This is a genomic window from Shewanella electrodiphila, assembly GCF_023283985.1.
Classification (GTDB): Bacteria; Pseudomonadota; Gammaproteobacteria; order Enterobacterales; family Shewanellaceae; genus Shewanella; species Shewanella electrodiphila.
Map to the genome: position 1 here is coordinate 403,701 of NZ_JAKIKU010000004.1, position 57,671 is coordinate 461,371.

General features: G+C 40.9%; 54 protein-coding genes and 4 tRNA genes (2 of these 58 cut by a window edge). 16 read left to right on the top strand and 42 right to left on the bottom strand.

What is annotated here, in order from left to right; all coding sequences use genetic code 11:
- The 3 genes from L2737_RS09875 to L2737_RS09885 all read right to left on the bottom strand — a co-directional run.
- A protein-coding gene (locus tag L2737_RS09875) for a metalloregulator ArsR/SmtB family transcription factor (protein WP_248955621.1) crosses the window boundary here: on the bottom strand, window positions 1-145 show its 5' end (the start). The gene continues 194 nt to the left of window position 1, outside the view; 145 of the gene's 339 nt are visible here — the first part of the coding sequence; its start codon is at window positions 143-145; its stop codon lies off the left edge, out of view.
- A 304-nt stretch (window positions 146-449) separates the two neighbouring features.
- Window positions 450-2,039, bottom strand: coding sequence for a GMC family oxidoreductase (locus tag L2737_RS09880; protein WP_102529226.1), 1,590 nt, complete (start codon window positions 2,037-2,039; stop codon window positions 450-452).
- 44 nt (window positions 2,040-2,083) lie between these two features.
- The gene (locus tag L2737_RS09885; protein WP_102529225.1) at window positions 2,084-2,584 is read right to left on the bottom strand and encodes a TAT leader-containing periplasmic protein; all 501 of its coding nucleotides are present in this window, start codon (window positions 2,582-2,584) and stop codon (window positions 2,084-2,086) included.
- Window positions 2,585-2,750: 166 nt separating this feature from the next.
- On the opposite strand from L2737_RS09885, the gene L2737_RS09890 reads away from it, so the two are divergent.
- The 3 genes from L2737_RS09890 (at window position 2,751) to L2737_RS09900 (ending at window position 5,002) form a co-directional block, all read left to right on the top strand.
- Complete coding sequence (locus tag L2737_RS09890) at window positions 2,751-3,713, top strand: hydrolase (RefSeq protein ID WP_248955622.1); 963 nt, start codon at window positions 2,751-2,753, stop codon at window positions 3,711-3,713.
- 3 nt (window positions 3,714-3,716) lie between these two features.
- Window positions 3,717-3,965, top strand: a complete 249-nt coding sequence (locus L2737_RS09895) for a YheU family protein (protein ID WP_102529223.1) — start codon at window positions 3,717-3,719, stop codon at window positions 3,963-3,965.
- A gap of 161 nt (window positions 3,966-4,126) precedes the next feature.
- The gene (locus L2737_RS09900) at window positions 4,127-5,002 is read left to right on the top strand and encodes a phosphoribulokinase (RefSeq protein WP_102529222.1); all 876 of its coding nucleotides are present in this window, start codon (window positions 4,127-4,129) and stop codon (window positions 5,000-5,002) included.
- A 205-nt stretch (window positions 5,003-5,207) separates the two neighbouring features.
- Here the strand turns inward: L2737_RS09900 and L2737_RS09905 are convergent, their stop codons facing one another.
- Both L2737_RS09905 and L2737_RS09910 read right to left on the bottom strand, forming a co-directional pair.
- Entirely contained in the window at window positions 5,208-5,627 is a 420-nt protein-coding gene (locus L2737_RS09905) for a hypothetical protein (protein ID WP_248955623.1), read from the bottom strand.
- 193 nt (window positions 5,628-5,820) lie between these two features.
- The gene (locus L2737_RS09910; RefSeq protein ID WP_198589600.1) at window positions 5,821-6,612 is read right to left on the bottom strand and encodes a tetratricopeptide repeat protein; all 792 of its coding nucleotides are present in this window, start codon (window positions 6,610-6,612) and stop codon (window positions 5,821-5,823) included.
- 375 nt (window positions 6,613-6,987) lie between these two features.
- Here L2737_RS09910 and crp point away from each other — a divergent pair, with 375 nt between their 5' ends.
- From crp to L2737_RS09930, 4 genes are all read left to right on the top strand, one after another.
- Window positions 6,988-7,623 (top strand): cAMP-activated global transcriptional regulator CRP, encoded by a 636-nt coding sequence (crp, locus tag L2737_RS09915; RefSeq protein ID WP_102529220.1) that lies wholly within the window; start codon window positions 6,988-6,990, stop codon window positions 7,621-7,623.
- Window positions 7,624-7,775: 152 nt separating this feature from the next.
- Entirely contained in the window at window positions 7,776-8,060 is a 285-nt protein-coding gene (locus tag L2737_RS09920) for a PepSY domain-containing protein (RefSeq protein ID WP_248955624.1), read from the top strand.
- Entirely contained in the window at window positions 8,035-8,709 is a 675-nt protein-coding gene (locus L2737_RS09925) for a response regulator (RefSeq protein ID WP_102529218.1), read from the top strand. Before L2737_RS09920 ends, L2737_RS09925 begins: the two co-directional genes overlap by 26 nt.
- Complete coding sequence (locus L2737_RS09930) at window positions 8,706-10,091, top strand: ATP-binding protein (protein ID WP_248955625.1); 1,386 nt, start codon at window positions 8,706-8,708, stop codon at window positions 10,089-10,091. The genes L2737_RS09925 and L2737_RS09930 overlap by 4 nt, the downstream gene beginning before the upstream one ends.
- Window positions 10,092-10,246: 155 nt before the next feature.
- On the opposite strand, the gene L2737_RS09935 is transcribed toward L2737_RS09930, so the two are convergent.
- The 7 genes from L2737_RS09935 to L2737_RS09965 all read right to left on the bottom strand — a co-directional run bounded on the left by L2737_RS09935 (window position 10,247) and on the right by L2737_RS09965 (window position 20,053).
- A complete protein-coding gene (locus L2737_RS09935) occupies window positions 10,247-11,047 on the bottom strand; it encodes a DUF1338 domain-containing protein (RefSeq protein ID WP_102529216.1) in 801 nt (266 codons plus the stop codon).
- Between the two features lie 330 nt (window positions 11,048-11,377).
- Window positions 11,378-12,838 (bottom strand): succinylglutamate-semialdehyde dehydrogenase, encoded by a 1,461-nt coding sequence (astD, locus tag L2737_RS09940; protein WP_229371160.1) that lies wholly within the window; start codon window positions 12,836-12,838, stop codon window positions 11,378-11,380.
- Between the two features lie 10 nt (window positions 12,839-12,848).
- A complete protein-coding gene (gene astA / locus L2737_RS09945) occupies window positions 12,849-13,868 on the bottom strand; it encodes an arginine N-succinyltransferase (protein ID WP_102529214.1) in 1,020 nt (339 codons plus the stop codon).
- A 118-nt stretch (window positions 13,869-13,986) separates the two neighbouring features.
- Entirely contained in the window at window positions 13,987-15,204 is a 1,218-nt protein-coding gene (locus L2737_RS09950) for an aspartate aminotransferase family protein (RefSeq protein WP_102529213.1), read from the bottom strand.
- Between the two features lie 336 nt (window positions 15,205-15,540).
- The gene (locus L2737_RS09955; protein WP_102529212.1) at window positions 15,541-16,683 is read right to left on the bottom strand and encodes an HDOD domain-containing protein; all 1,143 of its coding nucleotides are present in this window, start codon (window positions 16,681-16,683) and stop codon (window positions 15,541-15,543) included.
- Window positions 16,684-16,854: 171 nt separating this feature from the next.
- On the bottom strand, window positions 16,855-19,338 hold the full coding sequence (locus L2737_RS09960; RefSeq protein ID WP_248955626.1) for a S9 family peptidase: 2,484 nt from the start codon (window positions 19,336-19,338) through the stop codon (window positions 16,855-16,857).
- A gap of 142 nt (window positions 19,339-19,480) precedes the next feature.
- Complete coding sequence (locus tag L2737_RS09965) at window positions 19,481-20,053, bottom strand: anthranilate synthase component II (protein WP_248955627.1); 573 nt, start codon at window positions 20,051-20,053, stop codon at window positions 19,481-19,483.
- A gap of 274 nt (window positions 20,054-20,327) precedes the next feature.
- On the opposite strand from L2737_RS09965, the gene L2737_RS09970 reads away from it, so the two are divergent.
- Window positions 20,328-21,596 (top strand): metallophosphoesterase family protein, encoded by a 1,269-nt coding sequence (locus L2737_RS09970; protein ID WP_248955628.1) that lies wholly within the window; start codon window positions 20,328-20,330, stop codon window positions 21,594-21,596.
- Window positions 21,597-21,701: 105 nt separating this feature from the next.
- On the opposite strand, the gene L2737_RS09975 is transcribed toward L2737_RS09970, so the two are convergent.
- From L2737_RS09975 to orn, 19 genes are all read right to left on the bottom strand, one after another.
- A complete protein-coding gene (locus tag L2737_RS09975) occupies window positions 21,702-22,175 on the bottom strand; it encodes a ClpXP protease specificity-enhancing factor (RefSeq protein WP_102529208.1) in 474 nt (157 codons plus the stop codon).
- Complete coding sequence (sspA, locus tag L2737_RS09980) at window positions 22,175-22,804, bottom strand: stringent starvation protein SspA (RefSeq protein ID WP_102529207.1); 630 nt, start codon at window positions 22,802-22,804, stop codon at window positions 22,175-22,177. The genes L2737_RS09975 and sspA overlap by 1 nt, the downstream gene beginning before the upstream one ends.
- A 96-nt stretch (window positions 22,805-22,900) precedes the next feature.
- A complete protein-coding gene (locus L2737_RS09985) occupies window positions 22,901-23,599 on the bottom strand; it encodes a cytochrome c1 (RefSeq protein ID WP_102529206.1) in 699 nt (232 codons plus the stop codon).
- Window positions 23,599-24,813, bottom strand: a complete 1,215-nt coding sequence (locus L2737_RS09990; protein WP_055024957.1) for a cytochrome b — start codon at window positions 24,811-24,813, stop codon at window positions 23,599-23,601. Before L2737_RS09990 ends, L2737_RS09985 begins: the two co-directional genes overlap by 1 nt.
- Window positions 24,813-25,403 carry a ubiquinol-cytochrome c reductase iron-sulfur subunit gene (gene petA / locus L2737_RS09995; protein ID WP_055024958.1) on the bottom strand — a complete coding sequence of 197 codons (591 nt, stop codon included), beginning with the start codon at window positions 25,401-25,403 and terminating at the stop codon, window positions 24,813-24,815. The genes L2737_RS09990 and petA overlap by 1 nt, the downstream gene beginning before the upstream one ends.
- A gap of 399 nt (window positions 25,404-25,802) precedes the next feature.
- Window positions 25,803-26,693, bottom strand: coding sequence for a protease modulator HflC (gene hflC / locus L2737_RS10000; protein ID WP_102529204.1), 891 nt, complete (start codon window positions 26,691-26,693; stop codon window positions 25,803-25,805).
- A 3-nt stretch (window positions 26,694-26,696) separates the two neighbouring features.
- The gene (gene hflK / locus L2737_RS10005) at window positions 26,697-27,854 is read right to left on the bottom strand and encodes an FtsH protease activity modulator HflK (RefSeq protein ID WP_102529203.1); all 1,158 of its coding nucleotides are present in this window, start codon (window positions 27,852-27,854) and stop codon (window positions 26,697-26,699) included.
- A 33-nt stretch (window positions 27,855-27,887) separates the two neighbouring features.
- Window positions 27,888-29,207: a ribosome rescue GTPase HflX gene (gene hflX, locus L2737_RS10010; protein WP_248955629.1), complete on the bottom strand. Its 1,320-nt coding sequence runs from the start codon at window positions 29,205-29,207 to the stop codon at window positions 27,888-27,890.
- 19 nt (window positions 29,208-29,226) lie between these two features.
- Window positions 29,227-29,487: an RNA chaperone Hfq gene (gene hfq / locus L2737_RS10015; RefSeq protein WP_102529201.1), complete on the bottom strand. Its 261-nt coding sequence runs from the start codon at window positions 29,485-29,487 to the stop codon at window positions 29,227-29,229.
- Between the two features lie 88 nt (window positions 29,488-29,575).
- Entirely contained in the window at window positions 29,576-30,502 is a 927-nt protein-coding gene (gene miaA, locus L2737_RS10020; RefSeq protein ID WP_102529200.1) for a tRNA (adenosine(37)-N6)-dimethylallyltransferase MiaA, read from the bottom strand.
- Between the two features lies 1 nt (window position 30,503).
- Entirely contained in the window at window positions 30,504-32,441 is a 1,938-nt protein-coding gene (gene mutL, locus L2737_RS10025) for a DNA mismatch repair endonuclease MutL (RefSeq protein ID WP_248955630.1), read from the bottom strand.
- A gap of 3 nt (window positions 32,442-32,444) precedes the next feature.
- Entirely contained in the window at window positions 32,445-33,752 is a 1,308-nt protein-coding gene (locus L2737_RS10030) for an N-acetylmuramoyl-L-alanine amidase (RefSeq protein ID WP_102529198.1), read from the bottom strand.
- A gap of 24 nt (window positions 33,753-33,776) precedes the next feature.
- On the bottom strand, window positions 33,777-34,235 hold the full coding sequence (gene tsaE, locus L2737_RS10035) for a tRNA (adenosine(37)-N6)-threonylcarbamoyltransferase complex ATPase subunit type 1 TsaE (RefSeq protein WP_248955631.1): 459 nt from the start codon (window positions 34,233-34,235) through the stop codon (window positions 33,777-33,779).
- 173 nt (window positions 34,236-34,408) lie between these two features.
- The gene (locus L2737_RS10040; RefSeq protein WP_229371226.1) at window positions 34,409-34,864 is read right to left on the bottom strand and encodes a ferritin family protein; all 456 of its coding nucleotides are present in this window, start codon (window positions 34,862-34,864) and stop codon (window positions 34,409-34,411) included.
- 687 nt (window positions 34,865-35,551) lie between these two features.
- A tRNA-Gly gene (locus L2737_RS10045) sits at window positions 35,552-35,627 on the bottom strand.
- Window positions 35,628-35,650: 23 nt separating this feature from the next.
- A tRNA-Gly gene (locus L2737_RS10050) sits at window positions 35,651-35,726 on the bottom strand.
- A 92-nt stretch (window positions 35,727-35,818) separates the two neighbouring features.
- Window positions 35,819-35,894 (bottom strand) — tRNA-Gly (locus tag L2737_RS10055).
- Window positions 35,895-35,990: 96 nt separating this feature from the next.
- Window positions 35,991-36,066, bottom strand: a tRNA-Gly gene (locus L2737_RS10060).
- Window positions 36,067-36,318: 252 nt separating this feature from the next.
- Window positions 36,319-36,864, bottom strand: coding sequence for an oligoribonuclease (orn, locus tag L2737_RS10065; RefSeq protein ID WP_102527974.1), 546 nt, complete (start codon window positions 36,862-36,864; stop codon window positions 36,319-36,321).
- A gap of 113 nt (window positions 36,865-36,977) precedes the next feature.
- Between orn and rsgA the strand changes: the two genes are divergently transcribed.
- From rsgA to L2737_RS10090, 5 genes are all read left to right on the top strand, one after another.
- A complete protein-coding gene (gene rsgA / locus L2737_RS10070) occupies window positions 36,978-38,033 on the top strand; it encodes a small ribosomal subunit biogenesis GTPase RsgA (protein ID WP_248955632.1) in 1,056 nt (351 codons plus the stop codon).
- A 66-nt stretch (window positions 38,034-38,099) separates the two neighbouring features.
- Complete coding sequence (gene asd, locus L2737_RS10075) at window positions 38,100-38,960, top strand: archaetidylserine decarboxylase (protein ID WP_248955633.1); 861 nt, start codon at window positions 38,100-38,102, stop codon at window positions 38,958-38,960.
- Between the two features lie 10 nt (window positions 38,961-38,970).
- The gene (locus L2737_RS10080) at window positions 38,971-39,870 is read left to right on the top strand and encodes a DMT family transporter (protein ID WP_229371134.1); all 900 of its coding nucleotides are present in this window, start codon (window positions 38,971-38,973) and stop codon (window positions 39,868-39,870) included.
- 51 nt (window positions 39,871-39,921) lie between these two features.
- Window positions 39,922-43,125 carry a mechanosensitive ion channel domain-containing protein gene (locus L2737_RS10085; protein WP_248955634.1) on the top strand — a complete coding sequence of 1,068 codons (3,204 nt, stop codon included), beginning with the start codon at window positions 39,922-39,924 and terminating at the stop codon, window positions 43,123-43,125.
- A 4-nt stretch (window positions 43,126-43,129) separates the two neighbouring features.
- Window positions 43,130-43,867 (top strand): glycerophosphodiester phosphodiesterase, encoded by a 738-nt coding sequence (locus L2737_RS10090; protein ID WP_248955635.1) that lies wholly within the window; start codon window positions 43,130-43,132, stop codon window positions 43,865-43,867.
- Between the two features lie 42 nt (window positions 43,868-43,909).
- On the opposite strand, the gene L2737_RS10095 is transcribed toward L2737_RS10090, so the two are convergent.
- The gene (locus L2737_RS10095; RefSeq protein ID WP_248955636.1) at window positions 43,910-44,242 is read right to left on the bottom strand and encodes a DUF3392 domain-containing protein; all 333 of its coding nucleotides are present in this window, start codon (window positions 44,240-44,242) and stop codon (window positions 43,910-43,912) included.
- 38 nt (window positions 44,243-44,280) lie between these two features.
- Between L2737_RS10095 and L2737_RS10100 the strand changes: the two genes are divergently transcribed.
- Together L2737_RS10100 and L2737_RS10105 are read left to right on the top strand one after the other, a co-directional pair.
- Entirely contained in the window at window positions 44,281-45,207 is a 927-nt protein-coding gene (locus tag L2737_RS10100; RefSeq protein WP_248955637.1) for a D-2-hydroxyacid dehydrogenase, read from the top strand.
- A 217-nt stretch (window positions 45,208-45,424) separates the two neighbouring features.
- The gene (locus tag L2737_RS10105; RefSeq protein WP_248955638.1) at window positions 45,425-45,619 is read left to right on the top strand and encodes a bacterioferritin-associated ferredoxin; all 195 of its coding nucleotides are present in this window, start codon (window positions 45,425-45,427) and stop codon (window positions 45,617-45,619) included.
- Window positions 45,620-45,739: 120 nt separating this feature from the next.
- On the opposite strand, the gene parC is transcribed toward L2737_RS10105, so the two are convergent.
- From parC to nudF, 7 genes are all read right to left on the bottom strand, one after another.
- Window positions 45,740-48,034 carry a DNA topoisomerase IV subunit A gene (gene parC, locus L2737_RS10110; protein WP_248955639.1) on the bottom strand — a complete coding sequence of 765 codons (2,295 nt, stop codon included), beginning with the start codon at window positions 48,032-48,034 and terminating at the stop codon, window positions 45,740-45,742.
- The gene (locus L2737_RS10115; protein WP_241906409.1) at window positions 48,034-49,074 is read right to left on the bottom strand and encodes a PQQ-dependent sugar dehydrogenase; all 1,041 of its coding nucleotides are present in this window, start codon (window positions 49,072-49,074) and stop codon (window positions 48,034-48,036) included. Before L2737_RS10115 ends, parC begins: the two co-directional genes overlap by 1 nt.
- Before the next feature lie 182 nt (window positions 49,075-49,256).
- On the bottom strand, window positions 49,257-51,143 hold the full coding sequence (gene parE / locus L2737_RS10120) for a DNA topoisomerase IV subunit B (RefSeq protein WP_102527983.1): 1,887 nt from the start codon (window positions 51,141-51,143) through the stop codon (window positions 49,257-49,259).
- Between the two features lie 56 nt (window positions 51,144-51,199).
- Window positions 51,200-51,775: a YqiA/YcfP family alpha/beta fold hydrolase gene (locus tag L2737_RS10125; protein WP_102527984.1), complete on the bottom strand. Its 576-nt coding sequence runs from the start codon at window positions 51,773-51,775 to the stop codon at window positions 51,200-51,202.
- A gap of 74 nt (window positions 51,776-51,849) precedes the next feature.
- Window positions 51,850-52,689 (bottom strand): 3',5'-cyclic-AMP phosphodiesterase, encoded by an 840-nt coding sequence (gene cpdA, locus L2737_RS10130; RefSeq protein WP_248955640.1) that lies wholly within the window; start codon window positions 52,687-52,689, stop codon window positions 51,850-51,852.
- A gap of 31 nt (window positions 52,690-52,720) precedes the next feature.
- Window positions 52,721-53,161, bottom strand: a complete 441-nt coding sequence (locus L2737_RS10135; protein ID WP_102527986.1) for a DUF1249 domain-containing protein — start codon at window positions 53,159-53,161, stop codon at window positions 52,721-52,723.
- 59 nt (window positions 53,162-53,220) lie between these two features.
- Entirely contained in the window at window positions 53,221-53,844 is a 624-nt protein-coding gene (nudF, locus tag L2737_RS10140) for an ADP-ribose diphosphatase (protein ID WP_248955641.1), read from the bottom strand.
- A 282-nt stretch (window positions 53,845-54,126) separates the two neighbouring features.
- Between nudF and tolC the strand changes: the two genes are divergently transcribed.
- Window positions 54,127-55,437 carry an outer membrane channel protein TolC gene (gene tolC, locus L2737_RS10145; RefSeq protein ID WP_102527988.1) on the top strand — a complete coding sequence of 437 codons (1,311 nt, stop codon included), beginning with the start codon at window positions 54,127-54,129 and terminating at the stop codon, window positions 55,435-55,437.
- 116 nt (window positions 55,438-55,553) lie between these two features.
- On the opposite strand, the gene L2737_RS10150 is transcribed toward tolC, so the two are convergent.
- The 3 genes in view from L2737_RS10150 to L2737_RS10160 are tightly spaced (at most 12 nt apart) and all read right to left on the bottom strand, a layout consistent with a single transcriptional unit that may run on beyond the window.
- The gene (locus tag L2737_RS10150; protein ID WP_102527989.1) at window positions 55,554-56,291 is read right to left on the bottom strand and encodes a TIGR04219 family outer membrane beta-barrel protein; all 738 of its coding nucleotides are present in this window, start codon (window positions 56,289-56,291) and stop codon (window positions 55,554-55,556) included.
- A gap of 2 nt (window positions 56,292-56,293) precedes the next feature.
- Window positions 56,294-57,265, bottom strand: a complete 972-nt coding sequence (locus tag L2737_RS10155; protein ID WP_102527990.1) for a DUF2333 family protein — start codon at window positions 57,263-57,265, stop codon at window positions 56,294-56,296.
- A 12-nt stretch (window positions 57,266-57,277) separates the two neighbouring features.
- A protein-coding gene (locus L2737_RS10160) for a copper chaperone PCu(A)C (RefSeq protein WP_248955642.1) crosses the window boundary here: on the bottom strand, window positions 57,278-57,671 show its 3' portion. 92 nt of this gene lie beyond the right edge of the window; 394 of the gene's 486 nt are visible here — the last part of the coding sequence; its start codon lies off the right edge, out of view — the gene reads right to left on this strand; its stop codon occupies window positions 57,278-57,280.

Below are 57,671 nucleotides of genomic sequence, written 5' to 3' on the forward strand. Positions count from 1 at the left end.
CTAAATGGCGTGATATTTTTGGCTGACTATCATCTAGCGCAGCCATTAGCTCACAGACGCACAACTCCTGATTAAGTGAAATTAAAAGTAAACTCTTCAATCGAGTTTCATCAGCTAAGCATTTAAAAAATATGCTGGGTTGCATAGTTAACCTCTATCATCTTGGTTTGTATTCAAGGTAAATAACCAAGAAAAGTATCAAAGTTCAAAATCGTTATAGATAATGCAGCAAGGATATGCGTAAAAACAGATATATGCAAATTCATATATATGCAAAATGAAATGTTTAATAAAAATGTCTTATTACTGAACATATTTTGACAAGGGGTAGCAACAAAAAACCGACTGGTTACAGTCGGTTTTATTGATTAAGCCTTCATATCATCAGTCTTTTAATCTGACTTTAGCGATTTATACTAAAAAGGTATTTATCCCAAATTAAGTGTCATTTATGTTTTGGCCGTTAAACGTTCAGCGAGTAACGTAGCATTTCGCGCCACTATGCCATAAATGGATAGTTGTGGATTAGCCCCTAAACTTGTTGGGAACATCGAGCCATCCATGACTGATAAGTTTTCAAAATAATGGGATTGCCCTTCACTGTTAATCATAGATAATGTTTTATCATCACCCATAGCACAGCCTCCCATAACATGTGCAGACGCAACAATCGTCTTGAGCAAACCGATATCCATAGTGGCTATGGTTTCCTTGGCTTGCGCCCAATTAAGCTGCATACCAATACCATCATTAATCGGTAATACTTTTTTAGCTCCTGCAGCAAACTGTAATTCAGCCATGGTCGCAAAGGCACGTCTTGCGGTATCCCAAAAAGGTTGTTCCAGTGGATAATCGAGCGCAAATCCTTTGTCAGTCAGCCTAACTTGACCACCGGGGCTTTGGTCAGAATAACCATCTCTTACAAGTGCTATCATCACTTGTAAGTTATTAAAGTGAGTCATAAGCTCTGCATGACTGCGACCATAACCAATCGTCTTAGATGCTATTAAAATCGGGTGAATTGGAGGCACTTCAAGTTTATAGCCCATTTCACCCGCTGCGCCATCTCGCCAAACAAATTCATCGGAATAGATAGATTGTGGTGCGCCGCTGTGACCATCAATTTGTTTATCAAAAAGACTGCCAGATAACAGCGTTGGATGTAAAAATGTTTTACCTAATAACTTATGTGGATCAGGGGTTTTAGCCCGCATTAAAATAGTCGGAGTGTGTATTGCCCCAGCGCTTAAAATATAATGCTTAGCGCTAAAAGTCAGCGTTGCTGCACTTGAACTGCCCGATTGCGCTTTAGCAGACAAGCCTTCAACTTTGTCCCCTTTATGCTTTAAATCAATAACTTTAGCATTTGAGATTAAGGTTGCGCCTTGCTCTAGCGCACTGGGAATTGTGGTCACTAGCATCGACTGCTTAGCATTTACTGGGCAACCCATTCCACAATAACCCGTGTTCCAGCAACCTTTCACATTGCGTTTGATAACAGTGTATTCCCAGCCGAGCTTTTCACAGCCTTCTTTCAAAGCCGCGTTATTCAAATTAGGCTGAAATTGCCATTCACTGATATTCAATCTGGCTTCCATTTTCTCAAACCAAGGTTGCAGGGATTCAGTGGATAAGCCTGTGACAGATTTTTCTTTTTCCCAAAAAGCTAACGCGTTATCAGGCGTTCGAATTGAAGTGGTCCAATTAACCGTCGTCGAGCCGCCAACGCTTCGACCTTGAAAAATTCCAATACCTTTATCAGAGGTTTTCATCGCCGCAGCTTGTTGGTATAAATCAGGATAGGCGGTGCGTTCCTCCATATTGAAGTCACTTGATGACTTTAAAGGGCCACCTTCTACCATAATCACACTAAGACCTGCTTGTGCCAGGATTTCAGCAGCTGTGCCGCCTCCAGCACCTGTGCCTACAATGACCACATCAGCTTCAAAGTGTTGATTTTCTGTCAATTGATTAGCATCAATATGCTGCCAACCAGCAGCTAAGCCAGTGGTAATCGGATCAATGATATTTGCAGCCATTTGTTACTCCAGAATTCATGTTAATTAGTGAAAATACAAACAGCTTAGGCATCCAAAAATGTAGGTTTAGCGTAGTGCAGACGTCCCCAATGTTCTGGGCAAGCGTAATAGCTAGAGATGATGAGTTCACGCAGCCCAATATAAGCAGTCTGCATCATCTCAAGAAAGTGATGGCGCCAATGCTCCAACATTTCATTCAGTTGTTCAGGCGATCTAAGCACCAATGGCGTAATGCTGCTGGTGAGAATAAGCAGGCCAAATCTTGATTCCAGCATGGTCAGTAACTGGGTTAATTCTTGCTTTTGATCTTCAGGCAATACACTGATTGTTTGGTTAATGGCAATAATGGTCCGATTTAAAAAAGCATCACGATAGTTGGCAACTTCTGGTAATGCGCCATCCATAAATATCGGAATAAGCACACTGAATAATAAGCGATGTGTGTCATCTGGGTTATCGTTTACTTCAGGCGTATACAAACTCACACCTAAAGCGAGCGCAGCTGTTCCTGTAAACGCCCCAGTTAAAAAGGTTCTTCTTTTCATTGTTATCCCTTTTCTATTGCCTACTTCTGTACGAAAGCACGGCCACAAATCAAACACTCCCAAGTGCCACATTTGTTGCCACAAAAGCATCTATGCTAAAGTGAACTCAATCAACATTTAAACATACGTTTGAATATTAACAAACCATTGCACATAAAATACCCATATGAAAAAGACTTTTTCACCACCATGGTGGGCTGTAAGTGCCCATATTCAAACGATTTTACCCGTATTTTTCAAAGTGGACAAACCAGAAGTTTTAAGACAACGCCAAGAACTATCAGATGGTGATTTCGTTGATTTAGACTGGGTGGGTGAAGCGGTAAATGGCCAACCTATTTTAGTCATTTTGCATGGTTTAGAAGGCAGCAGTGATTCTCACTATGTGCGTCGCATGCTTCAAGCAGCAAAAGAACAAGGTTTATGTGCCGTGGTACATCATCACCGTAGCTGCTCTGGCGAACCAAACCGCCTAGCACGCAGTTATCACAGTGGTGATACTCAAGATATTCACTTCACCCTCACTCAGTTAAACCAACAGTTTCCTGACTCAGCGTTATACGCTGTAGGCTATAGCTTAGGGGGTAATGTACTGGCGAAATATCAAGGCGAACAAGGTAGTGATAGTTTGCTAGACAAAACCATCATTGTTTCAGCGCCGTTATGTTTGGCCGCTTGTGCAAAAAAATTAGAAAGTGGCTTTTCTACGGTATATCAACAGCATTTAATTAAGCAGTTACAAGACAAAATGCAGGCAAAAGTTGCTGAAGCGCACTTGAGCACTGATATGCCAGTGACCGCGAAAGAAATTGCCGAATTAACAACATTCCATCTATTTGATGATAGAGTCACCGCCCCGCTACATGGCTTCAGCGATGTATATGATTACTATAATCGAGCGAGTGGTAAACCATTTTTAAAACAGGTACAAAAATCGACTTTAGTCATTCATGCTCAAGATGATCCCTTTATGACAGATGCAGTGATCCCATCCAATGAAGAATTGTCTGATCATGTCGAGTACGAACTACATCAAAACGGTGGTCATGTCGGCTTTATCTCTGGCGGTGTACCTTGGAAACCGACTTTTTATTTAGAGTCTCGCATCATCCAATTTATTAAAGGCTAATTCATGCTAATCCCTTACGAGGCGTTATTACAACTGCCGCAAGAAACACTTAATAACTTGATTAAAGAGTATTTATTAACTCAAGTTGAAGATGGATCTTTTGGTCAACTTGATGATCAACAAATTGCTGCAGCCATTGAAAAGTGTAAGCACTCTCTTAAGCTAGGCGAGCTCAAAGTAGAATTTAGCGAAGAAGATGAATCAATCGCTATAAGGCATAAAGATCAAATCATTTACCCAACTGCTGAGTAGGATTAACATTGCAGCATTGACCTCAATCGATTCAGCCCGTATAAATAGAGTCTGTTTTTCTTCAAGTTTAATCATGAAAGTGTTAACGATGAGCAGAACGATAAAACACTGAACTGTCTCAGTTATTTAGCTAATTTTCACGTTTGATCTAGGTAGGATAAATGTCAACAAAACATCCCATTATTGCTGTTACTGGCTCTTCAGGAGCTGGCACAACAACAACGACAACGGCATTTACTCATATCTTCCGTCAACTGGGCATCAATGCAGCTTTTATTGAAGGTGATAGTTTTCATAACTTTACCCGTGCAGAAATGGAAGTGTTAATCCGCAAGTCTCAAGCTGAAAATCGCAATCTTAGTTATTTTGGCCCTGAAGCAAATAACTTCGTCAAACTCGAAGAGTGCTTCCAAAGCTATTCAGATACAGGCCAAGGCCAAACCCGCAGTTATTTACACACTTTTGATGAAGCAGTGCCATTTAACCAAATGCCAGGCACATTCACTCAGTGGCACCCTCTTCCTGAAAATACCGATATGCTGTATTACGAAGGGTTGCATGGTGGTGTTGTTACCGAAGATGCCAATGTCGCTAAGCATGTAGACTTATTGATTGGCATGGTGCCGATTGTCAATTTAGAGTGGATCCAAAAGATCATTCGAGATACATCAGATAGGGGTCATAGCCGTGAAAAAGTCATGGGTTCAATCGTTCGCAGTATGGATGATTACATCAAACATATGACGCCACAATTCTCGCGCACTCATATTAACTTTCAACGGGTGCCGACTGTAGACACCTCTAACCCATTTAGCGCCAAAGATATTCCCAGCCTAGATGAAAGCTTTGTGGTGATTAGGTTCCGCGATATTAACAATGTCGACTTCCCTTATTATCTCAGCATGATTGATGGCTCATTTATGTCTCGAGTCAATACCTTAGTGGTACCGGGTGGTAAAATGTCATTAGCAATGGAGTTAATTCTAACCCCATTGATCAAAGAGTTAATGCATAAGAAAGCCGCAGAAAACGCTTAATACTGAGTCACATTCTTACTAAATGAACGATTATTACTTATGGTTGTTTAAGCTTGTTTTAAGCCATAGGTATTATCATCTCCACTATCGGGATTTCAGGCGAAAGAACGATAGTTGATGTGCTCATGGGTGTTAATTCCCCCATCTTTATCTGTTAGCGCACTTGGGCATATCAGCAAACCTACTTTTAGCACGCTCTTCTTCGTTAGTTTAATGACACTAGCAAGATTTTGATTTCAGCCCGCACGCTGTCCACTTGTTCAATAATTTGATTCGCTGCTGCTTCATTTTCAGGCATATTCTGCCATTGAGTCGTCCATACTTGTGTTAATTGCTGCGACTGCTCAATTACAGGCTTACCGGTTAAACTACTCAAATCTTCTATCAGTCCAACTTTTACCCAGCCAACTCTTGGGTTGCCAAGCTTTAAGTCTTGATCATAATAAGCGGCATAAACCAATTGCTGCAATTGTGCTAACTCAAGTAACATTTCAAAACTCGCGGTTCTCACATTACTATTGTGTTCAGTTATTTCCATTCGCCAAACATTGTATGAAAAACCCATCAACGAAAATAATAAGCTAAAAATGACTGTTAACTGATACCACTTCAATTGTTGATTCATCAAATCACCTCAAAGCTAAATAAAACACCAAAACAAAGCCACCATGCCTATGCTTGAATGATTAAAAACTCGATTTCAATCATTCAAGCATAGGCATTAATAGTTCTTACAGAGAGATGGAATAGAAAATCTTTGAAGTAAAAACAAAAAAACGGCCAACAGGCCGTTTAAGATAGAAAGGTTTGCGTGACACTTAATCCATTAAGGGAATGACTTCTCGGTAAGCCTGACGCTGACGGTACTGCTCGAGACGCATAATAAATTCATCACTCTGTGCCACTTCCGGATCTTGCTTTAAAGCTTCAATCGCTTTTTGCTGAGTATCAACAGCTAACTCAAATTCACCCATTTCAGCATAACCTGCAGCAAGATTATCTAAGTTAGTCGGATCATTGGCATTATTTTCCAGCAACTGTAATGCTAACTCAACAGCACGTGAACCATCTCTATATTGCTCTTCAGGACAAGTGGCTAAAATCCAAGCCACATTGCCTAATGCGATACTGTCACCGACTTGATTAAACTGATCGAGTGCTTTACCACAGTTACGTTCAACCCCATCACCACCAGCTGAATAGATAAAACCTAAACGAAAGTGAGCGCGAGGATCGCCTTGCTGCGCTAACGTCTGATACCACTGCTCAGCCACTCCAAGGTTTCTCGGTAATAATTTACCTTCAAATGATAAGTCTGCGATAGTTTGCTGAGCTTTAATATGATCTTGCATCGCCGCTTGTTCAACCCAGTACAGTCCTTGCTCTGTATCTTGGTCAACAAAGCGCCCTGCCAAGTTCATCAGGCCTAACAGGAATTGTGCATCGGCATTGCCTTCAGCAGCACGTAATTGAATGTGCACAAGTTTAGTGCCTGCTTGGGATTCTAATGAAGCAGGAATAGAAAAAGCATGAGCAGGTGTTACAGCACTGCCAAGCATAAATAACGAGCAAGCAAGCCCTAGATTTAATAGCTTTTGAGAATATTTCAAATCAACCCCTACAACTCAACTTCATTTGGTAATCGAATTAACAATAACTATCAATTAGTGGTTTTACAATAAAGGAAATGTGTTTAAGTCTGAAAATATCAGCATTAATAGCGAACTGAGAGTAAAAAAACAGTCAAAATATTGATTTAATAGTTACTTAAAGACTTGCTAAATAATTTAACGCACACTAAATTAGATTGACATAGTTATCTAATGTAGCAAAAATAAATCTTAAATTTAATAAGTTAATACTGACTTAGTCGCGTTTTTCATAATGTTAAACTCGATCTTCATCAAGGTTTTACAGCGACAAGTCACGTACAATTACTTTATTAGATAGTCCTTACTTTCATTTTATCAATCGAGGAAATAAACATGGCTCTGATTGGCAAGCCTAAACCTGATCCAACTTTGGAGTGGTTTCTTTCACACTGTCACATCCATAAATACCCAGCAAAAAGCACCTTGATACACGCAGGTGAAGAATCTGACACGCTTTACTACATCGTAAAGGGCTCGGTAGCTGTATTGATTAAAGATGAAGAAGGTAAAGAAATGATCCTTTCTTACCTTAATCAGGGTGATTTCATCGGTGAACTTGGTTTATTCGAAGAACAAGCAGAACGTACAGCTTGGGTTCGTGCAAAACAACCATGTGAAATCGCAGAGATTTCTTATAAGAAATTCAAGCAACTGATTCAGGTTAATCCTGAAATCCTAATGAAGCTTACTGCTCAAATGGCTTACCGCCTGCAAAGCACTAGCCAAAAAGTAGGTGATTTAGCATTCTTAGATGTTGCTGGACGTATTGCTCAAACTTTATTACATCTTGCTAAACAGCCAGATGCAATGACTCACCCAGATGGCATGCAAATAAAGATCACTCGTCAAGAGATTGGTCAGATTGTAGGTTGTTCGCGTGAAACTGTTGGCCGTATTTTGAAAATGCTTGAAGAACAAAGCCTTATTCAAGCTCACGGTAAAACTATAGTCGTATATGGTACTCGTTAAGTTAAGCTTCAGCTTGATTTAAGAGTAATTAATTAAAGTGATAATTAGTCAATCTGATTATCACTTTTTTTATGGGAGTCTTTCCAATGAGGCTGCTGCCAGCGCTTTTTCTCAGTCTATTTGCATACACTCTCAGCTCAACGACACATGCAATGACAAACGAGCTTCAACATGATGAAGTTCAGCGCTTGGTCACATCTGGTAGCATTCGTTCACTTGATTATTCCCTTACTTTACTTGCACAATACTGTGAAGGTGAATTAATTGATGCCAGCCTCTATCAAGAGGATGATAAATGGCGTTATGATTTACAATTAAAGTTAAAAAAAGGGCATGTTATCCATTTATCTATCGATGCAACAAATGGAATGCCAGAGTCTATTGACCAACTACCAAGTGAATGCCAAATAAATGAAACTGCTACTCGTCGAAGATAATACCCTTTTAGTTGCTGAACTTGAGAAACAACTTAAACAAGCTGGCTATGTTACAGATGTCACTGACAAAGCTGTTGAAGCAGACTATCTAATTAAAGAAACCCAATACGATTGTGTCATTCTAGACATAGGCCTCCCTGACGGTAATGGCTTAACGCTAGTACAGTCTTGGCGCGAAAAAGGCATCGATACTCCCGTTATCATGCTAACCGCCCGAAGTCAGTGGCATGAAAAAGTTGAAGGTTTTAATGCTGGCGCTGATGACTACCTTGGCAAACCTTTCCATGCCCAAGAGTTATTAGCACGTGTTCAAGCACTTATTCACCGTGCCCATGGCCGACTTAATACCTCATCAAAGCAATTAAGCTATGGCGGCATTACATTAGATGAAGCCGAGCAGAGAGTGCATATCGGTGAAAACCATTTTGAATTAACCGCGATGGAGTTTAGATTGCTTAAAATCTTCCTGATGTCGCCTAAAAAGTTACTCTCAAAAGCCCAATTGACAGACAAACTATACCAATTTGATGATGAGAAAGAGTCAAATGTTGTAGAAGTTTACGTCACTCATTTACGTAAAAAACTCGGTAAAACGGCCATTGAAACTCGACGCGGCCAAGGATACATCTTTCACGGCATCGTGGAATGATATCGATCCGCAGTAAGCTAAGCTTATGGCTCAGTGCACTCATTATTATTGCGACAGTCATTGGACTCATACTGTTTGAGTCCATGCTGCGACAAGCTTTTCACGACTCTATCATCAATCGACTCGAAGAAGATTTAGAGCACATCATTCTGGCAAGTCACATTAATGCTGGCGAAATCATTATCGACCAAAATGAGCTGTCGAGCTTTTACAAACCCGCATACTCTGGGCGCTACTTTCAGTTTAATTCAGAAAGCCAAGTCATTCGTTCTCGCTCCCTATGGGATGTACAACTCGACATTGAACTACTTGAGCAAAACCAAACTCGCGTCTGGCAAGCCAAAGGGCCAAAAAATAATGATATGCAGTTATTATCTATTGGCTTAGGTTCCACCAGCGGTCAGAAAGTGGCAACGTTAACTGTTGCCCAGGATTTAAGTATTGGCAGGCGGGTATTTAGTGAAGTATTTGGTACTAAGCTTGCAATCAATATCGCCATGCTGCTAGCAATGATTGGCGGTATTTTTATCATTATCAGGCAATCTTTTAAGCCTGTAAAATCCATTCAGGATTCACTCGCTAAACTTAGGCAAGGTGAAATAAACTCTCTCGAGATTAATCAGATCCCAGTAGAAATAAAGCCGTTAGCAGAAACCTATAACGAACTATTGGATTACACCGCCAATCAAATCGAGCGTAGCCGTAATAACCTGGGTAATTTAAGCCATGGTCTAAAAACCCCGCTTGCTGTGATGCAGCAGCAAGTTGAAGTGCTCGGTTTATCCAATCCTGAATCTGCCGAAGCTATGCAACAGCAACTCGATCAAATTCGCAATATGATTGAACGTAAACTTGCCGCAGCTCGTATCACCGGCGATATGCTCCCCGCTGCACAAATGGTCATTCCAAGAGATTTCGAGGCGCTCACCAATACTTTAGATAAAGTCCACCACCATAAACAAATTGATTGCAGCGTCAATATCATTGCCAATATCAACCGACTGCCTATTCACCGTGAAGATGGGATGGAACTGTTTGGTAATCTATTAGACAACGCCTATAAGTGGGCACAATCAAATATCATTGTCGATATCGACGTCATAGCCAGTAACAGTAAAACGAGTGAGGTTAATTCAGGTCAAACTCTGACACTCACGATAGAAGATGATGGACCTGGTGTGAATGATGATCAACTCAATCAGTTAACCAATCGCGGTAAGCGTTTAGATGAGGCTGTTGTAGGCCATGGGCTTGGCTTATCCATCGTCAAAGAGATTATTGAACAGTATGGATACAATTTGACGTTTGACCGTTCAGAGCGCTTAGGTGGGCTCAGAGTAACTATTGCATTTAACAATCCGAAAGTGATGACCAGCGTCTAATCGCTCAATCTTCTATACCAGACACTAAAAAGCCCTGAGTCATTTAAATAACATAAAATGACTCAGGGCTTGTTCAATAAAAAGCAATAACCACAATAATCAGCTTGTTGCAGTTTCAGTTTCAGTTTCAGTTTCAGTTTAAATAAACCAAAACTTTAGCCTGCAGCGTTAGTGCTTTCAAAAATTTTATCGGCAGAAGCCGCAACAAAGCCTGTATACAAATTGCCATCCGTCATTGGGTATCGGCGAGCAAACTCATAAAAACAGGTTGGGATTTCTAATTCACCATCCGCAAAAGTAACCATCATTCTGTCAGCCATCGTCGAAGATTGCTCTAACAAAACTTCCGCTGAACCTTTCACTTCACCGCCTGAAGTGTTCAATTTAAAGCCGGCACTTTTCAATGCTTCATTGACTGACTCAATACGTTCAAACTCTGGCAGCGCATTGATTGATACTGTGAAATGGTTTGCGCGATAGCCAATAGCGGCAACCCAAGCGGCATATTCACTTTCAGCTAATAGTGTTTTGTAGCTTGCAAGATCCACATTCCAATGACGACCAGAATAAAGGAAATTATCCGCTTTAGTTGCGCTCTCATCCACTTGGTCAATTAAACCATGAATTATGGTTTGCGCTTTAGGGCTAAACTCTTCAACTAATAGCTCAGAGATAAAGACTTTTGGTTGATTTGCATCAGGATGCTCAAAGTGTTTGGCGATTAATTTCTTTTGCTCAAAGTTGTAATCACCACAAGCCACATAACCAATGGACTCGAAATGTTCGGCAAGCACTGATAAGTTAACTTTAGCAATGTTAAAGGTTCTCAAAGCAATATGATCATTAATGATCGGCTCGCCGTTACTGAGTAACTTATGAATACTATCCGCTGATGGCGTCATGTTGATATAGTCTTGCCATAATGCAGCGAACAAAGCGTTTACGTCGGTATGCATAATAAAATCCTTCTTTATAAAAAAGGCAATGAGTAAGGGCCTGTTGATCTTTCAAGGTTGCTTTTGCAGCGAATTGTTGGCCATTTGTACAAGGCAGAGACTTTGAGGTGTAGTTATTCTACATAAAAAGTCAATAACGCAGTAAAAGTGGCCAACAAACGCTGCCCGAAGGGTTCGGCTAAAAACATTTTACTCTTTGTTGAATGGCTTTTGCTTAGGTGACTAGGCATCAATCCATTCGCCTCAATTAAAACGTTTTTAACTCGAACAAAATTCAACCAGAAAAGATTAGCAGGCCCTAGTCATTGCCTTAGCAGCTTTATTGTTATTTTAAATTGAAAGCCCTGGGCTTAAGTTTGCTGGCAAGCTAACACTGTCTGCTTCCACTGAAGCAACAGGGTAAGCACAGTAATCAGCAGCATAAAATGCGCTTGCACGATGATTACCAGAAGCGCCAACGCCACCAAATGGTGCTGAACCTGAAGCACCCGTGATTTGCTTATTCCAATTAACGATACCTGCACGAATGCGCGCTAAGAAGTAATCATAATCTTCACGGCTGTCAGCTAAGATACCTGCAGATAAGCCATAACGCGTGTTATTCGCCATATCAATCGCATTGTCAAAATCTTGGTATCTAACAAGTTGCAGTAATGGACCAAAGTATTCTTCATCTGGTAATTCAGCAATCTCAGTGACATCAATTAAACCAGGAGACACTAAGCCAGTACCCGCTTCAACATGCGTTAACTCAACTAAAGATTGACCACCAAGCGCTTGTAATTCTGCTTGTGCAGCAACCATACCTTTAGCTGCGCCCTCAGAAATCATAGAACCCATAAATGGTTGTGGCTGTGCATTCCAGCTACCGACTTTAATTTGCTTAATGGCAGCAATAAGTTGCTCAATTAATGCATCACCCGCGCTGCCTTGCTCGATATAAAGACGACGAGCACAAGTACAACGTTGACCTGAAGAGATATACGCTGACTGAATAATATCGTGAACAGCGGCTTTAGTATCTTGAACATCTTTGATGATTAATGGGTTATTACCGCCCATTTCAAGTGCTAAAATTTTGCCTGGGTGACCTGCATATTGTTGATGCAGTAAATGACCCGTACGCGAACTGCCCGTAAAGAACAAACCGTCGATTTGTGGATGAGACGCTAATGCCTTGCCCGTTTCAAGCTCACCTTGAACAAGGTTAATCACCCCTTGTGGCAATCCTGCTTTATCCCAAAGCTTCAGCATTTCTTCTGCCACTTTCGGAGTCAGTTCAGACGGCTTAAATACCACAGTGTTACCAGCAAGCAATGCAGGAACAATATGGCCATTAGGTAAGTGACCTGGGAAGTTATAAGGACCAAATACCGCAACAACACCGTGAGGCTTGTGACGCAATACTGCACGTCCAGCTGGAATATCGTTGGTTTCTGTACCAGTACGTTTATCGTGAGCTGCTGCTGATAGGCCAATTTTACCTATCATCGCGCCAACTTCTGTAGCAGTTTCCCACTGCGGCTTACCGGTTTCTTGTGCAATCACTTCAGCAAGCTCAGCTTTATGTGCTTCAAGTTCACTGCGGTATGCTTCAACGATAGCTAAACGCGCTTCATAACCCAGCATAAACCAATCAAATTGTGCTGCACGAGCAGCATCAATCGCAGTATTCACTTGAGCTGCAGTTGCAGTTTTACCACTCCAGATAACCTCACCGTTAGCTGGGTTAACTGATGTTACTTCATGGCCTTCGCCATTAGACCATTGGCCTTTAATAAATTGTGTCATTTGTTCTGTCCTAAAGTTCTAGTACGCGAATGTTATCGCCATTAGCCACTTTCAATGCTTCAGCCAACTCTGGGCTGAGCGTTACCTTGTCATGCTTATCCGACACCTTCACTTTTGCCGCTGTCGCGCGATAATCCGCTAACAAAGTATTGGCAATAATGTATTGGTGGTCTGCATGAGGCATTTTGCCGATGGTTACTGTGAGCTCTCTGCTCAGCTGAACTGAACGAATATCATTTAATGCACACTCTACAGTTGGGCCACCATCAAAAATATCGACGTAGTTTCTAAATTTAAAGCCTTCAGCTTGAAGCAATTTCAATGCTGGCTTGGTGTTGCGATGCACTTCACCGATCACTTTTTGCGCTTTTTTAGGTAAAAGGCACACATGAATTGGACTTCGCGGCATCATTTCAGCCATAAAGGCTTTCTTACCTAAACCTGAGAGATAATCAGCTTCAACAAAATCGATACCGAGGAAATGATCTTGTAACCATTCATAAAAAGGCGAGTCGCCCTTTTCATCGCTAACGCCACGCATTTCGGCAATGACCGTGCTGCCAAAACGTTGCTCATGTTGCGCTAAAAATAAGAAGCGTGAACGTGACAGCATGCGGCCGTTATAGCCACGACGATAATCTTTATTCAAAAATAAAGTACACAACTCTGCCGCACCAGTGTAGTCATGGCACAAGGTCAGGGTTTCAACTTCATTACGAACTGAGATTTGTTTTGAATGATAAACTTCAGTACCTAAACGGTAATGATAAAAGGCATCTTCCATTCCAACAGCGGCTTCGATACCACAGGTACCGACAACTTCATTGGTTTTCAGATCTTCAAGCACCATCAAATAACCTTCATCAAAAGGCTTTTCAACTTGCTTGGAAAAAGAGGCTTCTGCACGAGCGATTTTCGATCGCAATAGCTCTTCGTTGACAGGCAGAGATGTAAACCCATGTCCTGACTCAACAGCTACCTTGTATAGAGCATCGTAATCACTGGCGCGAATTGGTCGAATGATTAGCATCAAACTCTCCTAAAATAACACCTATAAAGCCAGTATTTATGCCTTCAGGCTTAAATACTTAACCTCATTGGTTACCCAAACAAAAAAGCGCAACCCAATGGTTGCGCAATTTTATCAATTAACCTGCAACTACTTTAGCTACAGCACGTTCAAAACGCGCTAAACCTTCAGCAATATCGGCTTCTGGGATCACAAGAGAAGGAGCAAAACGCACTACGTTAGCACCAGCAATCAGGCTCATTAAACCTTCTGCAACTGACGCAACAAGGAAGTCACGACTACGACCAGCGTATTGTTCATTCAGTACAGCACCTAACAACATGCCTTGGCCGCGTACTTCTTCAAATACATTATATTTAGCATTAATTGCCGCTAAACCATCACGGAATAATTGCTCGCGATGCTTAACACCGTTAAGTACTTCAGGTGTATTAACGACATCCATTACAGCGTTACCAATAGCACACGCTAGTGGGTTACCACCATAAGTAGAACCGTGAGTACCAATTTTTAAATGTGCTGCAATTTTAGCAGTAGTCAGCATTGCTGCGATTGGGAAGCCGCCACCTAATGCTTTAGCACTGGTTAAAATATCAGGTACGATATCTGTGCCCATGTATGCGAATAGCTCACCAGTACGGCCAACACCTGTTTGTACTTCATCAAAAATAACTAATGCGTCATGCTTATCAGCTAAAGCACGAACCGCTTTAAGGAATTCTGGGTCACCATTGATAATTCCGCCTTCGCCTTGAAGCGGCTCAAGCATAATGGCACATGTATTATCTGAGATGACTGCTTCAAGTGCAGCAATATCATTGAATGGTACGTGAGTAACACTTTGTGGCTTAGGGCCGAAACCATCAGAATAAGCCGCTTGGCCACCAACAGTAACAGTAAAGAAAGTACGACCGTGGAAGGCTTTATCAAATGCAATGATTTGATCTTTTTGTGGACCGTGATTTTCTAGTGCGTAACGACGAGCTAGTTTCAGCGCAGCTTCGTTAGCTTCTGCGCCCGAGTTAGCAAAATAAACACGTTCAGCAAAAGTGGCATTAACTAACTTAGTCGCCAACTCAAGTGCTGGTTCGTTAGTCATTACATTTGAAAGATGCCAAAGTTTTTCGCCTTGTTCTTTAAGCGCGCCAACTAGAGCTGGATGACAATGACCTAAACAGTTCACTGCAATACCACCAGCAAAGTCAATAAACTCGTTACCTTGTTGATCCCAAACTCGGCTACCTTCACCGCGAACAGGAATTACTGCTGCAGGCGCATAATTAGGCACCATAACTTCATCAAATTGGGCACGTGTTAAGTTCATTTCAACGCTCATTACTTTTCGTCCTTTGGTTATTAAGTGATTTAAAAATCACTCTAGTCCGCTGTCTGTATTGGTTTTGGTTTAGTATCGCAGCGGTTGCTTGTCTAACTTGAAGGTCATTATTAGCTAAAATGTGATCAAAATACCAGTTTTTAGCTGTTAACTATTCATTACTGAAATGATTAGTGAATAAAGAGTGATAAAAATGCGCATACAAAGTACTTATATTGCTAAATTTGAGCATAAATAGTCATAAAAAAAGTTATTTGAACTCGATTTACTTAGCTATTCATCAAATATGCATAATTAGACAAGTCAATTTAGTCAATCACAGTCCCATTACTGTGATTACACTAAATCCAATTTGCGGTAGTTTTGCCCTTTCAGCCTGATAAGTTCCTGCTCAGTAAATTCATAATAATCAAACATCACACGCTTTTCTTGGGGTTCAATTAGGCGAGATTCTTCTAACAATAACACTTTCGCGAAGCAGCTCGCTTTCGCGACGATGGCACTTTCAGCAGAGAACTCGCTAAAGTGGTAATTAAAATCGAGCTCTTTTAGTATTTTTGTCAGCTTACTGTTTTCAAATTCAAGTAAATCCAGCATTTGCCAATTTAACTGCTCACCATGAGACATTACCTTGCTAAATACTTCATTTGCAGGAAACTCAGATGCCATCACAGCATCGTAGAGATTCTTATCTCCTTTAGCACTCGTTTCTCGCAGCCAAGTGCCCCAGGTTTTCTCAAACTGCCTTGCGCTAGCATTCAAGATAGTCGCACTGCCTAATTGCTTCATGAGCGACGCGCTGTAAACCAGCGCCGCATCTTTCTCATGCAATACTGCTAGGGCTTTGGCTGCAATTGCAGTCATCATGCTATATCGCCATAGCTTTCTGGTGGTCCAGACTAGATTAGCATTACCAGAAGGCAACCAATTACGTAGGCAAAAGTAAGGTATTACCGCTTGTAAGTTTTCAATGCCAATATAATTAAGGACTAACTTAATATCAGTGACTTTAACTTCCGAGCGCTGAGGTCTTCTATGGCTTGATGCTGGGCTATTAATTAAATTGACTAAATCGGTATACAACCAGGAGATGTTTTCGACTAAGGGGCGGATACGACGAAGATCAGGGTCTTTATTCAATAGTAAATCAAGTAGTAAGACTTGTGACTCAGCTAGACCAGATTGTTCCAGCATTTGTTTAGGTGAGCTAATTTGATGCTCTAGGGCATTCATCACTGTGATGGTCAGCTGCTCAGAAATACGCTTAAGCACATGCTGAGCTTTTGCTTGCTCTTCCATGCGCGCCTTAATGGCTTTACGCTCGACTTCTAATTTATTGGCATCATCCTCAAGCTGTTTATCGCGATCATCAAACTGCTGGGTCAGCTTTTCTTTCCCTACAATAAGTTGTTTATATAATCGATTTTCAACTTCGATGACTTTTCCTGGTCTGACTCCACCTGCTACCGACACTGCCACTACTGCAAACCTTTAACCTTGATACATGTTGGTGATAATAAAGGATATCGGCCGCTTTATGTATCAATTGAGCGTAATAATCAAAAAAGAAAGACATAAAAAAGCTTCCAATAGGAAGCCCTTTTAAGGTGAAGCGCTTCATGCATGGCATAAAGTGCTAATTTTCAATATTTACTTAAGCTCTTGCTCAAATAGTTTGTATATACGACGGTATTCATCTAACCAACTTGATGGCTGTCTAAAGCCATGCGGTTCAACTGGGTAAATCGCCGTCTCAAACATTGGTTTTTCAAGTTCAATTAAACGTTGTACTAAACGTACACTGTCTTGGAAGAAAACATTATCGTCCAGCACACCACTCATGATCAGCAGCGGCTTTTCTAAACCTTGAGCATGCTCAATTGGCGAGCTGCGCTCATAAGCGATAGGGTCGACATCGGGCGTATTAAGAATATTCGAAGTGTAAGGTGCATTATAATGTGCCCAGTCCGTCACTGGACGTAATGCTGCGCCAGCTTGGAATAACTCTGGTTCATTAAATAATGCCATGAAGGTTAAGAACCCGCCGTAAGAACCACCATAGGTACCCACTTTAGCAGTATCGACATTGGTGTGTTTTGCCATCCAGCTAACACCGTCTTTTAAATCTTCAACTTCAGGGTGCCCCATATTACGGTACACAGCGGTGCGCCAGTCACGCCCGTAGCCCTTAGAACCACGATAGTCCATGTCCATTACCACATAACCTTGCTGTGTCAGTAGGTTATGGAACATAAACTCACGGAAGTAACCTGAGAAACCATTATGGGCATTTTGTAAATAACCAGCGCCATGATTAAAGATGACCGCAGGGTATTTATCAGCATTAGCAGCATCGTACCCTTGAGGCAAATACACTCTGGCATAAATATCTTTAGCACCATGAGTTGAAGGAACTTTTACTACTTGCGGCGCTTGCCATGCGTATTGGCTAAACGCTTTGCTGGTGTATTGAGTTAATTGTTTAAGCTCGCCACCTATTGGCTGTATGTATAGCTCATTTGGGTTTACAGCTGTAGAAGCTGTCAGTAACAATGATTGACCGTCTGGGCTTAGTTTGTAATCTAAAGTGCCTGCCCACTCGGTTAATTGTTCAGTCTTACCAGTTGCAATCTCTACACGGTAGACATTGTAAGTGCCAGGATGGTCTTTATTCGCACGGTAATATAAATGGCTTGCATCTGGTGATAATGTTACTTGATCAACGACATACTCGCCTTTAGTTAAAGCGGTAGTTTTACCATCTGCTTTGACATATAACTGAGAGAATCCAGATTCTTCAGACAAGTAATAAAACTTATCTTCACCGGTAACCCAACCAAACTGGTTAAAAGTATAGTTAATCCAAGCATCATCATGTAAACGATGTTCAGTCTCAAGCTTGCCAGACTGTAGATCGACACTTGCGATCCAACGATCTTTGTTATCATGGGCTTCCATCATTACAAGCAATTTATTGTCAGTGTCATGCCATTGAATGGCACTTTGACCCCAACCCCAGTCTTGCATTAACTGCAGAACACGCGGCTCAGGCTTACTTGTGTAACTTTCGCCTTTGGCTTTAGCATTTTCTGCTTTAACTGATGCCAATACATCTTCATCAAAGCCAGTTAAACCTTCAATCGTGATGTCTTTTTTTACATGCTCAACTAGGTCAAGTAATACTAACCTTTCGCCTGGATAGTTGTCTTCTGCCACTCTTGCTCTTGCAGGTACAGCGTCTACATAACCATCTTTGCCTAGGTAGTTAGGCATGATGTCATGTTCAGCTCGCCAGCTATAATTTTTATCTGATAAAGCGACAACAAGATAACGACCATCAGCAGATAAACTCATTTCATCGACAGTTTCACTGTCACCTAAGTACCAGGTTTTAGGTGCAAATGTCGGATCTTGTGCTGCTAATTCTTCTGCATATTCTGCTCGAGATTTATTCTTGTCATGCTGTAGTGCAACATAAGCAATTAGGCGGTGTTGCTGTTTAGCAATATATGACTCAGGGTCTTTAACGCCCGCAGGCGCTTTAGCCATTTGAATATCAACAAGTTGCTCAGTCATACCTGTGTCTAAATGTAATTTGAACACACTGTTACCTTGCATATAAGCAAGATCGCCTGAGTTTAAAAACTTAACGTCATCAATTGCATTATTTTGACGAGTTAATTGTTTAATCTCACCGGAGTTAAGTTGTTTAACAAAGATATTGCCTTTGTAAATATAGGCTTTTTGAGACTTGTCAGTATTAAACACACCACTTTTTTGATCTGCTAAATGTAACTGGTTAAGTTTAAGAATCGTAGCTTGAGACTGATTGATGCCTTGTTGGTATACATCCGCAATCGCAGATTGGTGCTCTTGGCGACTAAAATAAACTGACTGGCTATCGTCAGACCAATAAGCATTCTTAGCTAACAATCCCATCCAATCAGGATTAGCCATAATTTGATTCAAGGTCAATGCTTGCTCAGCTTGCGGTGGCATAGCGAATGGCACTACCACACTGGCTGATTGATTAGATACGGTCGAAGAGTCATTGTTGCTTGCTGTAGCGCTGCAACCTGAAATTATTGCGAGAGAAAGCGCACTCAATGCGGCATTTCGCAGTAGCCTGGTCATATTAAATCCCTTGTCATCAAAGATGAATGATATATTCTCGCCTAAACGTTAAAAAGTTTGGCAAGTACTTTTATTATTGGCCTTTTATATCACAAATAATGACAATGTTTGTGGGGATTTATCGCTTAAGTTGTAACAGAAGTTAGCATCGAGTCAGAAAATTATTCAATAGTTCATGACCTTGCTCAGTTAATATCGCTTCTGGATGAAATTGCACACCATAAATTGGCAGACTTTTATGACTCATTGCCATGATTTCTCGTCCATGAATGGGATCATCAAACCAGGCATCTAATTGAAACGATTCAGGCAAAGATTCAACTAGCAGAGAATGGTAACGCGTGACAGTTAATGGCTGATTTAATTGCTGAAATAAACCTAATTCGTTATGGGTTATTGCGCTCGTTTTACCATGCATGACCCGTTGCGCTTTTATCACGTTAGCCCCAAATACCTGTGCAATCGCTTGGTGACCTAAGCACACGCCCAATAATGGTACTTTACCCGCAAAATGCGCAATGGCAGCAAGTGATATACCCGACTCGTCTGGAGAACACGGACCAGGCGAAATAACCAGATGACTTGGATTAAGCGCTTCAATTTCACTGAGAGTAATTTGATCATTTCTTTTAACCACGACTTCATAACCTAAGCGCTGAAAATACTGCACTAAGTTAAAGGTAAATGAATCATAATTATCAATCATTAACAGCATTAAACATCCCAACTTCAAGGTGAAATTTGCACGAGTGTGGTCTTGTGACCACATCGGTTTGCAAAAGATTCCAAACTCAAACCATTATAAAGTTGATTAATAATCAACAGTCACTCTGTAGATGACCAACCAAAGGGTACAAGCCGCGGATAATATCATAGCTTAGTAGCCCACTTAAATTTTTAGCACTCTGTATGATTTATTTCAGCTGTAACGTTTCGTTGCTAGGGTATAATACGGCTCAATTTACTTTATTTGTCTTCTGGGTTTCAACATGCACAGCCACAAACAACAAATCGACAATACCAGCTTATATTTCATAGGTGATGTCTATGGCCGCTTAGATAAATTGAATGACTTACTCACTGAAATTGATTTTGATATTGAAGATCCTGAATCAAGCATTCAATTCGTGAAACTGGTGTTTTGTGGAAACTTAATTGCTGCAAATGAAGCTGAAAATATAGAGCACATTGCATTATTGTCATTTGTAAAAGAGTTAGTAGATAAAGGCCATGCTTTTTGCTTGTTGGGTAGCAACGAATTTGAAGCAATAGGATGGAGTAAGCATCACCCCATTACGGATACGCCCTACTTACCTAATGGTTCTACTGAAACCAATAAGTTAACACCGCTATTCTTAAAAGAATTCGCTCAAGGTGATGAGCAGTTGTTCCAGTGGATTGACTGGTTTATGGCATTACCGATTTATCTCGATTTTGATCATATTCGGGCAATACATGCATGTTGGGACGAATCCGTTATAAGCCAACTTAACCCTTATCTATGTTTATTAACTCAAGAGTCTACATCTACGATAAACACTGATTCAGAAAAAGGCAGTAAAAATGCTTTGTCTCAACAGTTTTGGCCTGCTGCATTTGATGAGACACATCCGTTATCAGCAATGATGACTTCGTGTCTCAACTATACTGTTCTGGAATTAATTGAACACCATCCACACCATCAATTATCGACACCTGTCGTAATTGGCCATTACCCTCAGGACAGTTTCCCTGACATTCAAAATGAGCATTTAGTTTGTGTTAACTACAACGCAGCGGTAGGCGATTATCCGTTAGTTAGCTTTGCTTGGCATCAAGGCCGTAAAAAGTCGATTGAGGTAAGCGCCTCTGAGAGTGCTAAATTAAGTTTAGGTGAGTTTTGTTTCATCGATCAGCCCTCAGCAGAAGAACATATTGCTGACGGAGTTGAAAACTTGCTAGCAGGCTTAGTGGAATTATTGCCAAAAACTGAAATCAGTCACACAAAATCAGAGCAATTAAAATCACATGTGGCTGATTGCATCTGCGCAGATTGGGATCCATTAGATCTAAATCAACACATGCATAATCATCATGCTTATCGTCAATTAATCGAGCCAATTGCCTTGCTTGCACTCGCTCAAGATTCTGAACAACTTTGTGCCTATTTGGCCATAGTCGCACGTTATCAATTAGAAACTGACAATGACAATCTAGAGAACCGCAGCTTAAAAGTCGCGTTTAAATTGACTCGGATGGCAAAATCTTATCTCGACTAAATTAATGGTTTACTTCAACAATCATTTTTAGTGAGACAGAAATGAAAAAACCAGTCACTCATTTGCGACTGGTTTTCTTATGAACCGAACTGACACATTACATCGTTACTTGACGACAGTTAAATGTGCACGTCCTTTTGGTTTTTCAGAATTGCTTGTAGGCTTTTCTTCTGTAACGTCAGCTTTATCCGTTGTTTCAACTGCAGAGAAAGAGCGTGGTGCTGGAGCTAAATCTTCCGATTCATCTTCAGGCATATAAGCATCTTCCATATCAAACACAGTTCCAGCACCGTTTTCGCGCGCATAAATCGCAACGATTGCAGCCATAGGTAAAACAACTTGCTGAGGCACACCACCAAATCGAGCATTAAACTCAACGAATTCATTGGTCATTTGTAAGTTGCCCACTGCACCGCCAGCAATATTAAGCACGATTTGACCGTCCTTAACAAACTCTTGAGGTACCTGAGTGCCCTTTACAAATGCATCCACAACAACATGTGGGGTAAAGTGGTTATCCATCAACCACTCGTAGTAAGCCCGCAACAAATATGGACGGTTAGGTGTAATCGCTTTCATTACATACCCATGCGCATTTCGCGCTCAACCTCAGTTAACGATGCTTTAAATGATTCACGCTCAAAAATGCGTGTCATGTAAGCATGGATATCTTTAGATGTACGAACATCTAAGTTGATACCTAACTCAGGTAAACGCCATAATAACGGACCTAAGTAACAATCAGCTAAGCCAAATTCTTCACTCATGAAGTAAGGCATTTCAGCAAATACTGGCGCTAAAGCAACTAAGCTTTCAGTTAACTCTTTACGAGCTGCGTCAGCTTTTTCACCTTTACGGATACGATCAACGAGTACATACCAGTCTGTATCGATACGGTGCATCATTAGACGGCTTTGGCCACGAGCAACCGGGTATACAGGCATCAATGGAGGATGAGGAAAACGCTCATCTAAATATTCCATAATGATACGAGATTCATACAGCACTAATTCACGATCAACTAGAGTCGGTACTGAGTTGTATGGATTAACATCCAATAACTCTTGAGGTTTCTCACTAGGTTCTACCTGCAATACATCAACAGTTACACCTTTTTCAGCCAAGACGATACGTACTTGGTGGCTATATAAATCATCGGCACCAGAAAAAAGTGTCATGATAGAGCGTTTGTTGGCAGCTACAGCCATTGTTACCCTCCAGTAAAACGGAAAAAACAAAACAAACGAGGGGCAAAGCCCCTCGTTTAAAGTATGCGAATAATGTATTTTACCCGTTATTCGTGTCTAGTGCACATCTTTCCAGTATTCTTTCTTCAACAAATAAGCAACGATGAAGAAAATAAACAAGAATCCGAGTACCCACCAGCCTAAAGCTTCGCGTTCTAATTTCACTGGATCTGCAGAATATGCAAGGAAACCAGTGATATCGCGAACGGCTTGGTCATACTCTTCAGCGTTCATAGAACCGCCAGTCGTCACAACAGTGCCATCTTCTTGCTTAACAGGGATACCCTGTAAATCTTCAAGAACGTGAGGCATGCCCACTAATGGGAATACTGTGTTGTTCACACCAAATGGACGGCTTTCATCTTTATAAAAACCTTTAAGGTATGAATAAACCCAATCTTGACCACGAACACGTGCAACTAGCGTTAAGTCAGGAGCCGCTCCACCAAACCACTTTGCAGCATCTGCAGGTGGAATCGCGTTTTCCATCAACTCACCAACTTTAGCATCGGTAAACATGTACTTTTTACGCATGTCATCAACTGAAATACCTAAATCTTCAGCTACACGACCATAACGTTGATATTGAGTACTGTGACAGCCAGAACAGTATTGCTGAAATAAATTCAAACCACGTTCTAACGACTCTTTATCATGTAAGTCCACATTGGCACTTTCTAAATGAACATTGCTGCCACCTGCTGCGATAGCAAGTGATGGTAACAATGTAACTAATGCAATTAATAACTTTTTCATTAGTGCGTCACCCTCGTAGGAACCGGTTTTGTCTTTTCATTTTTACTGTAAACCCACAGTGCAACGAAGAAGCCAAAATAAGTAAGTGTAAAGATACGAGCTGCAATAGTTAACGTTGGTGTTGCTGGTACAGCACCTAAGTAACCAAGGATTAAGAAAGACACAGTAAATTGTGCAATGTTAATCTTGTGGATTAGACCACGGTAACGAATAGACTTCACTTTACAGCGATCTAGCCAAGGTAGAACGAACAATACCGCAATCGCAAGACCCATACCGACAACACCTAACAGCTTGTCTGGGATCGCACGTAAGATTGCGTAGAACGGAGTGAAATACCAAACCGGAGCAATATGTTCAGGAGTCTTCATTGGGTTAGCCGCTTCGAAATTTGGCTTTTCAAGGAAGTAACCGCCACCTTCAGGCATAAAGAACAATACGTAACAGAACACGATTAAGAAACCGGCTACGCCCATAATGTCTTTTACTGTGTAATAAGGGTGGAAAGGAATAGCGTCTACTGGCCATCCGTTTTCATCTTTATTCTTCTTAACTTCAACACCGTCTGGGTTGTTTGAGCCCACTTCGTGTAATGCAATTAAGTGAAGGAAAACAAGTACAACAAGCACTAATGGCAAAGCAATAACATGCAATGCGAAGAAGCGGTTTAGCGTAGCACCAGAAACAACATAGTCACCACGGATCCACAATGTTAAGTCATCACCAATAAACGGTATTGCACCAAACAAAGAGATAATTACCTGTGCGCCCCAGTAAGACATTTGTCCCCAAGGAAGCAAGTAACCCATAAAGGCTTCAGCCATTAACACTAGGAAAATCAACATACCGAATAACCAAAGTAGTTCTCTTGGCTTTTGGTAAGAACCGTAGATAAGACCACGGAACATATGCAGATAAACCACCACAAAGAACGCCGAGGCCCCAGTGGAGTGCATATAACGAAGTAACCAACCGTATTCAACATCACGCATGATGTATTCAACAGAAGCAAACGCGCCTTCTGCTGTTGGCACGTAATTCATGGTTAACCAAATACCAGTCAGTAGTTGGTTAACTAAAACAAGTAGAGCTAATGAACCAAAGAAATACCAGAAGTTAAAGTTCTTTGGAGTTGGATATTGACCAACGTGACGATTATAAGTCGCCGTCATTGGGATGCGAGCATCAATCCAATCAACGATATTCTTAACCATTATGCAGCTCCTGTGTCTACACCGATGAGTACCGTGCCGTCATCAACATATTGATGTGGTGGTACAACAAGGTTTAATGGCGCAGGTACACCTTGGAATACACGACCAGCCATATCAAACTTAGAACCATGACATGGGCAGAAGAATCCAGCCGTAACACCTTCGACTTGCTCGCCAAATGAATCAGGCAAATAAGTTGGTGAACAACCTAGGTGAGTACAAATACCTACAGCAATGAAAAACTCAGGCTTAATTGAACGAGCAGGGTTAGCTGCATATTCAGGCTGTTGTAATTCTTCAGAGGCAGGATCGCGTAATTGACCATCTAATTTGGGCAGTTCACTTAGAATTGCATCTGTACGACGTACAACCCATACAGGTTTGCCACGCCATTCAACACGAATTAATTGACCTGGTTCTACTTTACTAATATTAACTTCAACCGGTGCACCTGCAGCTTTCGCTTTAGCGCTCGGATTCCATGACTTGATAAAAGGCACCGCTACAGCGACGGCACCAGCTCCACCAACTACGGCGGTTGCGGCTGTCAGGAATCTGCGGCGTCCGGTATCGACTGGCGCATTGCTCATCCACTTATCTCCCAGAGGGTGTTGGAATTCTTATATTTTAATAACTTAGCAACATTAGAATCACTAATCGCTAAATCTATACTTTGAGGCGGGGCTCATTATAGCGAAAAATTAGAACCAGATCATAGTAAAACACACAACTAAGTTGCGGGAATTGTATGTTTTTTTTAAGGCGCACAAAAAACAACCAAGCATTTTGATACTTTTTAGAGAATATATGTAGAAGTGGATTTTATAACTTACTGTTAATTAATAAAATTTAATGAAATACTTTGCTTCTAAATTAGTCATAGCTGATTAATTAAGCCAAAGTGCAAAAAATTCAATTTGTTTATATAAAAAGTCGCAGACATAAAAAAACCCGGTAATAACCGGGTTTTTAATCAACTTAATGACAATTTACTTACCATCAATTGATTTCATGTACTTAAAGAAGTCACTATCAGGTTCTAGAACCATCACATCACTGTTGCCAGCAAAACTTTCTTTGTAGGCTTCTAAGCTACGTAAAAAACCATAAAATTCAGGATCTTTGTTATACGCATCTGCATAAATTTTAGCCGATAGTGCATCACCTTCACCTCGAACAGTTAACGCTTTACGTTCAGCTTCTGCAACTTTAACTGTTACATCAGCATCAATCGTTGCACGAATGATTTCAGATTGCTCTTTACCTTGTGCACGATGCTCTTTAGCAACAGCTTGACGCTCTGCTCGCATACGCTGAAAAATACTGCTACTCACGTTAGCAGGTAAATTGATTTGCTTAACACGGACGTCAACCACTTCAATACCCAAATCCTGTGAGCTTTCAGCTGCATTTTCTAAAGCATCATTTTGCAGTTCATCACGTTTGCCAGAAACAATTTCTTTAATGGTGCGACGACCAAACTCAGTACGTAAATCATTGTTGATTTTACGTTGTAGCAAGTCTTCTGCAGTTACGATGTTACCGCCACCTGTTGAAAGGTAGAAGGTTTCAAAGTCGTTAATACGCCATTTAACGTATGAATCAACCATCAAATCTTTCTTTTCAGAAGTCACGAAACGGTCAGCTGCGCCATCTAGAGTTTGAATACGTGCATCAAGGTATTTAACCTTATCGATAGCAGGTATTTTAAAATGGATCCCCGGTGCAAGCACACGAGTAACAGCTTCGCCGTTGACATCATCTTTTAAAATTTCACCAAAACGCGAAACAATGGCACGTTCGCCTTCATTTACGACCATCAAAGATGAAAAACCAATCCCTAAAAGGATGACTAAAATAATCAGTCCAAATCTACCCATGAGTTAGTCCCTCCCTTGGCGAGAACGAGCTTCGCGAGTTTGGCGGCCATCAAGCGGCATTGAAGAACCAAACGAATTATTTGAAGGAGTATTGATATGCGTTTCCGCTACAGGCTCAACCACTTCACGTTTAGTTTGATTATCCATCATTTTATCTAAAGGCAAATACATTAAGTTACCACTGTTTTTGGTATCAATAAGTACTTTATTCGTGTCAGCCATGACTGCTTGCATCGCATCTAAATAAAGACGCTTACGAGTCACTTCTGGTGCCATTTCATACTCAGGCAATAACTGTTCAAAACGCGCTACTTTACCTTGAGCTTCTAACACTTCACGCTGTTTATAAGCGCTAGCATCTTGAGCCATACGTTCTACTTGACCACGCGCTTTAGGTTCAATTTCACGTGCGTAAGCTTCAGCTTCACGAATGAATCGTTGCTCATCCTCTTGTGCAGAGATCGCATCATCAAAGGCATCTTTTACTTCTTCAGGCGGACGCGCAGGCAAGAAGTTGACGTCTTGAATTGATAAACCTAATTTATATGGTTCAAGAATACGTTCTAGTTCAGACCAAGTATCACGACGAATAGCATCACGACCAGTGGTCAGGATGTCATCCATAGTGTTATGTCCAATCACATAACGTAAAGCACTATCTGTCGCTTCTCTTAAACTTGCATTGGCATCAACAGCGCTGAACAAATACAAATAAGCATCATCTACGCGGTATTGAACATCTAATTCAACTTTAACCAAGTTTTCATCAGATGTTAGCATGCTGCCAGAAGATGGAATTGATCGAACTGCTTTGATGTTCACAGGGAAAACTTCATCAATAAAAGTCGCTTTCCAATGTAAACCAGGTCCAACTTCGCCAGAATGTTGACCGAAACGTAAGGTCACCCCACGTTCAGCTTCTTTAATGGTATAAAAACCTGAAGCCCCCCAAACCAACAAACCAATAACTAAAACAACAATAATGCTGGTTGAGTTAAATGAAGGACTTGACGATCCACCTGAACCACCTTTACCACCGCCAAAGCGCTTTGAAAGATTACGAAATACTTCGTCTAAATCTGGTGGGCCTTTATCGTTACCGTTTTTGTTTCCCCAAGGGTCTTTATCTTTTCCCTTGTTACCGGGCTCATTCCAAGCCATTTAGCACTCCATAAGTGGATGAAATAAATGTTATTAGCAAGTAACGTCTACTGCTGAATCTTCAAGTGAAGGTTCAGAGATAAACGTCTCTAATTCGCCTTGACTCTGTTTTGTTAATCGGCGCCAATTGGCTTCCGACAAACGAACAGACAAAATACAGTTCCCCAGATCGTCATACTCTTTCTGCTGTATCGCGTCCAGTCCATAAAACTGACCAAGATAATGCCCAGCCGTCGCTGGTATTTTCAATGTTTGCTCTACAATCACTTCACCGATTAACTCGTTGATAGCCTGTAATAGCAATTCAAATCCAATTTGTTTTTGTGCAGATACCCAAACTCGTTCAGGCATCCCCTCATCGTCGTAATCGATTCGAGGTACAAAGTCTTCCAATAAGTCGATTTTATTACAAACGACCAGTTGAGGAATAGTATCTGCGTCAATTTCTTCAAGTACATTTTGCACTTGTTCGAAATTTTCCGTCATATTTTCATCTGCACAGTCTATGGCATGCAATAACAAGTCAGCTTGACGAGTTTCTTGCAATGTAGCTTTGAAGGCTGCGACTAAATCATGAGGTAAATGACGAATAAACCCAACGGTATCCGCTAAAATGACGGCACCATCAGGTAAATTTAGTTTACGCAACGTTGGATCCAACGTGGCGAATAACTGATCCGCTGCATAGACTTCTGAAGCGGTTAACGCATTAAACAAAGTTGACTTACCCGCATTGGTGTAACCCACCAATGACACAGTTGATAAGTCACTGCGTTTACGCGATCGGCGGCTTTGTTCACGTTGCTTGTCTACTTTATCAAGTCGACGATTAATACTCTTAATTCGCCCACGCAACAAACGTCTATCGGTTTCGAGCTGGGTTTCCCCAGGTCCTCGCATACCAATACCACCTTTCTGTCTCTCCAAGTGAGTCCAACCACGAATAAGGCGAGTCGACATGTGGCGCAATTGCGCTAGCTCCACTTGTAACTTACCTTCGTGCGTTCTCGCTCGTTGAGCAAAAATATCTAAAATCAGTGCTGTCCGATCTAATACTCGGCATTCACAAATTTGCTCTAAATTTCTTTCTTGTGCAGGACTTAACGCGTGATTAAAAATCACCACATTTGCTTCAGTAGCTGCCACCATTGCGGCTAACTCTTCAACTTTACCTGTACCAACAAAAAACTTTCGATCAGGTGAACGACGGCTTCCGGTAATAACACCAACAGAGCGAGCTCCTGCTGATTCAACTAATAATTGTAACTCAGTTATGTCTTCTCTTCGGTCGTCATCAGAAAAGTCAATATGTACAAGAACTGCGGTTTCACCCGCTTCATAGCGATCAAACAAGTAGCAAACTCCTTAAATATTATTCTGATGCAGGTGCTTCATCATGCTGTGTATGAGTACTTTGAGCTGTCACATTAAATGGACGCGCAGGTACTACAGTCGAAATAGCATGTTTGTAAACCATTTGGCTTACTGTATTTTTTAACAAAATAACGAATTGGTCGAATGACTCAACTTGTCCTTGCAACTTAATACCATTCACTAAATAGATTGAAACTGGTACACGTTCACGACGCAGTGCGTTCAAAAATGGGTCTTGTAAAGATTGCCCCTTAGCCATTTCGATTTCCTTTTTTTATTTTCAAAACAAATTTTTTGAATAATGTTTTATTGTTTAGTTTGAGTATTATACAGCAACGGCGAATAATCTAGCTCGAATGTCGTATAAGTGTAACTAAATTTCCTTCGGCTCCACTTTCAAGCCAATTTAAGTCTGGCCAACTTCTCAACCATGTTAATTGACGTTTAGCTAATTGCCTAGTAGCTGCAGTGGCTTTTTCTATCAAAGTATCATAGTCAAATTCTTCATCTAAATACTGCCAACACTGCCTATAACCAACGCAGCGCATAGAAGGCATGTCTAAATGCAAATCGCCTCTGGATTTTAATCGCTCAACTTCTTCGATAAAACCCTGTTCCATCATCAGTTTAAATCTTTTCGCGATTAATTCATGTAATACTTTTCTATCAAGTGGTGCAATAGCAAATTGAACCACATCATATGGTAACGCCTCTGACTTAGTTGCTGTCAACTCAGTCATTGTCTTACCTGTTATTCTAAAAACTTCTAAAGCACGAGAAAGTCGCTGCGGATCATTAGGGTGAATTCGCTCACCCGCTACAGGGTCAACCTCGCAAAGTTGCTGGTGTAACACATCCCAACCAAACTCTTCTGCTTCTTTAATTATTTCAGCTCTAATATCGTCATCAGCCGCAGGAAGCGGAGATAACCCTTCAAGTAGTGCTTTAAAGTACATCATGGTGCCACCGACAAGTAGTGGGGTCTTACCACGAGCAATAATTTGTTCTATTTCAATCAGTGCATCACGTCTAAAATCAGCAGCCGAATAGCTTTCACTCGGATCTAATATATCAATTAAACGATGCGGTGCTAATGCTAATTCATCAGCATTAGGTTTAGCTGAACCAATGTCCATTTGACGATATATCAGCGCAGAATCAACTGAAATAATTTCACAGTTATGCTTTTGCGCCATTTCAATGGCTAAAGATGTCTTGCCTGAGGCCGTTGGCCCCATCAAAAACAATACTTTAGGTTGTTTAGCTTGGTTCACATTAATTCTCTTCTAACCAGATTTTCCATGGTAACGACTTTGCTTGTGACTCAAGACTCAATTTCTGTTCGTTATCTAATTGACTGTATTTAAACCAAATCTCTGATGCTGCTGTAAATGATTGCGTTTGGTGTTTTGCAATCCACAGTGATAATGCTTCATCTGAAGGAGTTTCTAATTTAATCCAGTTTAATAGTTCTGGAATTAATACAGCTAACTGGCTGTCTCTCAGATATGGGGGCACATTCTTTATTATCAACTGTTGGTAGCGAATTGATAGGGTTAATCCTAGTCTGCGCAGTAAAATATCTCGTTCTTCCAGTAATGCTTTCCAATCCACATCAGCTTGAATTGACACAGGCATCAGCAAAGGCTGCCCCACTAAACCAGTGTTAATCTTAGAAAGTATTTCATTTTTTGCAACAATAACTGACACTTGCGATATATCGAGCAAGAGTAATTGGCTTTCTTTGGCCATCACCCAATATTGACCATCTAATAAAGGCGGCATGGTATTAACAACTGAAGTATTAACTTCATTAATTTGTGTTAACGATGCATTTTCTTTATTGGTTTGTAGTAATTGACCATAATTTGCTATCGCAGTGGGTGTAACTTCTGCAGAGTCAATGGCCCTGGCATTACCACCTTGAGAACCACCATATTGATGACCTTGTGCCGGTATCGACATGCTACCAAAGCGATTATTACTCACCTCTCTAGGCTGGTATTCCTTATCACTATCGGTATGGTTTGCACCTATTTGGGTTAAATATGCACTAGCTTGAGTTCCTTCACCACGATACAAATCCCCCTGATGACGTCCATTCTGATGTGGATTATTTGCCTGAGCATGTGACGATTCATGGGAGTCGGTAGTTGTAATGCTTTGCCCATTTACATTCACACTATCTGAAAAGTGACCTTCAGATTCGATAGTCAATTCAGAAATCTGCTCAAGTACCGACTGCAAAGCCTGAAGTATAAAATCATGAACTAAACGGTTTTGATGAAACCTGACTTCATGTTTTGCTGGGTGAACATTAACGTCAACTTGATGCGGGTCAATCTCAAGCATCAACACATACCCAGGTTGATGCTGAATATTAAAACGACCAAAAGCTTGTTTAACCGCATGGTTAACTAGTCTATCTCGCACTAGTCTGCCATTGACATAAAAGTAGCAGCTATCGGTAACATGCGTATCACTTGGAGACTGTAAATATCCTGATAGTGTCAGACCATCATGCTCACACGATAAGTGCAGCGCTTGCTCAGCAAATCCGCGCCCACAAATTTGCCCCAAGCGTTGCTTATACTGGATTTCGGTATTGGCAGGTCGATATTGGCGCACCAATTTACCATTATGCGTTAGGGTAAAATGCACATCGGTTCTAGCAATCGCAATCCGTTTAAGCCACTCATCAATATGGGTGAACTCAGTCTTATCACTCTTTAAAAAACGTCTTCTAGCGGGGGTATTAAAAAATAAATCCACCACGTCGATGGTTGAGCCTTTTGGGTGTGCAGCTGGAGTAATTTTTACATCCATTTGCGAGCCAGCAGCGTTTGCCTGCCAAGCTTCTGATTGTTCAGCGGGCTTCGAGGTTAAACTCAGGCGCGCAACAGAGCTAATACTCGCTAACGCCTCACCACGAAAACCAAAACTTAAAATCGCTTCTAGATCATCTAGCGAGTGAACTTTGGATGTCGCGTGACGTGATAAAGCTAATGCAAGTTCATCTTTTGCAATGCCTTTACCATTATCTCGAATACGGATTAATTTACTGCCGCCTTTATCAATCTCGATATCGACGCGCGTCGCTCCAGCATCTAAGCTGTTTTCGACGAGCTCTTTAACGACTGATGCAGGTCTTTCAACGACTTCACCTGCTGCAATTTGGTTGGCAAGTTGCGGTGGTAGAATTTGAATTGCCATAATTTATGCCCTCGGAATGACCAGCTTTTGGCCTATTCGTAATACATCGGACTTTAAGTTATTACTTTTCTTGATGCTGGCGACACTGACTTTATAACGCTGGGCAATCACAGATAATGATTCACCGCTTCTTACCGTATGCTTCACATTACTTGTCTTAGCGAATGCAGTACCTGCAGGCGGGTTGGCCTCAAAATAGTTCACCACCCCTTTGTGAATCGCATTGGCTAATTTCTGCTGGTGATTGCCATTTAGTAACTGTTTTTCTTCTTTTGGATTAGAAATAAAGCCGGTTTCAATCAAAATTGAAGGAATATCTGTTGATTTTAATACCGCAAAACTTGCTGATTCAGGTTTATTTTTATGCAGCTTAGTCACTTTACCTAAGCCTGATAAAATATCAGTCGCAATACTGTGGCTTTCCGCCATTGAGTGATCCATCGACATATCAATCAAGGTCATCACAAGGTACTGTTCACTATCAGTGTTTTGAATAATGTCGCCCACTCCACCTAACAGCTCCGAGTGTTTTTCTTTATCTTCAAACACACGACCAATTTCAGTATTAGCACGGCGTTTAGACAACACCCAAACTGAAGCACCTTTAGGGTGAGGTGTCGTAAATGCGTCTGCATGAATAGATAGCAATAAGTCCGCTCGGCTATTTCTTGCTAACTCGGAGCGTTGGTTCAAGTTAACAAAGTAGTCACCACTTCGGGTCATTACCGCTTTCATACCGGGCGTTTCATTAATCTTGCGTTCGAGTCTTTTTGAAATAGCTAATACGACTTTTTTCTCAAACGTCCCTTTAGGACCAATAGAGCCAGGATCTTCACCACCATGGCCAGCGTCAATGGCAACAATTACATCAGTTGATCGCTTGCTCGTTTGCACCACTTGCTTTTTAGCTGCTGGCTGGTTAGCAGAATTATCTAAATCGACCACTAATCGATTGCCGTAAGGCGCTGTTGGTGTCAAAGAAAATAAACTCGCCTTAACCGGAGACGCCAACTCTAAAACCAAACGTAGGGTGCCTTTTTTAGGCGGAGAACTGAGTCGAACTTTATTAATCAGCTTGCTATCTTTGGCTAAATTATCAAATTTCACTTTTGTGGAGGCATCTTTGAGATCGATAACCAAACGCTGAGGGTTTGTTAGCGAGAAATGACTATATGATGGCGCTTTCGATAAATCAAAAACGACCCGGGTAGAATTGGGGGCATCCCAAATGCGGATGCTATCTAATTTATTAGCTGCATCAACTGTATATGAGAAGCTAAGCAACAATATAAACGCAAAAAATCGAGTCATTTTATCTTAAGTCTTAAGTCATTATTATTTTAATTTATTGACGATGAACTGCCCTGAAGGTGTCAGTCCAGTAATTTCAACTTGTCTCTGCTCACCTTGATACTTCAAATGAATCGCAAGATCAGCTGCTGGCAGTAAACCATGCCCTCTATCAGGCCACTCTACGATACTGATGCTTTTTTCAGTAAAATAATCACGGATCCCCATGTACTCAAGCTCTTCAGGATCGAGTAAACGATATAAGTCAAAGTGAAATACTTCCATATCTTTTAACTCATAAGGCTCAACCAGAGTATAAGTCGGACTCTTTACATTACCTTCATGACCTAAACTCTGAATTAGGCCACGACTTAACGTCGTTTTACCCGCACCTAAGTCACCGGTTAAATATATCACCAAAGGCGCTGAAACCCAGAGCGACAACTCAATGCCTAATTCAATTGTAGCTTGTTCGTCTTGAAGATTTTTTGTTATAGAAGTCATGTTAACTTACCAGCACTTGAGGGATTAATCATATAAAAAGTATCATTTCACAGAGATTAAATACGCTTAACTGTAATATTACCCGATTTAAACAGCTGAAAAAAATAGAGTCAGCTTAATAGCTGACTCTATTTGGAAATATTAACATAAAATAGAAATGGGCAAAATATCTGTTAAATATCTTCCATTCTTAATGCACTATGCACGAGTCTTTTTTGTTGAGTTCGTTCAACTCTTACCAAGTCTAGTAAAGCCTCTTTAATCTCTGTAACTGCAGTACTGTTAGCAGTCTTTTCTATCAGTCCAATTAATCTATTTTCTAAATCAAGATGCAGTTCGAGTACATCATCTTCATTCATGTTGGCAGCTAGAGTTGAGTCATCGCAACGCTTTTTAAAGTCTTCGAAAGTGATATCTTTGTACCAAGTATCCAGCATCCGCGTTGGTGCTTCATCAATGTAATCTTCAATACTGTCATGCACATGTTGTTGATGTTGTTGCAAATACTCCAACATCATTTTTACTCGAGTCGAATCAGCATTGCGCTGTAATCGGCTATAGAGTTGTTTCATGTCTAAACGTGACTTAGCAATAAACTCAAGTAACTCACTTAGTTGTTGGATACGTATCATAAACACTCCACGGTATCTGCATTCTCATGCAGCTAATAAATTAGTTTGTAAAAGCTTGTATTTATTATGGTTGAAAAATCACAAGGAATATTTGAGCAAGCTCATATTTTACATATAAAAGACAGGTAAATTAGCAAATATGAAATAAACAGACATTAAACCTGTTAAAACCAGCCTACGTGTTCATTAAATCTAAAGAAATTTTTAATTCGGGGTATAACTAAAGGAAATTAGCTGCGACCTGATATTTTCAACAAGCATGGTTTGAACTGATGACCTATACCTTGGAAAAATAAAGGGATCACTATGCTAAAAACGCAACTGAGCTAATTGTTAAATAAGGAGGGTTTCTTGCAAAAGGTATTACTGAAAGAAGTTTGGAGCGACCTAATATTTTCAACAAACGTGGTTCGAACTGATGGCATATCCAGAAAAGATATAGTTGATTTACTTTTTGGGAAGTTTGGAGCTACCTGATTTTCAAAAAGAGTGGTTCGAACTGATGACCTATACCTTGGCAAAATAAAGGTATCACTATGCTAAAAACACAACTGAGCTAATTGTTAATTTAAAAGTTTACTTGAGATAAAACAAAGAGGAATTTTGCAGCGATCTTATATTTTCAAAAGAGTGGTTCGAACTGATGACCTATACCTTGGCAAGATATAGCTGATTTAGGAAGTTTGGAGCGACATATCAGGTTCGAACTGATGACCTATACCTTGGCAAGGTATCGCTCTACCAACTGAGCTAATGTCGCCTTACAAAACTTGGTATTGAAATTGGAGCGACATATCAGGTTCGAACTGATGACCTATACCTTGGCAAGGTATCGCTCTACCAACTGAGCTAATGTCGCATCTTGTTGCTTGATTAAAACATTTGGCAAGGTATCGTCTGATTCAAAGCCAACTGAGCTAATGTCGCATCTATATTTCAATTTTTAAAAATTGGAGCGACATATCAGGTTCGAACTGATGACCTATACCTTGGCAAGGTATCGCTCTACCAACTGAGCTAATGTCGCATCTTGTATGCTTTATTAAAACATTTGGCAAGGTATCGTTTCAACCTTATCAACTGAGCTAATGTCGCATCTTAATCAATTTTTAGTTTGAAGATTTGGAGCGACATATCAGGTTCGAACTGATGACCTATACCTTGGCAAGGTATCGCTCTACCAACTGAGCTAATGTCGCATCTTGTTGCTTTATTAAAACACTTGGCAAGGTATCGTCTGATTCAAAGCCAACTGAGCTAATGTTGCATCTCTTTTGCTTTAAGAACACACTTGGCAAGGTATCGTTTGAACCAAAACCAACTGAGCTAATGCAGCAAATCTTCAAATTACAACTTCAAATAGCAAGTGGCTCGCTGTAAAAAGTTGAGGCCGCATTATATGTAATATTCACTACACTGCAACCCCTAATTCAAAAAAAAGGTTTGATTGCTTAAATTTTAAATACTTCTTGGCGATAAAACTGCAATTCAGCAATAGATTCCTTGATGTCTTCTAGTGCTTGGTGGGTATTCTTTTTGCTAAAGCCTTTCATAACTTCTGGCTTCCATCGATTTGTTAGCTCTTTTATGGTGCTGACATCAATATTGCGATAATGGAAGAAGTCTTCTAGCTCAAGCATGTATTTGTTCAAAAAACGGCGATCTTGGCCAATGCTATTTCCACACATAGGCGAAGCACCTTTAGGGACATATTGCTCTAAAAATTCAATCGTTGCTCTAATAACGTCTTCTTCAGAATATTTACTGCTCTTAACGCGATCAATTAATCCAGACTCACCATGATGCTTTTGATTCCAATCATCCATGCCATTTAACACTTCATCAGACTGATGAACCGCCATAACTGGCCCTTGGGCAATAATATTTAATTCTTGGTCAGTCACAATCGTCGCAATTTCAATAATACGATCGACACTGGGCTCTAAACCAGTCATTTCTAAATCAACCCAAATCAGATTGCTCGAGTTTACAGCCATAATATCTGCCTTATTCTGTCAAAAGCCCTAAATTCAGGCTTTTTTATTAAAGAGGGTGTATCATACTGTTTTTTTATACGACAAAAAAACCACTAATTAATGAAGATTTGCCTGTGAGTAAAAAGAAACCACTTAGCCAAGGTCAAAAGCGCAGAATGCGCGACAACCAAAGTAAACGTTTAAAGCGTAAAGATAATCCTGATCAGACAACCGATCTACAGGATAGTCTACTTGGACCAGAACAACAGGGTATCGTCATTTCACGCTTCGGTCAGCATGCTGATATTGAAACCGAAGATGGTATTGTTGCACGTTGTAATCTCCGTCGAAATATCACTAGCCTTGTCACTGGCGACAAAGTGCTTGTGCGCTTAGCCACTGAAACAGATCGTGGTATTGGCGGGATCGTTGAAGCAGTTCATCCACGAACATCTTCCCTTACCCGTCCAGATTTATATGACGGCGTAAAAATTATCGCAGCCAATATTGATCAGATATTAATTGTCTCTTCAATTTTACCTAGCTTCACCACACAAATTATCGACCGATATTTAGTGGCTGCAGAAGACACTGAAATTCCACCTGTCATTATCCTTAATAAAATGGATTTACTAACCGATGACAATCGTGAAGAAGTTGAAGTCGCTTTAGCCCGTTATCGCCAAATTGGTTACCCTGTTTATATGGTGAGTAGTCACACCGGTGAGGGAGTCGAACAAATAAAATCACTGTTATCAGATAAAATCAGCGTGTTTGCAGGCCAATCTGGTGTCGGAAAATCATCGCTGATTAATGCACTCATGCCAGAAGCGGATCTTCTCATTGGTGATGTATCTGGAAACTCTGGCTTAGGCCAACACACCACAACTACAGCCAAGTTACTGCACTTTGAAAGTGGAGGAGACTTAATTGACTCGCCCGGTGTCCGTGAGTTTGCATTATGGCATTTACCCGCACCTCGCGTCGGCGAATGCTTTGTTGAATTCAGAGAATACATCGGCACCTGTAAGTTCAGAGATTGTAAACACGGTAATGATCCGGGATGCGCCTTGCAAGCTGCACTCGCGGATGGGAAAATAACTGAAGATAGATTTAACAACTATCACCGCATTATAGCTAGCCTTGATGAACAGCGTCATGCTCGACACTTTAGAGCATTAGATGAATAAGCTAACAAATTTAGTTTTAAAAATATCAAGATAAGCACCAAACATATAACTAAAAAGGGTACTCAATTGGATTCTGTTAAAATTGCTTTGCAATATATCTTACCTAAACATTTACTATCACGTCTTGTGGGTAAGCTTGCAGCTGCGGAAGCGGGAGCGATTACTACCGCAGGTATTAAATGGTTTATCAAGCAATATAAAATTGATATGTCAGAAGCGGCACAAAGTGAGCCTGAAGCATACAAAACCTTTAATGCATTTTTTACCCGTGCTTTAAAACCTGGCCTTCGCCCTATTGTGGCAGACGACAAAATCATGGCTCACCCTGTTGATGGTGCAGTCAGTCAATGTGGCCCTATTGAAGCTGGCAAAATTGTCCAAGCTAAAAACCATGATTACACGACGCTTGCATTACTTGGCGGACAGCAAAAAGATGCTGAGCGCTTTAATGGTGGTGATTTTGCCACGATTTACTTAGCGCCTAAAGATTACCATCGTATTCACATGCCTATCACTGGTACCTTGTCAAAAATGACATATGTACCTGGTGAGCTATTTTCAGTTAATCCACTCACGGCACAAAACGTTCCAGGGTTATTCGCCCGTAATGAGCGTGTTGTTGCCATTTTTGAAACCGAAGTGGGCCCAATGGCCATGGTATTAGTTGGGGCGACCATTGTTGCCAGCATTGAAACCATTTGGGCAGGTACCGTTACACCGCCGTGTGGTAAGCAAGTGTTTACTTGGGATTACCCAACCGAAGGTGCTGAAGCGCTAACACTTGAAAAAGGTGCAGAAATGGGTCGATTTAAATTAGGCTCCACTGTAGTGATGTTATTTGGTCAAGATGCCATTGATACCTTTGCAGAAGGTGTAGAGCCGACTGAAACGACTCGTATGGGTCAAGCATTCGCTCACTTAAAGTAAAATATTAAATATGCCTATCGGCATGATAAAAGCGCAGCGCCCTGAAGTATCAAATGCTTCAGGGCTAATTCAGTTACATATTGCAGTGCTGCTATTTGGTATTACTGCATTATTTTCAAAAATACTTCCCCTTAATGCATTAGATATTACCGTTCTTCGGTGTACCGTCGCATTTTTCGTTCTGGGATGTATTGTCAAAATTTCTCGTCAAGCATTGCTGTTATCTCAGCCCAAGCATTATTTAATTGCCCTTGGATTAGGTATTTTGGTGAGTTTACATTGGGTAACCTACTTTGCTGCAATGCAGTTATCTTCTGTCGCCATCGGAATGATTGCTTTTTTTACCTACCCTGTCATGACAGTCTTAGTTGAACCTCTCGTCAATAGAACTCGCTTAAGGTTTATAGACTTACTCTCAGGCATCGCAGTACTCACAGGAGTATTTATGCTTATTCCTGAACCTAACTTTGATAATGATGTCACTTTAGGTATTGCTGTAGGTGTACTCTCGGCTGCTTTATTTACTGCACGTAATTTATTGCACAAAAAATACTTCTCACAATACAGCGGGCCACAAGCAATGTTCTATCAAACATTAGTCGCTGTGATAATCTTGTCTCCTTTTTTAGAAGTCGAACTCACCTCAATTACGCTAGATATATGGTTAACCATAGCCATTTTAGGCGTATTCTTTACTGCTGCGCCCCATGCGTTATTTGCCTCCTCACTGCGTCAACTAAGCGCTAAAACCGCAAGTTTAGTGTCTTGCTTACAGCCTTTTTACGGCACAGTTTTAGCCTTCTTACTGCTGAACGAACAAGTTAACCTTAATACCATTATTGGTGGATTGATTATCTTGCTCACAGCAATATTCGAAACTCAGCAAAATCATAAAAAAAATAAAGCGTAAACTCAGGTTTTTGTTACCATTGTATTAGTCTCTCACTAGCAATCATTCCCTATGTTACGTATTGCGTTTTTTATACTCAGCTTTATCTCCTTTGTTGCGTCGGCTAATTCTCCCCTGCAACTGGATAAACGCTTGGGATTTTCTCAAAGCAACAACTCATCGCAAGTCGTTGACCTACCCACTCAAATAGAAAACGTCAAAACCAGCATCACAAAGCTGAGTAATGAAAAGAACGGTTACTTGGAGCTTGAGCAAAACAGCGACGTTATTACTCAAAAGATTTCAGCAGAGATTAATCAACCAATAACTGACATTAACATCAGTGCCGATATTGACATGGGTCAGCAAGCCTCGATGGCTTATTACCATTTGTCTGAACTCAAACAATCTGAAAATGATTTAAGCGAACAATTAGTGCGCCTTTCAAAAAGGCAGCAGCAATTACCAAGCTTAATCAGACAGGCAAAGGATGCCTCGAATCAACATAAAAGAACCCAGCTAGCTCCCGTAGATACGCCATTGGGCCAGTTGCATTTACTCCAAGGTCAATTGCTTGAGCAACATATTGAAACCTTAACGGCTGAACTGTCTAGCAGCCCTAAGCAAAAACAAATCGCCCAATTACAATTACAGTTATTGCGTATTGAACATGCACAGCAAGAGAAGCTGATCGAATCGTTAAATAAACAAAATAATCAATATCGCCAGCAACAAGCAGCCAATACCATTGCCAATAATATTATTGATCAGCAGCAGCTGGCCGATACGATTTCTCAAGAGATAAGCCAAAAAAACCAGCAATATGCTCAAGAGTTAATTCGCATCACTAATGGCATTACTCAAGTCATTACTCAACAGGAAAAAGCAGAGAAGCAATATCAATCTCATGCTTTGCAATTAACCAACGTTGAAGAACAAATAACCTGGGTGGAAACCAACTCAGCTTTTGGCGACCGATTCTTACAAATGCTGCAATCGCTGCCTAAACCGCCAAACCAAGATGTATTACTGGCTGAAATTGCTGACTCTCGTTTGAAACGCTATCAGGCTGAACAGCAGCAAGCGTTAAACAAGCAACAGCTCAATACTGAAGATTTTCTCAATCACACTCAAATAAAGTTACTAGAATCACAACAAAGCTTGATTGAACAATTGGTGCAGAACTACGATGTATATCTGAATGAGCAGGCAAAGCTGAGAAACAGTTACGAGCAACTTAATCGAATATACTTGCGTCTGAAAAACACCCTGAACGAACATTTATTTTGGGTACCGAATGCGGCCAGAATTTCAGGTTTATGGTTCATCGATTTAAAGAATGCCACTGTTTGGCTCACTCAGGCGCCTCAAAGGGAAAAGTTAAAACAAGCATGGCAGTCACAGAATATTTACTGGGCTTGGTGGGTCATTATTCTCATCCTTTGCTTAATGGCTCAGGATTTATTAACTCCAAGGTTCAACAAAGCCATTGAACATTACGGTCAAAATGTCGGTAACGTAACCCAAGATAAGTTTATCTATACCGCGAAAACCCTCGGCTTAACGCTATTTTACTCGCTATTAAAACCTATGCCCTTGTTACTGGGCGGGTTAATTTTCTTTTCATCAGAGTTTAATTTTGTCCACGCGATTGGGGTTGGTGTACTTTCTATTGGCTGTAGCTATTGGGTATATCGATTTTTTGCCCTTCTGTCATTAGACAATGGCATCCTCATCAGCCATTTCAGGCGGCCACAACCGCTAGTGAAACGACTACAGCAAAAGACCTTACGCTTTATTTTCATCAGTTGGCCACTGATCGGTATCATGGGGTTCAGCGAAGCCATTGATACTTCCTTAATCCGCAATAGTATTGGTCGTGGCGCATTTCTGGTTTTCACCATTACGCTACTTATCCTTTACCGCGATATGTATGCATTTATTAATGATTTTCGTGCCAATGCTAATGATGGCAAAAACATGAAGTTATTTAATAAAATTACTTGGACCTTTCTAATCGCAGTACCTTGCTGCTGTATCGTATTAGCCTCAATAGGTTACTATTTCAGTGCATTCCAAGTGTTATTACAACTGCAACTTTCCTTACTATTAGGTTTAGGTTTCTTGCTACTGTATCAATTAATTAAACGCTGGATGTTAATTGAAAGACGACTGATTGCCTTTGATCGCGCAAAAGCTCGCCGAGCAGAACGCTTAGCCCAACGTGAACGCGGTGAACTCAATAATGCTGCTGATGTGAATGATAACTATGAAGAACCTATTGTTGACCTTGAGACTATCGCAAGCCAATCACTAGGCCTTGTACGCTCGTTATTAATTTTAGCCTTTTTTGGCAGTTTGTTGGCTTTAGTATCACAAACCCATACCGCCTTATTCTCATTTTTAGACGGTATTACGATGTGGAATACTCACTCGGTTATCAATGGCATAGAGCAGCAAATTCCCATTACCTTAAAGTCTATTCTATTCTCATTCATCGTTGTCGGCTTTTCGGCCATGATAGCCAAAAACCTTCCTGGTTTATTAGAGTTAACCATCTTGCAACGATTAGAATTAACCCCAGGTACAGGCTTTGCGATAACTACGGTTAGCAGCTATCTAGTCATATTTTTAGGCTTACTCGTGGGTTTCTCAACCATTGGGGTTGAGTGGTCTAAATTACAATGGTTAGTGGCAGCGTTATCTGTTGGTTTAGGTTTTGGTTTACAAGAGATTTTTGCTAACTTCATTTCTGGTTTAATTATTCTGTTTGAAAAACCCATCCGCATAGGTGATACCGTCACCATTCGCGATTTAACTGGTACTGTCACTAAAATCGAAATTCGTGCCACGACAATTGTGGATTGGGACAGAAAAGAAATCATTGTGCCGAATAAAGCCTTTATCACAGAACAATTAGTCAACTGGTCACTATCAGATCCTATTACCCGGGTGATTGTTAGCGTATCAGTACAACGTGATGCAGACCCTTCAAAAGTTGAAGCGTTACTTCATCAAGCGGTAAGAGAATGTGATTTATCATTGAGCTTCCCTGAGCCTGAGGTTTGGTTTGCAGGTTTTGGCCAGCACACACAAGATTACGAAGTCAGATCTTATGCAAAAGACATGAACGATCGTTGGCCGTTAAGGCATAATTTACACAAGCGTATCTGTAAAAAGCTAAAAGAGAATCATGTTGAGTTGGCATATCCGCAAATGGAAATTCATATCAACAATGGTCAATCTCGTGATTTACATCAAATTATAAAGGGTTAGGTAAATGCTGATTTTTGCACATCGCGGTGCCAGCGGTTACGAGGTTGAGAACACCTTAGCTGCTATGGAAAAAGCACTGTCAATTAATGTCCAAGCTATTGAACTGGACGTATATAATATTGAAGGTGAGCTGTTTGTGTTTCATGATCGTCGATTAGAAACAAAAACAACGGGTCGCGGGGTGACTCACCTTGCTTCAAAAGATGAACTCAGTAAAGTGACCATTCAACAGCACTCAATTCCAACGTTGTGGCAAGTGATGACGTTAATTCGAGGCCGTTGTATCGTCAACATTGAACTTAAAGGCTACCACACTGCTGGGCCATTAGTTGCTGTATACCCCAAACTTATCAGTGAGCTAAACTTCACTAATGAGCAATTACTGATTTCATCATTCAATCAGCCCTATTTATCTGTGGTAAAACAGCATTTACCCCGCGCGAGGGTCGCCCCTATTCTAACTGGCGTACCATTGCACTATGCTGAATCTGTCACAGCACTAGATGCGTATTCTATTCATGTTGATCTTCATTTCGTTACCCACGAAATGGTTCAAGATGCCCATCAACGTGGCGCCAAAATTTATGTTTATACCGTAGATAACCCTGAAGATATTCATGCATTAAAAGGACTTGGCGTCGATGGAATTTTTAGTAACTATCCTGATAAAGCCGCTATCGTGTTAGCCAATTGCAGGCATGACAACTCCCATACAACAAGTCATGAAAAATGGTTTGGTTAATTTTTCACTAAATAACAAATGGATTCAGCGTAAATAACGCGTTTACACTTGCCTGTTTCGCTGAGCCCATGCACCTATTCCAATAAACACCCCAATCACAACCAGTAACATCCACTGTGATGGCATTTCTCTAAGTTGACTCGCTAGCCATGGACTGATACTCACAATAGCCAGACCGTAACCAAAAGCATTGACCAGAACAAATGCTGAGGTTCTAATAATGAAGCCACTGCCTGACAATGACCGCCTTAATGCCCGATTGATATCTGTGGCGAAAATAACAATCGTACAGGCCACTAATGCAGTCGCAATCTCACTCATCCACGGATGCAACATAGCGCCAATTTTAGATAAAAATGCTATGATTTGATTCATTAACCTACCTCTTAAATTACGACTATCAGGGAATATTTATGGCGCATAAATTACTGCTATTAACCCAAGAAAATGACAAATATCGAAAGTTATTAACTGACTATAACTTACCAGATTTGATTATTTTAGGGGATGATCCAAGCAGTATTTGTGAAGCAAATATTTGGTTTGCAGAGCCACAACTGGCCGCGCCTCTGTTAAATTTAGGCTCTGAGTTACAGTGGTTACAATCAACATTCGCTGGTGTCGATAAAATAACGGGTTCAAGACAACGCCGCGATTACAGCCTAACCAATATTAAAGGGATTTTCGGGCCTTTAATGAGTGAGTACTTATTCGGCTACTTACTCGCTCATCAACGAGAGCATGCAAAATATAAACAGCAGCAACTGCAACAACATTGGGCACCAGGAAGCTACCGTACTCTTCAAGGGCAACAATTATTATTGTTAGGCACAGGTTCAATTGCGCAACATATTGCTCAAACAGCAAAGCATTTCGGTATGAAAGTCACTGGGCTAAGTAAAACAGGGACTGTAAAACCTTACTTTGATCATGTTGATACCATTGAACACTTAGCTGAACATTTACCCAATGTAGATGCTGTTGCAAGTATATTGCCCAATACTTTGGATACTGAAAACATACTCAATAAATCCATGTTGGCATTATTACCTGCTGAATCAGTATTATTTAACCTAGGTAGAGGTAACGTATTAGATTTGGATGCGCTAGCAAGCCAGCTGCAAATTCAACCACTGCAACATGCAGTGTTAGATGTGTTCAATCAAGAACCTTTGCCTAGCGAACACGCTATTTGGCAATGCCCTAATGCTATTATTACCCCTCACATTGCCGCGCCGAGTTTTCCTGAGCAAGTAGTAGAAGTCTTTGTTGAGAACTTCCACTTATGGCGTCAGCAGCAACCTCTCAATCATCAAGTTGATTTCATCAAAGGCTATTAGCACTCGCCATAAAGCCTTACTTATGACTCGTTATTACAAATTTCGTGAGCCAGTTTGCAGTTTGTAATAACTATTACTTTTCGATAAAAGTCAGATTTGTTCAAAAAGTTATTAGCAATGAGAACTGTTTTCATTTACAATTACATTATTGTTGATTAGCTAGCATATTTACTATTTCCAAGAATAAATATGTCATCATACTTTACGAAGAGGCTTTATGTACGTTTGTCTTTGTCACGGAATTACTGATACCCAAATCAGAGAAGCAGTAAACAAACATGGCGACAGCTCTTTAGCTGACGTTAAAAAACGCTTAGGTGTTGCTGATCAGTGTGGTAAATGTTCTCGTATGGCGACCAACATCATTAAAGCGCAAGTCGATGTCGAACCTAACTTCTACGAAGTCGCATAATTTCTATTATATTTTCAGTCCTTCATTTCTCAAAAAATATAAGCGTTAACTTCAAATCGTATTCATAAAAAATGCTGCCCTTAGGCAGCATTTTTTTATGCAAGAAAAACTCTGAGCATATTACTCACTCGGTTCTTCAGTTCCATCTTCAACAGCTTGTGAACCCTGCTCAATTTGAACACTGTCAACGCGCTGTAAACCTCTTGGCAGTTTAGCGCCTCGACGTCCTCTTTCACCGCGATAGTGTTCTAAGTCAGATGGTTTCAAGGTCAACTTACGTTTACCCGCCCATAAGGTCACTGATGCATCCTCAGGGATAATATCTAAGTGGATTAATAGCTCTTCACGGTTCTTAGCGCGATCCGTTGGAATGCCAATAATTTTGTTGCCTTTACCTTTGGATAATTGCGGCAGAGCATCGACATCAAATATCAACATCCGACCTTCGTTAGTGATGGCAATAATCGATTGTGTCACCCCTTTATTCACCAATTTTGGCATTAGCGACTGCGCATTAGCCGGTAAACTCAATAACGCTTTACCCGCCTTATTACGGCTTATCATATCGGCGTAAGAACCAATAAAACCATAACCAGCATCACTGGCGAGTAGATAACATTGGCTATCAACCCCCAGTAGCACATGTCGCATCACCGCGCCTGGAGATAGGTTAAAGCGTGTTGTTATTGGCTCACCCTGGCTTCTTGCTGAAGGCAATGTATGGGTGTCAGTTGCAAACGCTCGCCCAGTTGAGTCAATAAATACCGTCGGTTGATTACTCTTACCACTGGCACTACACAGGAACGCATCACCCGCTTTATAATTTAAGCCTTCACCATCGACATCATGGCCTTTAGCACAACGTACCCAGCCTTTATCCGATAACACTACGGTAACTGATTCAGCTGGGGTCAGTTCTTGCTCAGTGAGTGCTTTAGATTCTAAACGTTCAATAATCGGTGAACGTCTGTCATCACCAAAGGTTTCACCGTCTTGAATTAACTCTTTTTTCACTAAGGTTTTTAAACGACGCTCTGAACCTAAAATTAATTCCAGCTTATCGCGTTCAGCTGCAAGCTCTTCTTGCTCGCCTTTAATTTTAAATTCTTCAAGCTTAGCTAAATGACGTAATTTTAAATCTAAAATGGCTTCAGCTTGCTTTTCGGATAACTCAAAACGAGCCATTAACTCAGCTTTTGGTTCATCGTGAAATCTGATGATTTCAATGACTTCATCGATATTCAAGAATGCAATCATTAATGCATCAAGGATATGAAGTCTTGCCAACACTTTATCTAAACGGAACTGTAAACGACGTGTCACTGTTGAGATACGGTAGGTCAGCCATTCCGTTAATAGCTCTTTTAAACCTTTAACTTTTGGGCGACCATCCAAACCCAAGACGTTTAAGTTAACTCTAAAACTCTTTTCCAAATCAGTTGTTGCAAATAAATGCGCCATCAACTGATCGCAATCCACTCTATTCGAACGCGGGACAATCACTAGACGCACTGGGTTTTCGTGGTCTGATTCGTCGCGTAAATCCGCAACCATAGGCAGTTTTTTTGCCTGCATTTGATTAGCGATTTGCTCTAAAATCTTGCCGCTGCCCGCTTGGTGTGGCAAAGCTGAAATGACTACTTCACCATTATCGATATCATAAACCGCTCGCATTTTAATTGAGCCGCGGCCGGTGTCATAAATCTTAGCGATATCTTTGCTAGGGGTAATAATTTCAGCATAAGTCGGATAGTCTGGGCCTGGAACAAATTCCATTAGGCGCTCTAGATCGGCCTTTGGATTTTCCAGTAATTCAACACAAGCTGATACCAATTCACGCACGTTATGCGGCGGAATGTCAGTCGCCATACCAACAGCAATACCGGTAATACCATTCAATAAAATATGTGGTAAACGAGCAGGTAGCGATTTTGGCTCTTTCATGGTGCCGTCAAAGTTGACGCCCCAATCGACAGTGCCTTGCCCTAACTCTGACAGGAGTACTTCTGAAAACTTAGATAGTTTAGCTTCGGTGTAACGCATTGCAGCAAACGATTTAGGATCGTCAGGTGCCCCCCAGTTGCCTTGACCGTCAACTAACGGGTAACGGTATGAAAATGGTTGTGCCATTAATACCATTGCTTCATAACACGCGCTATCACCGTGTGGGTGATATTTACCTAACACGTCACCAACTGTACGAGCAGATTTTTTATGTTTAGATTGAGCCGATAAACCAAGCTCACTCATTGCATAAATAATACGACGTTGAACGGGTTTTAAACCATCGCCAATATGTGGCAATGCACGGTCCATAATCACGTACATTGAATAGTTTAAATAAGCCTCTTCAGTAAAACGGCGCAGAGGCATTTGCTCAACACCATCAAGGCTTAATTCAATCGCATCACTCATTATTTAATATCCTGTGATTGTTCTGTCGCTTTGTAATACAAGCGGTATATATTGCCTTTTAAGTCATCAGAGATGAACATTGCCCCATCAGGTGCATTTATCAGGTCATAAGGTCTAGCGACGGGAAACTCGCCGTCTAAAAAGCTTACCACTCTTTCACGTTTAGTAACTTGGCCATCGTCAAGACTTAGCATGACAACCTGGTATCCAATCTTACTAGAACGGTTCCAAGAGCCATTTTCGGCAACAAAGAGTTGATTATGGTAACGCTCGGGAAATAATTTACCTTCATAGAACAGTAAACTTGTCGGCTTCACGTGAGCAGGAAGCTCAAACGCTGGTGCGGTAATATTGAGGGTATCAGGCTTTTTAAATGCGGGCTCAGCAACATCAGTGCCATGAATATATGGGAAGCCAAAATGACTGCCTTTGATGTCAATCCGATTGATTTCATCAGCGGGCATATTATCACCCATCCAGTTTCGACCTTGATCTGCAAACCAGAGCTTATCTGTGGTCGGTGACCAATCAAAACCAATCACACGGCGAAGCCCTGAAGCGACTTGTTCGGTATCTCCTGATTCAATATCAATGGCCAGCAAGCTACCAAAAGGCGCAGGTGCCTCACAGACATTACAAGGTGAGCCTATTGATAAATATAAACGGCCATCAGGACCAAACTCCATACCTCGAGCGTGTTTGCGCTCTATGCTGGGTAAACCTGAATACACCTCTTTGGGCCTACCCGGACGGCGAAGACGGTTTTCAATATCTTGATATCGTAAGATTCGGTCATCTTCAGCAACGTATAAATCACCATTATGAAACGCAATCGCCTCTGGATAATCTAAGCCTTTGCCAATCAAATATCGTTTATTTACTTGACCATCATTATCGGAATCAACCAAAGCGTATATGGTGCCACTCTTTCTTGAACCAACAAACAAGGTGCCTTTACTGCCTATAGCCATCTGCTTGGAGTCGCCCAAATCAGAAGCATATAAAGTGAGTCCAAATCCTTTTGTAACAGTAATCATCATAGGATCAGCAGCAAATGCTTTAACTACAGCGAACTGAGCTAAAGCGATGACAGACAGTGTTTTTAACGCTGTTGAAATTTGCTTGATATCCATTTTAATTATTATTCTCGACATTATATTTATTCTTTGCCTTTATCTTTTGTGGCAATGCGCAACTGCTTAATACGTACCCTAGTAACGTGTTAGATCTCTGCTAAGTCGCCTTTCGACTCTAACCAAACTTTTCGGTCTGGCGAGCGCTTTTTAGCTAATAACATATCCATCAATGCCATCGTATCGTCATTATCATCAATGGTAAGTTGTACCAATCGACGAGTATTAGGATCCATAGTGGTTTCACGTAACTGCAGTGGGTTCATCTCACCCAATCCTTTGAATCGAGTGACCTGCACTTTGCCTTTTTTCTTTTCTGCAACAATTCTATCTAATATACCGTTTTTTTCACCTTCATCTAAGGCATAAAATACTTCTTTGCCTAAATCGATACGGAATAAAGGCGGCATCGCGATATAAACATGCCCTTTTTCAACTAAAATGCGATAGTGCTTCATAAACAAGGCGCACAACAGTGTAGCAATGTGAAGACCATCAGAATCGGCATCAGCTAAAATACAGACTTTACCGTAACGTAACTCTGAAATGTCTTCGCTATCAGGATCACAGCCTATTGCGACTGAAATATCATGGACTTCTTGCGATGCTAGCACTTGAGATGCATCGACTTCCCAGGTGTTTAAGATTTTACCACGTAGCGGCATAATCGCTTGAAACTCTCGGTCTCGAGCCTGTTTTGCACTGCCACCAGCAGAGTCACCTTCCACTAAAAATAACTCGCCTCGCATAGGGTCTTGGCCGCTACAGTCAGTTAATTTACCCGGTAAAGCAGGACCTGAAGTGACTTTTTTACGGGCGACTTTTTTCGCTGCTTTTAGACGGCGCTGCGCATTACTAATACACAATTCTGCAAGTTGTTCAGCCTGCTCAGTATTTGAGTTTAACCAAAGTGAAAATGCATCACGGACAATGCCAGAAACAAACGCTGAACTTTGACGGCTTGATAGTTTCTCTTTAGTTTGACCAGAGAACTGAGGGTCTTGCATTTTAATTGATAAAATAAACGATGCTTTATCCCAAATATCTTCAGGAGATAATTTAATGCCTCGTGGAACCAAATTCCTGAATTCGCAAAACTCACGCATTGATTCCAACAAGCCTTGTCTGAAACCATTAACATGGGTTCCACCTAGTGGCGTTGGGATCAAGTTTACGTAGCTTTCATAAATACTGTTTCCGCCTTCCGGCAGCCAAGTAATGGCCCATTCAGCAGCATCGGTTTTACCCGAAAACTCACCAATGAAAGGTTCTTCTGGTAATAGAACGGATCCCTTCACTGCTTCTTTCAAATAATCTGTTAAACCACTTTCGTAAAACCATTCATTAACCTCACCATTTTGCTTATTAGTGAACTTAATACGTAAACCTGGACACAACACGGCTTTAGCGCGTAATTGATATAACAGCTTAGTGATTGAGAAGTTGCCAGAGTCAAAGTAACTAGCATCTGGCCAGAAATGCACACGAGTACCTGTATTACGTCTGCCACAGGTGCCTGTCACTTTTAGGTCTTCAACTTTATCGCCATTCTCAAATGCTATCTCGTAAACTTGCGCATCACGACGAACGCTGATCTCAACCCGCTTCGACAAGGCGTTGACGACCGAAATCCCTACACCATGTAAACCACCTGAAAATTGGTAACTATCATTTGAAAACTTGCCACCAGCATGTAGTTTGGTCAGGATTAATTCGACACCTGGGATCCCTTCTTCAGGGTGAATATCCACAGGCATACCACGACCATCATCGGTCACTTCTAGTGAGTTATCCGTATGAAGAACGACATCAATTTTAGTCGCATGACCAGCTAAAGCTTCATCGACACTGTTATCGATGACCTCTTGACCTAAATGGTTAGGTCGAGTGGTATCGGTGTACATACCTGGACGGCGTTTTACAGGGTCGAGTCCGTTGAGAACCTCGATGGCGTCAGAAGTGTATTGATTGGTCATAGTCCACACATTTGGTCAATTGTTAGCCCACATTATTGGGCCATTATGAAAACTGATTAAGAAAGCTGTAAAAACTCACAAATCTTATCTAGCTGATTTTTATAGCCAATAAAACTGTGGTCACCATTGGGTTCTAAATGAAGCTCACAACAGTGATATTTGGATAACGCTTGACGATAATCTAACACTTCATCGCCAGTTTGCAAAAATACTAAGAAACGATCGGGACGATATATCACCTCAGTGTTGAATTCAGCCACATCAAACTTATGTTGTGGCAACACTTGGTAATGCTCGTCAGTATAAGGGTTATGTTGAGGCCCTAAAAATTCATCAAACAATTCAAATGGTTTTACCGCTGGGTTAACTAAAACGGCTTTTCCACCATAAGTTTCAGCGAGATAACTTGCAAAATACCCACCTAACGAGGAGCCTATGTATGTTAAAGGCTCACCTTGCACTTTAGCGCGCTCTACAATACCACATAATAATGCCATCGCTTCTTTAGGCGATGAGGGTAATTGAGGTTGAATGAAGGGTAAATTCGGAAAACGGTGTTGAATATACTGCGCCGTTTCGGTTGCTTTATCTGACTGAGGGGAACTATTAAATCCATGTATATAGAGAAGCATACTTCCTCTCGCGTTAATTAACCTGAATGCTTAAACAGCGATTATAATCAGGCCTACACATGAATAGTTAGCGTTTAATAACCGCTGGCATCATTGTCTGGAGAGAATTTTTCACCAGGCACCCGATAAACATTAGTTTGAATGCTACCATTGCTAGCTAACTCCAGCAAACGATAGCCAGGTTGAAGTCCATCTAACGCAAAATAGGATGATTTTGGCTTAAATTGTATACAAGTAGATGGCGTCGCCATTAAATGAATCCCACCTTCTGCAGTAGAATACTGGCTATCAATGGTTTGATGAACGTGTCCCCATAGCGCACCTTTTACTTGTGGGTACCGACTTACACGCTTTAAGAAATCTTCACCATTAGCCATGCAATGCTGATCAAGCCAACTACATTCAACTAATATAGGGTTATGATGCATAACAAGTAGAACATGCTTATTGGGCTCAGCAGCAATTGCTGCGTCAATAAGTGCCATTTGTTGTTCAGCCATATAACCACCTGGCTTACCACGCACTGTAGAGTCCAACATCAAAATTTGCCACTCACCCGCTATGATGCGCTGCTGACCAAATAAATGATTACCCTGCATATGCAAACTCATTAACCGAGGGTCATCATGATTACCCGGTAAGTAATGGCATGGAAGGTCTAGTTTGGCAATGGTCGATGAAAAGTGTTGATAAGACTGCGGTGAGTAATCTTGGCTGATATCACCCGTAGCTAGAACCATGTCGGCAGGATATTCAGTTGCAAGGAATGTATCTAAAACGGCCTGAAAACTGGCAGCCGTATTCACACCTAATAGCTTCGCTTCAGGATCAGCAAACAAATGCGGGTCAGTAACTTGAATAAGTCGCACGACATCCGTATCAGCAATTGAATAAGACACAGGCTCTTTAAGCACTAATTAATCCCAAAATAAATTAATTCAATGTTTAGACTGAAGAAGAACAGATTTTCGCAGGGCGACATCCAATCTTTAACAGCTCTTCAAGAAATGCATTAACTTGATACTTCTCATCCGTTTGATGCATATGTACATTTGGATAATCATACACTGCTTTTAACCGGTAGATCTGTTGACTAGTTAACACTTCTGCCAATTGGGCATCATGATAGACTCGCACACAGGCTTTAGGTGTGATAAGGAAATCGTTATTGGGTAAATGGCGTGTTATTTCAATTAATTGAGTATACTTTGTATTCTCTATAATTGTGACATCTAATAATCCAAACTGCCCTTCAACAGTCCAAGACTCATTGACTTCTGCAACATCTGGCAACCACTTTAAAATCAACGCATAATTTCGCCCGCACAGTGCTAGAAAAGCACTCACGTTAGGCTGATATTTATCTTTCGCAGTTTGTTGCTTCAAAATTAACTCACTTACTTTTTGCTTCTTTATTTCAAACCTTTGACGATAAATCTATCAAGCTATGCTTGTCTTACTGTATCTAGGTTTAACGCTAACCATTGTAAGCCAATAACAGTAGATGCATTATCTATTCGACCTGAATTAACCATAGCCATAGCCGCATCAAAGTCTACAACATGGACTTTGATATCTTCATGCTCATAATCGAGACCATGGATGCCTTCGGCTTTGCTTGCATCGACTTTGGCCCAATAAAAATGATAACGTTCCGATGAACCGCCTGGTGTTGCTAAATAACTATTCACTAAATGGACTTCGCTGGCTTTTAAGCCGGTTTCTTCCATTAATTCACGCTCCGCGACTTCAGCTGGAATTTCATCGGCTGCAATCATACCTGCCACAAGCTCAAGAAGCCAAACTGAATTAGTCGTTGCTAATGCAGGTAACCTGATTTGTTCAATTAATACGACTTGATGAGTGATGGGATCATAAGGCAAAACAACCACGGCATTACCACGTTCAAAAACTTCCCTGGTGACGACCTCGCTCCAACCACCTGAAAACAATTTATGTTTGAATTTATATTCATCTAATTGGAAGAAGCCTTTGTACAAGGTTTTAGTGGAAATGACTTCAATATCGCTTTTTGCGTTAAATTGTTCTATTAATTCACTATCTTTCATATTTTTTCTTACAGTTTGTAAGCCCTTTGAAATATTTAATGCACTATTATGTTAGTTAAGCATTTAAGCATGTGAGTTTAAAAAAGTCTGTTACAACTTGAAAGTTGATATTTAGCTTAAAGATGATAGTCTTTTTATCATACACACTAGATACATAGCGGGATTGCACAAAGTTTTAGCGAGTTCACAATATGCTAAAGCAATCTTGCTTATCAATATAAAATGTGAACAAACGAGATTATCTTACCTCCCAAGTGGAGACTATGTCTAAAAGGGCAGCAAATGAAATTTAAAATACGTTCTTTATACGCAGCGCTAACACTAGCCGTTGCTGCACCTGCAGCAAATGCTGATGATTTACTGCAAATCTATCAGCAAGCGCTAACTAGCGATACTATCGTACTTCAAGCACAATCTCAGCGTGATGCACTGTATGAGACAATTGAAGAAAATCGTGCTCCCTTACTACCTACTATCAGCGCGAATGTTGGATATGCTAAAGCATGGAATGACATTGATGACGGCTCTGCTACTTCTAAACCTGATGGTTTCACTGGCGGCTTGTCATTAAACCAAGTTATTTATGACCACAGTGCATGGGTTGGCTTAGACTTAGCCGAAATGGCAGCATCACAAGCTGATTCAGCTTATGCCTCTGCGCTTCAAGCATTAATCATTCGTGTAACCACAGCATATTTTGATGTATTGACTGCAAAAGACAACTTTGAATTCCAAGGTGCAGAAAAACGCGCGATTGAGCGTCAACTAGAGCAAACTAAACAACGTTTTGCTGTCGGTCTTACTGCGATTACTGACGTGCATGAAGCACAAGCACAATACGATTTAGCTTCGGCAACCGAAATTCTGGCAGAAAATACGCTAGCAAACAGTTATGAAGCATTACGTGAAATCACCGGTATTGATCACAAGTCAATCAATACACTTGATACTAATCGTTTCTCAGCTGGTGCAGCAAACCCAACAACGTCATCTGAGTGGTTAAAAATTGCTGAAACTAACAGTATTGATTTAATGACTCAGCGTATCGGTCGTGATATCGCTAGTGAAACTATTTCGCTTTATAAAGCTGGTCACATGCCTTCACTTAACTTTGGCGCTGGTTACACTAAAGGTGTAAAGCAAACCGGTTCAGCTGATTATGATAATGCCAACATTGCATTGACTTTGAGTGTACCGATTTTTGAAGGTTTTAAAGTGACTTCGCAAGTTAAGCAAGCGCAGTTCCAATATGTTGAAGCTAGCGAAAAACTGGAACAAGTTCATCGTGGTGTCGTTAAAGATGTACGTAATAACTTTAACAACGTCGGTGCATCAATCAGTTCAATCCGCGCTTATGAGCAATCAGTGATTTCATCTGAAAGTGCACTAAAAGCCACTCAAGCCGGTTTTGAAGTAGGTACACGTACTATCGTTGACGTATTAAACCGTACCCGTGATTTATATGATTCAAAGCGTCAACTATCTGATGCTCGTTATGGTTACATCAACTCTATCTTGGCGCTTAAGCAAGCCGCTGGTACATTGAGTGAAGACGACATTATCTCTATTAACAATGGTTTAATCGCACAATAATGATTAGCTGGCGGTAAGCTAAAACACTTACCGCTGTTATTCAAAACAAACGATTGAAAATAAGAGACAAAAAAACCGCCAATAGGCGGTTTTTTAATGTCTGTAAACTGAGTCAATTAGAACGTCAATTCAACACCTGCAAATGCGCCTTTAAACGTCATATTCTGCGTAGTGTCAGAAAAGTCATCAACGTCGAAGTTAAACTCACGGTAACCAACGCGAATTGCAGTATCTAGTGCAACACCATCAAACTTCCAACCTAGACCTGCGTTGTAATCGTACACACTGGTTTCATCAACACCTAACATGACATCAGCAAAAGCATATAAGCCAAGTCCAGGAATGCCCACTTCAGCGTTCGCATAAACCATAACGATGCCGCTATCTACGTCCACTTCTTCTGGATGTCCAGGATCTTGAACGCGTAGCGAGCCATGCATTTGCTTGTAAGCAGCACCTAAATCTAAGGCGACTAAATCATTGTCTAAGATTTCATAATAAAGAACAAAATCAGTGTTACTTAAATCGTTGTATACCGTGGTATCACTATCAAATTGATGACCATTGAACATAAAGTTAGAGCCAACTTGGCTGCCTTTACCTTCTAAACGGTTCTCACGAATTTTGATATTAGGTACTAAAGGAATTGGATGCTCAATGGCAATCCAAACGCTACCTTGAGCTTTAGACTCATAATTATAGGTTTGCGCCACACCATCATCACTGTTAAATGAGCCACTGGTATCAGCATCCCAGTAATCACCACCAACTTTGAAGCCCACAAGCGTTGAAGCTTGTGCAGAAGATATGCTTAACATGCCTACAGCGGCCATAGCAAGAAGTGTCTTTTTCATCATTATCCCTGAGAGAGTAAGTTAGTTAAATCAATTACCGCGGCATTTGCACGCGATATATAGTTGGCCATCACTAACGAGTGGTTAGCCACTAATCCAAAACCATCACCATTTAAAACCATTGGGCTCCAAACAGTTTGCTGAGTTGCTTCAAGTTCACGAATAATTTGACGTAAACTCACTTCAGCATTTTTCTTTTCTAGCACATCGGCAAAATCAACTTCGATAGCTTTCATGAAATTTAATAATGCCCAAGCTGAACCTCGGCTTTCATAAAGCACATCATCAATTTTCCACCAGCTTGTTTTAATTTCGTTACTGGCTAAAGACGGTGTTGACTGTCTTGCTGTGCTGTCGCCTGCTAAATCTGTATTTAAACGATCTTGACCAACACTAGCAGATAAGCGTTGCGACATACTGCCTAAACGTTTCTGCACTTCTTTTAGCCATTCATTTAGGTTATCTGCACGAGCATAAAACTGTGCATTACTGTTTTCTGTATCACTAATTTTAGCGCGATAAAGTTTCAGTAATTTGATTGCTTCACGATATTCGCCTTCTGCACTTGGCACTAACCAGCTAGTGTGCTCAATATTGAGCTTTGAGTGCGCGGCAAGTAAATCTGCATCAGCTGTTGATTGCGACTGAGAACGACTGAACTCTTTACGCATAATCAATGCTAGGTCACGTGATTGCTCTAGTGCCCCAAACTCGAATGCTGGCATGTTATCCATGATCACAGAGGGAGGCATAATATCATTTGATAGCCAGCCACCTGGTTTGTCCAATAGGGTTTCCATGGTAGAAATTAACGAAGAAGTTGTCGCATAACCAACAATGTCTTCACCACGTTCATTTTGCAGTACTTCTGGCTCAAGAATATCAGGCTCAACACTCCACCAAACCGCAATGAAATAACCAATTAATAAGATTATTCCTACAACGCCAAATACTTTATTCCTTGTCATTTGCATCAATACAACTCCTTAGTGATGATGGTGGTGATGGCTTTCTTGCTTATCATTACTCGCCCTTTTTTCTACCGCCAGTTCGATTGCCAATGTTTTGCCATCCTTAAACGTCAGCACTAAAGGAACTTTATCCCCTATCGCTAGCGGCGTCGTTAATGATAGCAGCATAATATGGTCACCCGATGGTTGTAGCGTTAAGGTGCCATGAGATGGAATGTCAAAGCCGTCAACTTGACGCATTTTTACCATGCCATTCTCTTCAACCAAAGTGTGTAATTGCGCTTCTTTAGCCACTGGTGTTGTCACAGAAACTAATGTTACAGCATCATCTGAGTGGTTCATTAATGTCAAATATGCTGCTGTATTAGGCACACTGGCGGGCATCGCTCTTACATGTCCTTCACTGAGC

Excerpts from the sequence above, each read along its gene's own strand:
- L2737_RS09880 (WP_102529226.1), bottom strand. The coding sequence starts at position 2,039 with ATGGCTGCAAATATCATTGATCCGATTACCACTGGCTTAGCTGCTGGT.
- L2737_RS09885 (WP_102529225.1), bottom strand. The coding sequence starts at position 2,584 with ATGAAAAGAAGAACCTTTTTAACTGGGGCGTTTACAGGAACAGCTGCG.
- L2737_RS09890 (WP_248955622.1), top strand. The coding sequence starts at position 2,751 with ATGAAAAAGACTTTTTCACCACCATGGTGGGCTGTAAGTGCCCATATT.
- L2737_RS09895 (WP_102529223.1), top strand. The coding sequence starts at position 3,717 with ATGCTAATCCCTTACGAGGCGTTATTACAACTGCCGCAAGAAACACTT.
- L2737_RS09900 (WP_102529222.1), top strand. The coding sequence starts at position 4,127 with ATGTCAACAAAACATCCCATTATTGCTGTTACTGGCTCTTCAGGAGCT.
- L2737_RS09905 (WP_248955623.1), bottom strand. The coding sequence starts at position 5,627 with ATGAATCAACAATTGAAGTGGTATCAGTTAACAGTCATTTTTAGCTTA.
- crp (WP_102529220.1), top strand. The coding sequence starts at position 6,988 with ATGGCTCTGATTGGCAAGCCTAAACCTGATCCAACTTTGGAGTGGTTT.
- L2737_RS09920 (WP_248955624.1), top strand. The coding sequence starts at position 7,776 with ATGACAAACGAGCTTCAACATGATGAAGTTCAGCGCTTGGTCACATCT.
- L2737_RS09925 (WP_102529218.1), top strand. The coding sequence starts at position 8,035 with ATGAAACTGCTACTCGTCGAAGATAATACCCTTTTAGTTGCTGAACTT.
- L2737_RS09930 (WP_248955625.1), top strand. The coding sequence starts at position 8,706 with ATGATATCGATCCGCAGTAAGCTAAGCTTATGGCTCAGTGCACTCATT.
- L2737_RS09935 (WP_102529216.1), bottom strand. The coding sequence starts at position 11,047 with ATGCATACCGACGTAAACGCTTTGTTCGCTGCATTATGGCAAGACTAT.
- astD (WP_229371160.1), bottom strand. The coding sequence starts at position 12,838 with ATGACACAATTTATTAAAGGCCAATGGTCTAATGGCGAAGGCCATGAA.
- astA (WP_102529214.1), bottom strand. The coding sequence starts at position 13,868 with ATGCTAATCATTCGACCAATTCGCGCCAGTGATTACGATGCTCTATAC.
- L2737_RS09950 (WP_102529213.1), bottom strand. The coding sequence starts at position 15,204 with ATGAGCGTTGAAATGAACTTAACACGTGCCCAATTTGATGAAGTTATG.
- L2737_RS09960 (WP_248955626.1), bottom strand. The coding sequence starts at position 19,338 with ATGACCAGGCTACTGCGAAATGCCGCATTGAGTGCGCTTTCTCTCGCA.
- L2737_RS09965 (WP_248955627.1), bottom strand. The coding sequence starts at position 20,053 with ATGCTGTTAATGATTGATAATTATGATTCATTTACCTTTAACTTAGTG.
- L2737_RS09970 (WP_248955628.1), top strand. The coding sequence starts at position 20,328 with ATGCACAGCCACAAACAACAAATCGACAATACCAGCTTATATTTCATA.
- L2737_RS09975 (WP_102529208.1), bottom strand. The coding sequence starts at position 22,175 with ATGAAAGCGATTACACCTAACCGTCCATATTTGTTGCGGGCTTACTAC.
- sspA (WP_102529207.1), bottom strand. The coding sequence starts at position 22,804 with ATGGCTGTAGCTGCCAACAAACGCTCTATCATGACACTTTTTTCTGGT.
- L2737_RS09985 (WP_102529206.1), bottom strand. The coding sequence starts at position 23,599 with ATGAAAAAGTTATTAATTGCATTAGTTACATTGTTACCATCACTTGCT.
- L2737_RS09990 (WP_055024957.1), bottom strand. The coding sequence starts at position 24,813 with ATGGTTAAGAATATCGTTGATTGGATTGATGCTCGCATCCCAATGACG.
- petA (WP_055024958.1), bottom strand. The coding sequence starts at position 25,403 with ATGAGCAATGCGCCAGTCGATACCGGACGCCGCAGATTCCTGACAGCC.
- hflC (WP_102529204.1), bottom strand. The coding sequence starts at position 26,693 with ATGGGTAGATTTGGACTGATTATTTTAGTCATCCTTTTAGGGATTGGT.
- hflK (WP_102529203.1), bottom strand. The coding sequence starts at position 27,854 with ATGGCTTGGAATGAGCCCGGTAACAAGGGAAAAGATAAAGACCCTTGG.
- hfq (WP_102529201.1), bottom strand. The coding sequence starts at position 29,487 with ATGGCTAAGGGGCAATCTTTACAAGACCCATTTTTGAACGCACTGCGT.
- mutL (WP_248955630.1), bottom strand. The coding sequence starts at position 32,441 with ATGGCAATTCAAATTCTACCACCGCAACTTGCCAACCAAATTGCAGCA.
- L2737_RS10030 (WP_102529198.1), bottom strand. The coding sequence starts at position 33,752 with ATGACTCGATTTTTTGCGTTTATATTGTTGCTTAGCTTCTCATATACA.
- tsaE (WP_248955631.1), bottom strand. The coding sequence starts at position 34,235 with ATGACTTCTATAACAAAAAATCTTCAAGACGAACAAGCTACAATTGAA.
- orn (WP_102527974.1), bottom strand. The coding sequence starts at position 36,864 with ATGGCTGTAAACTCGAGCAATCTGATTTGGGTTGATTTAGAAATGACT.
- L2737_RS10080 (WP_229371134.1), top strand. The coding sequence starts at position 38,971 with ATGCCTATCGGCATGATAAAAGCGCAGCGCCCTGAAGTATCAAATGCT.
- L2737_RS10085 (WP_248955634.1), top strand. The coding sequence starts at position 39,922 with ATGTTACGTATTGCGTTTTTTATACTCAGCTTTATCTCCTTTGTTGCG.
- L2737_RS10090 (WP_248955635.1), top strand. The coding sequence starts at position 43,130 with ATGCTGATTTTTGCACATCGCGGTGCCAGCGGTTACGAGGTTGAGAAC.
- L2737_RS10095 (WP_248955636.1), bottom strand. The coding sequence starts at position 44,242 with ATGAATCAAATCATAGCATTTTTATCTAAAATTGGCGCTATGTTGCAT.
- L2737_RS10100 (WP_248955637.1), top strand. The coding sequence starts at position 44,281 with ATGGCGCATAAATTACTGCTATTAACCCAAGAAAATGACAAATATCGA.
- L2737_RS10105 (WP_248955638.1), top strand. The coding sequence starts at position 45,425 with ATGTACGTTTGTCTTTGTCACGGAATTACTGATACCCAAATCAGAGAA.
- parC (WP_248955639.1), bottom strand. The coding sequence starts at position 48,034 with ATGAGTGATGCGATTGAATTAAGCCTTGATGGTGTTGAGCAAATGCCT.
- L2737_RS10115 (WP_241906409.1), bottom strand. The coding sequence starts at position 49,074 with ATGATGATTACTGTTACAAAAGGATTTGGACTCACTTTATATGCTTCT.
- parE (WP_102527983.1), bottom strand. The coding sequence starts at position 51,143 with ATGACCAATCAATACACTTCTGACGCCATCGAGGTTCTCAACGGACTC.
- L2737_RS10125 (WP_102527984.1), bottom strand. The coding sequence starts at position 51,775 with ATGCTTCTCTATATACATGGATTTAATAGTTCCCCTCAGTCAGATAAA.
- nudF (WP_248955641.1), bottom strand. The coding sequence starts at position 53,844 with ATGAAAGATAGTGAATTAATAGAACAATTTAACGCAAAAAGCGATATT.
- tolC (WP_102527988.1), top strand. The coding sequence starts at position 54,127 with ATGAAATTTAAAATACGTTCTTTATACGCAGCGCTAACACTAGCCGTT.
- L2737_RS10150 (WP_102527989.1), bottom strand. The coding sequence starts at position 56,291 with ATGAAAAAGACACTTCTTGCTATGGCCGCTGTAGGCATGTTAAGCATA.
- L2737_RS10155 (WP_102527990.1), bottom strand. The coding sequence starts at position 57,265 with ATGCAAATGACAAGGAATAAAGTATTTGGCGTTGTAGGAATAATCTTA.